We start from the raw sequence: 57,225 nt of genomic DNA on the forward strand, positions 1-57,225 counted from the left end.
TGGCGCTGCCGGCACGACCGGCGTGACAGCCGGGACGCTCGGGCGTGTATCGGCCACCGTGGTCTCGGTAACCGGCTTCTTGTCGACGCGCGGCTCGGTCTTGCGCGGCGCGCTGGCGGCTGGTGGCATCGGAATCGGCTGGGTCTGTACATTGGCCGTGCGCTCACCACCCGGCGGGCTCACGCGCAGCACCTGGCCGACCTTGATGTCGTCCGGATTGGCCAGCTTGTTCCAGTCCACCAGATCGCGGTAGTTCTGGCCGAAGTCGAAGGCGATGCGCAGCAGCGTATCGCCCTTGCGCACGGTGTACATGCCGCGCTCGTCGTGCTTGGGGGTATCGTCGACGCGCACCGGGGCCGGGCGGGTCTGAACGGGTGCGGTACCGCGTTCGACGACGGGCGCCTGGCGGGTCGTGGTGGAACAGCCGGCAACGAGGCCGATGATGATCGTCAGGAGGGCGAAACGCGGTGCTTGTGTCATTGGCATTCTTTAGTCTTGTCGGCGTACTGCGGGCCTGGCGGCCCAGATTGAAATTAGATGGTGCCCGGGCGCAGGGGCACAAAGTGGCACGCTTCCAGCGTTTCGCTGGTCCACTCGGCCTTGCCGGTGCGGGTTATGCGGTGCAGGTGCTGCACCTCGGCGCCAACGGGCGCGACCAGATGCGCACCGATGGCCAGCTGCTCGAGCAGCGCGCGCGGCACATCGAGGCCGGCGGCCGCGAGAATGATACCGTCGAACGGCGCCACCTGCGGCAAGCCTAACATACCATCGCCATACTGCAAACGCAGGTTCGATATGCGCATCGGGCGCAGATTGGTTTTGGCAAGCTCGTGCAGGGCCTTGATGCGCTCGATCGAGTACACATCCTTTGCGACGAACGACAGCACCGCGGCCTGGTAGCCGCAGCCCGTGCCGATCTCGAGCACGCGTTCGAGCTTGCGGCCAGCGCACATCATGTCGATCATGCGCGCCACGATGTATGGCTGCGACATTGTCTGCTGATGGCCGATCGGCAGCGACGCATCGACATATGCCTGGCCCGACATTGCGGGCTCGAGGAACAGATGGCGCGGCACGATTTCCATGGCGCGCAGCACCTGCGGATCGTTCACGCCCTGGCGTGCGATGCGCGTGACCATCGCGCGGCGCACCGCTTCGGTGGCAGCCAGGTCCGAACGCTGGGCGGTCGGCGCGCCAATAGCGGCCTGCACATAGCCAGGCGCGCGTGCGGCCGGCCCGGCCTCCGGCGGCGCCTTGCTGCCGCTGGCGGCGTTACGGGTCGCGGTCTGCGGCGTGAACACCGGCGCTGGCGCGCCGGGTTTGCGCGCGCCGCTGGTCGTCGACGACAGGGGCAACGGGAAGTTCGGACGCGCGTCCTTCATAGCAAGGCTCCAGCCAGCAGATCGAGCTGGGTCTTGTGGGTGAGGTCAATCTGCAGCGGCGTGATCGACACGCGCCCCTGCGACGTGGCGTGAAAATCGGTGCCCTCGCCCGCATCGAGGCAGGCGCCAGGCGCGCCGATCCAGAAGATCTCGCGCCCGCGCGGATCCTGGGCGCGGATGACAGGTTCGGCCTGGTGGCGGCGGCCGAGGCGGGCCGGCGTCAGCGGGCCGATCTGCTCGTACGGCAGGTTCGGGATGTTCACGTTGAGCAGGAACGGCGACGGCAAGGCGGCAAACCCGCCCGCGGCAAAGCGCTCCACGATGTCGCGTGCCACGCGGGCCGCATCGTCCACGTGGGCCCAGCCGCTGTCGACCTGAGAAAACGCGATGGCCGGCACGCCGAACAGATACGCTTCGGTGGCGGCGGCCACAGTGCCGGAATACAGCGTGTCGTCGCCCATGTTCTGGCCATTGTTGATGCCGGAAACCACGAGGTCGGGCAGCGCGTCGGACATCCCGGTCAGCGCGATGTGCACGCAATCGGTCGGCGTGCCATTGGTGAAGTAAAAGCCGTTAGCCGCTTTGTGGACCGACAGGGGACGGTCGAGTGTCAGCGAGTTGGATGCGCCCGAGCGGTTGCTGTCGGGCGCGACGACGACGATCTCGGCGATTGGCGCGAGCGCGTCCGCCAGCGCCTGGATGCCAGGCGCGAGATAGCCATCGTCGTTGCTAATCAGTATCCGCATGGAGGCGATTTTACCTGAAGCAACGCTTGTATCGACACCTGGTGGCGGAAAAATGCGGCCGGATTTCATGATCCGGGACGCTGGATGCCGCTTTGGCATGCCACCGGGAGCGATGTCTTAGCGAATTGACAAGCGGCGTGGCAAGAGCGGCAACGGCCAAAAAGCCACGCTCATCCGCCGTCGTTCAAGCGCCCCAATGCCGCCATGTCGCCCTGGGTGGCGAAGATCAAGGCCAGCGCGCTGCGCGCCGCGAGGCGGGCGCCACCGTGGCGACTGGCTTGCCGTGCGCAGGCGCGCAGTATTGCTTCGAGCAGCCGGCGTGCGTGACCGAGTTCGTTTGCCTGGACGAACAGCAGCGCCAGCCGGTAGCTGCAGCGCAGCGTGTCGCCATGCTCGCTACCCTGCTGGCGCCGCCGCGCATCGAGCACGCCTTCGAGCACCGTCCGTGCACGCCCGGGTTCGTGCTGCCGCGCGAGCGTGTGCGCCAATGCTTCCTGGGCATCAAGGGTCGCGAACAATGTGCCGGATTGGTCCATGCGGCGCCTCGTGAATGGAAGGACAGCGTGCCAGGCGATAAAAACGGCGCAATCCTGTCGATCCTAGCGTGTCTGTCAGGACCACCGCTTGCGGCCGGACAGGAGAAAACAGGCCGTAAGCATGTTCACGCCGCGCCGACGCCGCTCTCATCGTCCTCTGCCGCCGCCGGATCGAAGAAGCGCAGCACCTCTTCCTGCACCCGCGTGCGCTTGAACGACGGCAGGCTCTGCCAGATGCGGCGGCCGTACGGCTTGGTGATGAGGCGCGGATCGCAGATCATCAGCACGCCCCGGTCGTCGACGTCGCGGATCAGGCGCCCTGCCCCCTGCTTGAGCGTGATGATTGCCTCGGGCAGCTGGTGATGCATGAAGCCGTTGAGGCCCTGCTTTTCCATGACTTCGATGCGCGCGGCCAGCACCGGATCGTCCGGCGGCGCGAATGGCAGCTTGTCGATGATCACGAGCGACAGCGCATCGCCGCGTACATCAACGCCTTCCCAGAAGCTCTGGCTGCCAACCAGCACGGCATTGCCGGCCGTGCGGAACGAATCGAGCAATTCGGTACGGCCCCGCTCGCCCTGCACGAACAGCGGGAAATCCCAGCCGCGCTCGGCAAACTCCACCCGCAGGCGTTCCGCCACCTTGTTCACGGCGCGAATCGTCGTGCACAGGAAGAACGTGCGCCCGCCAGCGGCCTTGATCACCGGCAGCGCAGCGTCGACGACAGCATCGGTATAGACGGCTGCCTGCGGTTCCGGCAAGCCGGTCGGCACGTACAGCAAGCCCTGGTTCACATAGTCGAACGGGCTCGGCCAGGTCTTGGCCGGCTCGCCCGTCAGCCCAAGCTGATCGGAGAAATGCTTGAAGTCGTTTTTAACCGCCAGCGTTGCCGACGTGAAGATCCAGCTACGCGGCGTGCCTTCGCGCTGGTTGGAAAAAATCGGCGCGATCGACAGCGGCGTCTTGTGCAATTGCAGCGATGACGCGAACGCCTCGGCCCACAGCACCGCCTGCTCGGCAGCGGGCGCCTTGGCGTCCGGTTTCCAGCCGTCGATGGCGGCGGCCAGGTCATGCGCCCGCACGCGGCAGGCTTCGATCGTTTCGGCGCGCGCCGCGTTTTCTTCGAGCACGGTGATCATGCCCGCCAGCTCGGCCTTGAGCTTGTCCAGCGCCGGGAAGAACTGCGACGTTGGCATGATCTGCGGCAGCGACAGGCGCAGATTGCCTTCACCAAACGCCAGGCGCAGGTCGCGCGCCGCTTTCTCGACCACGGTGACGACCTTGGCCCAGTCCGGCCCGCCCCGCGCATGGGCCAGGCCTTCGGCCAGCACGTCGCGGCACAGTTCGAGCACCTGCGAGGTCGACACCGACTGGCCGAAGAAGAGCGTCGCCGTGTCGGGCAGCTGGTGCGCCTCATCGAAGATGATGGTGTTGGCCGACGGCAGCAGCTCGGCCACGCCGGTGTCCTTCAGTGCCACGTCGGCAAAGAACAGGTGGTGGTTGACGACCACGATGTCGGCCTGCTGCGCTTCGCGCCGCGCCTTCATCACGAAACAGTCCTGGTAGTACTGGCACTCGGCGCCCATGCAGGTGTCGCGCGTGGACGTGACGAGGTTCCAGACCGTGGCGGTTTCCGGCACCTTGGCCAGCTCGGCCTTGTCGCCCGAGTTGGTCATTTTGATGAAACGCGAGATTTCGCGCAGGTGGCCGACGTCGTCGCGCGACGTCAGGCGGCCGTTCTGCAGCGTGCGCTCCAGGTGGAAATGGCAGACGTAGTTCGAGCGGCCCTTGAGCAGCGCCACCGAGACCGGCGCGCGCAGCGCGGCGCGGATGGTCGGGATGTCGCGCATGAACAACTGGTCCTGCAGGTTCTTGGTGCCGGTCGAGACGATCGTCTTGCCGCCCCACAGCAGCGCCGGGACCAGGTAGGCGAAGGTCTTGCCAGTGCCCGTACCAGCCTCGGCCATGAGCACTTGCTGGTTGTCGATGGCATGGGCGACGGCCTTGGCCATCTCGGTCTGGGCCTGGCGTGGCTTGAAGGTGCCGACGGCGGGCGCGAGCGGGCCGCCCGCACCGAACAGGCGGTCGAGGTCAGCGTCGTACTTGCCGGCAGGGATAGCGGAGTCGGTCGACGCGGCGGAAAGTGCTTCCACGGCGCCAGTGGCCGACCCAGCCGTCCCGACCGGCTCTGCGGCAGGGCCGGGAACAGGGAGATGGTCGGTCAATGTATGTGTCGTAACTTATCTTGAAGAAACGTGGCTTGCAGCAATGGCTCAGGCCGGGATATCGGGGACCAGCTGCATCTTCAGCAGCGTAATATGATCTTTGAGCTGCAGTTTACGCTTTTTGAGGCGGCGCAGTTGTAACCCGTCGGCGTGGCCGTCCGCCGTCAACATGGAGATGACGGCATCGAGGTCGCGGTGTTCCACATCGAGTTCAATAATACGGCGCTGGATGTCCTGGACATCGATCATGATGGTCTGTTCCAAACAGTGTTTACAGATGGGATTGCGGGAATGGGAGCCGGTCGGCGCTGGCGCAGCGGGCCTTCCAGTATTGCCGTAAGCAAATCTTCTTGCTTGTTGGTTGGTTCTCGGTGCATAGTTTAATCCACGCGGTCATTGCCGCCAACAAAGATTGGCGTTAGGCCTAAGAAAACAAGCATTTATGACTTCCTACAGGATCGAAGCGGGTACTGCGCAACACATCGGTAACCGCCCCCAACAAAACGATCGCGCCGCTCTGTTTACGGGTGCGCGTGCGCCCGGCTATGTGCTCGCGGTGCTGTCCGACGGCATCGCCAGCCCGGCCGGGGCCGAGCAAGTGCTGCACACGGCGCGCCAGGTATTCGACGAATTCAAGCCGGGCGACCACCCGGACATCGAGCGCCTGGCACAACTGCTGCATGAGATCATCAGCGAAACCCACACGGTGATCAAGATGAACGCCATCGCCGGCAAGACCGAGCTTCACGCCAGCTTCGTCGGCCTGGTCATCAGTCCGCATGGCGAGGCGGTCTGGGCCCACGTGGGCGACTCGCGCCTGTACCGCTTCGAGCACGACAAGTGCGCGATGCGCACGGGCGACGTCGCCTATGTCGAGCACCTGATCTCGAGCGACCGCCTGCCTGCCGATGCGGCGCGCAACCATCGCCGCTCCAAGCTGCTGCTCAATGTACTGGGAAACAGCCGCAAAGAGCCGTTCGTTACGACTGGCAGCCACACGGGGCTGGTCGCCGGCGACAGCTTCCTGCTCGGCTCCGATGGCCTGTGGCACTTCTTCACCGACGCCGAACTGGCCGCCGTGACCGCCAAGTCCACGCCGCGCCAGGCCGCCGAAAAGCTCATCAGCAAAGCCGGTGAGCGTTCTCAGGGCAAGGGCGGCAATTGCACCATGGCCATCGTCAAACTGGTCAAACCGCCCGGCGCCTAGTTGCTCGCTGCCGGCGGCTGGCCCGCCTTCTTCGCCGCGTCGTCAGCCGCGCGTTTGGCGGCCTTTGCCTCGCGCTCGGCGACACGGCGCGCGACCTGCTTCTGACGCTCGATCGATTCCACACGCCGTGCTTCGGCCGCCGCCACATTCTGGGCTGCCCTCGCCTGGGCGCTCTGGGTGCGGGCCGCGTTCTCCTGCAGGCGTTTGGTGCGGGCTGCGCGCGACTCCGCCGGCGTCGTGCGCGGCGCTGGCAAGGCAGTGCTTGGTGGCGCCTTGACGGCCGGTGGATTGGCCGCCAGTTCGGCTTCTTCTTTCTGGAAAGCCGCCTCGGACACGGCCAGCGCGCGGTCGCGCTCATCGACCTTGGCCTGGCGCAGGTAGCGCGACGCTTCGATCTCGATGGCGCGCTGCTCCAGCAGCGCCACGCGCTGCTGCTCGCTTGCCTCGTCCAGGCAACGGGTCACGAAGAATTTGTCGTAGCAGACTACTTCGCGCTCGGCGTAGCGGGTTTCGATGGCGCGGCGCTCGGCGGCCACGGCTGCCAAACGCTCTTGGGCCTGCGCGGTCGAGGTCGATGCGGGTGGTGGCACCTCCGGCGCCGCTGGCTGTGTCGTCGAGCAGGCCGCCAGCAGGCTTGCCAGGGCCAGCAGCGCGCCTGCGCGCAGCGTGGTAATGCGTGTCATGTGGATCCTTGTTGTCGTGCCTGGCCGTATCAGGCGATCTTGTCGGCCGCGCCGCGCCGCTCGGAGAGCATGTATTCGCGCGACTGCATCTCGATGATACGCGATACGGTCCGGTGGAATTCATTGGCCAGCTGGCCCTGCGTGTAGAGCTCCTCGGGCTCGACCGCCGCGGACATGATCAGCTTGACCTTGTGGTCATAGAACACGTCGATCAGCCAAGTGAAGCGGCGCGCTTCGGACGACTGGCCCGCCGACATTGCCGGGATACCGGACAGCACCACCGTGTGGAACTGGCTGGCCAGCTCCAGGTAATCGTTCTGCGAACGCGGGCCGCCGCACAGCGTGGCGAAGTCGAACCAGATCACGCCCCCGGCACGGCGCAACGCGCGGATTTCGCGGTTCTCGATGTGCACGATCGGCGCTTCGTCGGCGATGTCTGCCACCTTGGCATAGGCGTCGCGCAGGGCGCGGTCGGACGCGGCATTCAGTGGCGTGTAATAGGCCTCGACCTGCTCGAGCGCGCGCTTGCGGTAATCGTTGCCGGCATCGACGTTCAGCACATCCAGCTTGTCCTGCAGCAGCGCGATGGTCGGCAGCATGCGGTCGCGGTGCAGGCCGTCCGGATACAGCGTCGACGGCTCGTAGTTGGACGTCATCACGAAGCTCACGCCGTTGTCGAACAGCGCCTTGAGCAGGTTGTACAGGATCATCGCATCGGCGATGTCCGAGACGTGGAATTCATCGAAGCAGATCAGCCGGTATTTCTTGGCGATGCGCTTGGCCACTTCGTCGAGCGGATCGGCCACGCCTTTCAGTTCATCGAGTTGCCCGTGGACGGCGCGCATGAATTCGTGGAAGTGCAGGCGCGTCTTGCGCACTACCGGCACGACCGAATAGAACGAGTCCATCAGGAACGATTTGCCGCGCCCTACCCCACCCCACATATACACGCCCTTCGGCACCGTGGGACGGTTGATCAGGCGCTTGAAAGCGGACGACCGCTGGGCCTTGTAGGCGACCCAGTCGTCGTACGCCTGCTGCAGGCGGTCCACTGCCATTTGCTGGGCGGGGTCGGACGTGAAACCACGCGCGTTAAGCTCGTGTACATAATATTCTTGAACGTTCATGGGATACCGATAAAAACATGGGGTGGACGGCGACGCCGACCACCCCATGGAGTTCACGCGCCGGCACGCATGCCGGCGAAGTTTCTGCTGCTTAGAAGTTCAGCGAACGCTTGTCCACCGCCAGAGCGGCTTCTTTGGTGGCTTCCGACAGCGACGGGTGCGCGTGGCAGATGCGGGCGATGTCTTCGGCCGAGGCCTTGAACTCCATCGCAACGACGGCTTCCGAAATCAGCTCGGACGCCATTGGGCCCACGATGTGCACGCCCAGGATTTCGTCGGTCGTGGCATCGGCCAGGAACTTGACCATGCCCGACGTGTCGCCCAGTGCGCGCGCACGGCCGTTGGCCATGAACGGGAAGGTGCCGGCCTTGTAGGCGATGCCTTCGGCCTTGAGCTGCTGCTCGGTCTTGCCGACCCAAGCGATCTCTGGCGAGGTGTAGATGACCCAAGGAATCGTGTTGAAGTTGACGTGACCATGCTGGCCGGCGATACGCTCGGCAACGGCAACGCCTTCTTCTTCGGCCTTGTGCGCCAGCATCGGGCCGCGCACGACGTCGCCCACTGCCCACACGCCTGGCAGATTGGTACGGCACTCGTCGTCGACGACGACAAAGCCGCGCTCGTCGAGTTGCACGCCAACGGCTTCGGCGTTCAGGCCGATCGTGTTCGGCACGCGGCCGATCGAAATGATCAGGCGGTCGAACGTGGTGCTCTGTTCTGCGCCGGTGCTGTCGGCGTAGGCAACAGTGACGTTATTCTCGCCCTTGGTGATCGCGCCGATCTTGCAACCGAGGTTGATTTTGAGGCCCTGCTTGACGAACAGCTTGTGCGCTTCTTTGGCGATCTGCTCATCGACTGCGCCGAGGAAGGTCGGCAGACCTTCAAGCACGGTGACGTCAGCGCCGACACGGCGCCAGACGCTGCCCATTTCGAGGCCGATGACGCCGGCGCCGATCACGCCCAATTTGCCTGGGACCGCATCGATGGCCAGTGCACCCACGTTCGACAGGATCAGTTTCTCGTCGAATTCGGCGCCCGGCAGCTGGCGTGCGTTCGAACCGGTCGCGATGACCACGTTCTTGGCGGTCAGCGTGTCGGTGGTCGGGCCGCTGACATTGATGGTGTAACCGCCTTCGGCAGTGCCGGCGAACGCGCCGCGGCCGTGGAAGAAGGTGACCTTGTTCTTCTTGAACAGGAACAGGATGCCGTCGTTGTTCTGCTTGACGATCGTGTCCTTGCGACCCAGCATCTTGCCCAGGTCGAGTTCGAGGCCCGAGACGTTGATGCCGTGGTCGGCAAATGCGTGACCAGCGTGCTCGAAGTGCTCCGACGACTGCAGCAGTGCCTTCGACGGGATGCAGCCGACGTTGGTGCAGGTGCCGCCCGGGGCAGGCTTGCCGGCGGCGTTGCTCCATTCGTCGATACAGGCAACCTTGAAGCCCAGCTGGGCTGCGCGGATGGCAGCAATGTAACCGCCAGGACCGCCGCCGATGACGACGACGTCAAATTGTTTATCGCTCATTACATGATTCCTTTTTTATTCTTCCGGAACAAATACCCACAGCAGCAGGTAGATCAGGATGCCGAAGCCGAACGTCAGGACGAACAGCACGAAGATCAGGCGCCAGACCCATGACTCGAGGCCATAGGTGCGCGCCAGGCCGCCACACACGCCGCCGAGCCAGCGATCGAGCCGCGTGCGGCGCAGACCGCTGAGCAGATCGTCGCGGTGCGTGTCGAACGACGAGCCGCTCGTGAACGCGCTCTCCTTCGTCAGGCTGACGGTGGACGCGCCGGAGAGAATGCGCGCCTTGGCCTGCTCGAATTCGGCGTCGGACAACGCGCCGGCCTGATGCAACTCGTGCAGCCGCTTGATTTCGTCTGACAGCATGTCGTTCTCCGGCAAACTATGGCCGGCGCCACGGGGCGCCGGCCAGGTTGAGACTTACAGGTCCAGCAGCAGGCGGGCCGGATCTTCCAGCGCATCCTTCATCGCGACCAGGCCCAGGACGGCTTCGCGGCCGTCGATGATGCGGTGGTCGTACGACATGGCCAGGTAGTTCATCGGACGGATCACGATCTGCCCGTTTTCGACGACCGCGCGGTCCTTGGTCGCGTGCACGCCCAGGATGGCCGACTGTGGTGGGTTGATGATCGGGGTCGACATCATCGAACCGAACACGCCGCCGTTCGAGATCGAGAACGTACCGCCGTTCAGATCGTCCAGGGTCAGCTTGCCTTCTTTGGCTTTCTGGCCGAATTCACCGATTTTCTTTTCGATGTCGGCGATCGACATCTGGTCGGCGTTGCGCAGGATCGGCACCACCAGGCCACGTGGCGAACCGACAGCGATACCGATGTCGAAGTAGCCGTGGTAGACGATGTCGTTGCCGTCGACCGATGCATTCAGCACTGGGTACTTCTTCAGTGCGGCAACAGCAGCCTTGACGAAGAACGACATGAAGCCCAGCTTGACGCCGTGTTCTTTCTCGAACTTGTCCTTGTACTTGTTACGCAGGTCCATGACTGGCGCCATGTTCACTTCGTTGAACGTGGTCAGGATGGCGTTGGTCGACTGCGATTGCAGCAGGCGCTCGGCGATACGGGCGCGCAGGCGGCTCATCGGCACGCGCTCTTCCGGACGGTCGCCCTGGCTGGCAGGCGCGGCGGCAGCGACTTGCTGCAGTGGCGCTTTGGCAGGTGCGGCAGGTGCGGCAGCTGGTGCAGCGGCTGGCTTGCCGGCGACAGCGGCCAGGGCATCGCCCTTGGTCACGCGGCCGTCACGGCCGGAACCATCAACGCCGGCGGCGTTCATGTTGTTGTCAGCCAGGATCTTGGCAGCGGCAGGCATTGCCACGCCGGCTTTCGACTGGTTCGATGCAGCTTCCGGGGCCGCTTGCGATGCAGCGGCGGCGATTGGCGCGTTTGGTGCGGCCGACGGGATGGCTTTCACTGGCAGCGGGCTGGTCTGCGCCGATGCTTCGGTGTCGATGACGGCGATGACTTCACCGGCGATGACGGTTGCGCCGTCGGCCTTGAGCAGTTGCACGATCACGCCGGCGCTTGGCGCTGGCAGTTCCAGGACCACCTTGTCGGTCTCGATGTCGATCATGTTCTCGTCGCGATCGACGGACTCGCCGACTTTCTTGTGCCAGGACAGCAGGGTCGCTTCAGCAACCGATTCCGACAATACAGGGACCTTGACTTCGATTTGTGCCATTTAAAACTCCAGTAATTATTCTTTGCAAGAAACCCCGACGCACAGCGCCGGGGTCGTGGTCTTACTTATGCTTGTGCATCACTTCGTCAGGATGAAGCCCTTGAGCTTCGAGAACGCCGTCTCCAGCAGTTCTTTCTGCTGCGCGATGTGCTTGTCGGCATAACCGACTGCAGGCGACGCCGAGGCGGCGCGGCCGGCGTATGCCAGGCGCTGGCCATCTTCCATGCCTTCGAAGATGTTGTGCTGGATCTGGAACCATGGACCCTGGTTTTGCGGCTCGTCCTGCACCCACACCACTTCACCGGCGTTCGGGAACTTTTTCAGTTCGGCGCCGAACGACTTGTGCGGGAACGGGTACATCTGTTCCATGCGGATGATCGCGGTATCGGTCACGTTGCGCGCCTTGCGTGCATTGACCAGGTCGAAGTAGACCTTGCCCGAGCAGACCAGCACGCGCTTGACCTTCGATGCGTCGATCTTCTCGTCGCATTCGCCGATCACGGTCTGGAAACCGCCCTTGGCCAGGTCGGTCAGCGGCGAACCGGCATCCTTGTTACGCAGCAGCGACTTCGGCGTGAAGATGACCAGTGGCTTGCGGAACTGGCGCACCATCTGGCGACGCAGCAGGTGGAAGATCTGGGCGGCGGTCGTTGGCTGGACCACTTGCATATTGTTGTCTGCGCACAGTTGCAGGAAACGCTCGATACGTGCCGACGAGTGCTCCGGACCCTGGCCTTCGTAGCCGTGCGGCAGCATCATGACCAGGCCCGACGCGCGGCCCCACTTCACTTCGCCCGAGGCGATGAACTGGTCGATCACAACTTGGGCGCCGTTGACGAAGTCGCCGAACTGGGCTTCCCAGATCGTCAGCGTGTTCGGTTCGGCGGTCGAGAAACCATACTCGAAGGCGAGCACGGCTTCTTCGGACAGCACCGAGTCGATCACGGTGAAGTTGGCCTGGTTCTCGGACACATTGGCCAGCGGCAGGTAGATGCCCTGGTCCCAACGTTCGCGGTTCTGGTCGTGCAGCACGGCGTGACGGTGCACGAACGTGCCGCGACCGGCATCCTGGCCCGACAGGCGGATGGCGTAACCTGACGACAACAGCGACGCGTAGGCCAGGTGTTCGCCCATGCCCCAGTCGAGGTTGACTTCGCCGCGACCCATATTGGCGCGGTCGGCCAGCACCTTGTCGACCAGCGAGTGTGGCTTGAAGTTTTCTGGCGTCGTGGTGATGCGTTGCGCCAGGCGCTTCAGTTCGGTCAGTGGCACGGCGGTATCGGCCGCGTCAGTCCACTTCTTGTTCAGGAACGGCGCCCAGTCGACGGCGTACTTGTTCTTGAAGTTGGTCAGCACCGGATCGACCGTGTGCTTGCCGGCGTCCATCGCATCGCGGAACGCAGCGACGAGCTTGTCGCCGCCGTCGGCTTCGATGGTGCCCTGCGCTGCCAGCTTCTCGGCGTACAGCTTGCGGGTGCCCGGGTGCTTGGCGATCTTCTTGTACATCAGCGGCTGGGTCAGCGCTGGCGTATCCTGCTCGTTGTGGCCCAGCTTGCGGTAGCAGATGATGTCAACGACGACGTCCTTGCCGAATTCGGCGCGGTAGTCGAGTGCGATCTGGCTGGCCAGCACGACGGCTTCAGGATCGTCGGCGTTCACGTGCAGCACTGGCGCTTCGATCATCTTGACGACGTCCGAGCAGTACAGCGTCGAGCGCGCATCGCGCGGATCCGACGTGGTGAAACCGATCTGGTTGTTGATGACGATGTGGACCGTACCGCCCGTACCGTAGCCGCGGGTCTGCGCCAGGTTCAGGGTTTCCATGACCACGCCCTGGCCAGCGAATGCAGCATCGCCGTGCACCAGGATCGGCAAGACTTCTTTGCCCTTGCGGTCGCCACGGCGTTCCATACGCGCCTTGACCGAACCTTCGACGACCGGGTTGACGATCTCGAGGTGGGACGGGTTAAAGGCAAGTGACAGGTGGACCGGGCCGCCCGGCGTAGTGATGTCGCTCGAGAAGCCCTGGTGGTACTTGACGTCACCGGCTGGCAGGTCGTCGGCGTGCTTGCCTTCGAACTCTTCGAACAGGTCGGCCGGGCTCTTGCCCAGGGTGTTGACCAGGACGTTCAGACGGCCGCGGTGGGCCATACCGATAACGATTTCCTGGACGCCCTTTTCACCGGCGCGCTGGATGACTTCGTCCATCGACGCGATGAACGATTCGCCACCTTCGAGCGAGAAGCGCTTGGCGCCGACGTACTTGGTGTGCAGGTAGCGCTCGAGGCCTTCGGCCGCGGTCAGGCGCTCGAGGATGTGTTTTTTCTTTTCGGCCGAGAAGGTCGGGGTCGAACGGATCGATTCCAGACGCTCTTGCAGCCAGCGCTTTTCGGTCGGATCGCTGATGTACATGAACTCGGCACCGATCGAGCGGGTGTACGTGTCACGCAGCATGTTCAGGATATCGCGCAGTGGCGCGGTGTCTTGACCGAAATACGTATTGGTGATGTTGAAGACCGTGTCCATGTCGGACTCGGTGAAGCCATAGAACGCAGGATCGAGTTCTGGCAGCAGTGGACGTTCCTGGCGCTGCAGCGGATCCAGGTTGGCCCAGCGCGAACCGAGGTAACGGTAGGCGGCGGTGATCTGGGTCACGGCGACGCGTTTGCGGCCCAGTTCGGAGTCAGCCGAGGCGACCACGGTGCGGATCGGGCCCTGCTTGGCGCGTTCGGCGAACGACGCAATGACCGATGAATGGACGACGTCAGGACGGTTCGAGCCATCGACGGCCGGCACGTGCTGCATCTGGTCGAAGTAGGCGCGCCAGTTTTCTGGCACCGACGTCGGATTGTCCAGATAGGCCTCGTACAACTCTTCCACGTACGGGGCATTGCCGCCGAACAGGTATGAGTTGGCGTTTTGTTGTTGCATCATTCTTGCTCACCTTTCTTTTCGCGCTTCGCGAGGGTTGGGCGGGTTATTTAACCTTCCGCGACACGGCCTGACCGTTTAGCGGATTGCACTTCAAGACATCAAGTTGTGGGGGAAGGACTGTTTCAGTACCGATACATGTGCAAAATCCTGCCTGTTTGCGCTCATGATTGTAACGCATGATCCCATGCGGGGCAGATTACATTCCTAGAATAATTTATTTCCAAATGTGTTTTTGAACACTCGCTGCCCAGCGGCAAATGTGCGGTTGTCGTCAATACCACGTTGACCTTGTAAATGATAATCGTTATCATTTATCGCATGTCCACCTCCGCCCCATCCCCTGATGTTGTCCAGCCGGTGTTACCGGCATCGGCCAAAGCGACCAGCACGCCCACCCCTGCTGCCAGCGGCATGCCCCAGCGCCTCCCGGGCGCGGGCCGTGCCATGTTCCTCAAGCAGTTGCACCAATGGCACTGGATCAGCTCGGCGATCTGCCTGATGGCGATGCTGCTGTTCAGCTTTACGGGGCTGACGCTGAACAACGCGGCGCTGATCAAGGCCACGCCCGAGGTCACGCGCCTGAAAGCCACGCTGCCGGCGCCGCTGCTTCCGCAATTCAAGCAGTGGGCCGAAGAACATGCCGACGCCAAGGTGCCGCTGCCGAGCAGCATCGCCGACTGGACCAACAGCGCATTCCCCGTCGATGTGCGCGGCCAGCGCGCCGAATGGACCGAGGAAGACGCCTACATCGCCCTGCCCCGCCCCGGCGGCGACGCCTGGCTGCGCATCGCCGTCGACGGCAGCGCCGAATTCGAGCGCACCGACCGCGGCTGGATTTCGTGGCTCAACGACATGCACAAGGGCCGCAACACGGGCGCAGTCTGGAGCTGGTTCATCGATATTTTTTCGGTCGCGTGCATCGTGTTTTGTATCACGGGCTTTTTGATCATGAAATACCACGCGGCCAACCGGCCGTCGACCTGGCCGGTGATCGGCTTCGGCATCGTGCTGCCGGCTGTGCTGGCGTTGTTGTTTGTCCACTGATCGTTTATTTCCAAACTGAGAGAAGACCAAGAATGAAACTGTCCCACTCGCTCGTCCTGACCCTGCCGCTCGTTTCCGGCTGGGCCATGGCCGCCGACCTGTCCGTCAAATTCGACCTGCCACAACTGAACGTGGCCGAATACCACAAGCCTTATGTAGCGATCTGGCTCGAACGCGCCGACCAGAGCGTCGCGGCCAATCTCGCCGTGCTGTACGACCTCAAAAAGGACGCCGCCGGCGACAAATGGGTCAAGGACCTGCGCACGTGGTGGCGCAAGGCCGGACGTGATGCAAAATTCCCGCTCGATGGCGTGAGTGGCGCGACCCGTCCGGCGGGCAGCCAGACGATGAAGTTCGACGGCGCCAAGCACGGCCTCGACAAACTGCCGGCCGGCGACTACAAGCTGGTCGTGGAAGCATCGCGCGAAGCGGGCGGGCGTGAGCTGGTGAAAGTGCCGTTCACGTGGACCGGCAAGGGCAAGGTCGCGGCGAATGCGGCCGGCAAGGAAGAACTGGGCGCAGTCGCCCTCGAGCTCCAATAACAACAATCAAGAGAGAATCCCATGCACAACCGTATCCTCAAGGGCGCCCTGCTCGGCCTGGCCCTGGCCGGCATGTCGATGAGCGCGCAGGCGCACCGCGGCTGGCTGCTGCCCAGCACGGCCATGGTCGAAGCAAAGGAACCGTGGGTCACGCTGGACGGCGCGATCTCAGAAGGCCTGTTCGAATTCCACCACGTGCCGCTGCGCCTGGACAACCTCACGATCACGGGCCCCGATGGCGTGACGACCAAGGCCGAAGGCGCCGTGCTCGGTAAATTCCGCAGCACGATCGACATCCGCCTGCCGAAGGACGGCACTTACCGCCTGGCCATCGTCAGCAACAACGTGATGGGCAGCTACAAGATGGGCGGCGAGGTCAAGCGCTTCCGCGGCGTCGAAGGCACACCGGGCGCGCAAGTACCGGCCGGCGCCACCGACGTGACCACCAGCACCACGCACACGCGCCTGGAAACCTTCGTGTCGGCCAATGACATGAACGACACGGCGCTCAAGCCAAGCGGCGTCGGTCTCGAAATGGTCCCGGTCACCAATCCGTCCGACCTGCGCGCGGGCGAGCCGATCACGTTCCGCTTCCAGCTCGATGGCAAGCCGCTGCCGAACTTCCCGTTCAGCATGGTGCCGGGCGCCGTCAAGTACCGCGGCACGCTGGGCGAGCTGCGCTTTACCACTGACGCCAAGGGCGAGGTCAAGTTCACGGTGCCGGAAGCGAATATGTACTGGCTCTCGGCCAAGTTCCCGCTCGAGACGCCAAAGGGTCCACCAACGCCGGGCACGAAGCGCTATAGCTACACGGCCACGCTCGACGTTCTGCCGCAGTAAGGGCACACGGGCTCGATGCGCACCATTCTTGTTCCGCTGAGCGTCGATGCGGCCATGCCGCCCGGCGGCAGCACGCTGTTTACAGCATCCGGCACGTCGATGGGCACGACCTGGTCGGCGCGGCTGATGCTGCCGCCGGGCGCCGATGGCGCCGTAGTCACCCGCGCGCTGCAAGGCGAGCTGGACGAGATCGTCGCGCAAATGAGCCACTGGGACGAAGGCTCCCTGCTGTCGCGCTACAATCGCGCGCCGGCCGGCAGCTGGCACGCGCTGCCGCCGCAGTTCTTCTCGGTGGTCGAGTATGCGCTGCAGGTGGCGGCCGACAGCGGCGGCGCCTACGATCCGGCCGCCGGCGCCCTTGTCGATCTGTGGGGCTTCGGCGCCCGCGGGCGCTACGATCAGCCGGGGTTCCACGCGCCGCAGGTTGAGCTTGTTGCTGATGTCATCGCGCGCCGGGGCGAGCGCCAGCCGGTGCTCGACCATGCCCGGCGGCGCCTGCTGCAACCGGGCGGCGCGATCCTGGATTTCTCGTCAGTCGCCAAGGGGTATGCAGTCGATCGCATGGCTGCCTGCCTCGAGGATCGCAGCGTGCGCCATTTCGTCGTCGAAGCGGGCGGCGAATTGCGCGGCGCCGGGGTCAAGCCGGACGGCCAGCCGTGGTGGGTCGAGGTCGAGGGCGTGCCGGATTGCGAGGCTGTCGGGCAGACGGTCGTTGCCCTGCACGGGTTGGCGATTGCCACCTCGGGCGACTACCGTCGCAGCTTTCAATATGGCATGCGACGGATGGCGCACACGCTCGACCCGCGCAGCGGCTATCCGGTCGATCACGATCTGGCCTCGGTCACGGTGCTGGCGTCGACTTGCATGGCGGCTGACGCGCTGTCCACTGCGCTGACGGTGCTGGGGCCGGACGACGGGCTGGCGTTTGCGGAACAACGCGGGATTGCGGCGCGCTTTCTCGTGCGCGCCGGATCCGGCTTGAAGGAAACCACGACGGGCGCCTGGCGCCTCATGCTCCAATGATGTTGACAATCGAACCGCTGCGCTGGGGCAGTGCCTTGGCGCTGTCCGGCGCCTATCTTGCGATGTGCCTGGGACTGTGGCGCATGCACCTGGCCAAAACGCGCCCCACTAGCGTGGCCGCCGACTGGCTCGTGGTCTACGCGAGCCAGACCGGCAGCGCACAATTTCTGGCCGAACGAACGGCCGCCACGCTGGCGCTCGGAGGCCTGGACGCGCGCGCGGCCTGCATCTCGACGCTCGACCTGGCTACGTTGTCCAGCGCCAGCCGCATCCTGTTCGTCTGCAGCACCTACGGCGAAGGCGACGCGCCCGATCCCGCCGCGCGCTTTGCCACGCAGACGATGGACGCGACGCTGGACCTGTCGCAGCTGCACTTCGGCATGCTGGCCCTGGGCGACATCACGTACACAAACTACTGCGGCTTCGGCCGCGCGCTCGATGCCTGGCTTCGCGAGCGCGGCGCAACGAGTTTGTTCGAGCGGATCGACGTTGACCGCGGCGCGCCGGACGCGCTGGCCGCCTGGCAACATCACCTGAGCCACCTGGCTGGCACGAGCGACGCACCGGACTGGGAAGCGCCCGCCTACGGCGCGTGGCGCATCGCCGAACGCACGCTGCTCAATTCCGGCAGCGCTGGCGCGCCACTGTACCGCCTCGCTTTAATGCCGCAGGATGGCGCTCTGCCGGCGTGGGAAGCGGGCGACCTGGCGCAAGTCAGCGCGCCTGCTGACCCGGCGCATCCGCGCGAGTACTCGATTGCCTCGGTACCCGCAGAAGGCCAGCTCACACTGCTGGTGCGATTGCAGCAGCGTGCCGACGGAACGCCGGGCGCGGCGTCGGGCTGGCTCTGCACGGATGCGCTTGCGACAGACACAATCCGGCTGCGGGTGCGCGCGCATGCACGCTTCCGGCTGGGTGAGAATGCGCTGCGGCCCCTGATTGCGATCGGCAACGGCAGCGGGCTGGCCGGGCTGCGCGCGCTGCTCAAGGCGCGCATCGACGCTGGCACCCACAGCAACTGGCTGCTGTTTGGCGAACGCAATGCTGCCCATGACTTCCTGTGCCGGGGCGAACTCGAAGCATGGCGCGACAGCGGCGCCCTTGCCCGCCTCGACCTGGCGTTTTCGCGCGACGGCAGCACCGCGCGTTATGTTCAGCATCTGGTTACCGCGCAGGCTGACCTCTTGCGCCAGTGGGTGCAGGATGGCGCGGCGATCTATGTCTGCGGCAGCCTGCAGGGGATGGCTGGCGGCGTGCATGATGCATTGGTCGAGGTGCTGGGCGCGGCCACGGTTGAGGCCATGATGGGCGATGGGCGGTACCGGCGGGACGTGTACTAATGCCCTGATCAAGTTCAATTTTCTTGTCAGGTGACTTTTGTTCAGTTAGCGCGCATTGAGCATGCAGTGACTGAGCATAAAGATCTCAAAAGAAGAAATCCTGCTTAAATTTCCAAAGGGATAGAATATTTGCAGTTTATTTTGATGATCTGGTGCACTCGTCTCCGCTTGGCAACGGCTGCTCTGGGTCGATAACTGCCTGTCTAGGCAATGCGTGACTTTTATGGCCTCACAACCAGGCTAGCTGACGAGAAGAGCAGATTTCGGTCTTGGATTCAACCGGTCGACGCAACACACTAAACTCTGGGTAAGCAGAAGGAGTGTTACGGATGAAGCAGAGAGCAAGGATTTATTATACGGATGCCCAGAAGGCGTTGATGTGGGAGGGTAATCCCCCCATTTTTAGAGCACGCTAAAAGTAGAGGTTAAGCGGCGAGCGCCAATTTCTGTTTTGGCGTAATACCGCCGAGCGCCATGTTAGGCCGGTCGTGATTGTAGGTCCACAACCAGTTGGTGGCAAATTCCTGAACTTCATCGAGCGTTTCAAACAGGTGATGGGCAAGCCAATCATAGCGAACCGTCCTGTTGTAGCGCTCGACGTAAGCGTTTTGCTGGGGCTGGCCAGGCTGAATGAAATCGATGCGGATACCGTGCCTGGCAGCCCAGGCTAGCGTCACCGCGCTGATGTATTCGGGACCGTTATCGCAGCGGATGGCGTCCGGTTTGCCACGCCATTCGATGATCCGGTCGAGCGATCGAATCACCCGTTCAGATGGCAGCGAGAAATCGACTTCGATCCCGAGGCCTTCGCGGTTGTAGTCGTCGATGACGTTGAACAGCCGGATACTGCGTCCATCGGCAAGCTGGTCATGCATGAAGTCCATCGACCAGCACTGATTGATCGCCGTCGGCACCGCCAACGGCAGCGGCTTCTCGCGTACCAGCCGATGGCGCGGCTTGATGCGCAGGTTCAGCTCGAGCTCGCGGTAAATCCTGTAGACGCGCTTGTGGTTCCATTTGAAGCCCTTCACGTTGCGCAGGTACAGGAAGCACAGTCCAAAGCCCCAGTTGCGCTGGTTATTTGTCAGCCGTACCAGCCAGTCCGCGATCACGCCGTTCTCGGCATCGAGCTTGGCCTTGTAGCGATAGCAGGTCTGACTGATGTGAAATGCCTGGCATGCCAGGCCTATCGTGGCTGACCGGTTCGCCACGGCCCACTGCGCCATCTCCCGCCGCTGAGATGGCGCTACCACTTTTTTGTGAGTGCCTCCGCAACGATCTCGGCCTTGAGGCGCTCCTCGGCATACATCTTCTTGAGGCGCCGGTTCTCGTCCTCGAGCTCCTTCATGCGCGCCATGAGCGACGCGTCCATGCCGCCGAACTTGGACCGCCACTTGTAGAACGTGGCGTTGCTGATGCCGTGCTCGCGGCACAGCTCAGGGACCGGGCTGCCGCCTTCGGCTTGCTTGAGGATGGCGATGATCTGGCTGTCGGTAAAACGGGACGTCTTCATGTAGAGCTTTCTGTTCTTAAGTAGAAAATTCTACTTCTAAACGCGCTCTTTCTGTGGGGGGATTACCCAAGGAAGACTTTAGAATACCAGACACCCGCTGAACGATTCAGCAAACTTGTTGCATCGACCGGTTGAATCCAAGGTCAGAAGCGGTCGTTTGTCGTGTTAAAGATCGATGCCCACTGCATTTTAATTCTTGAGGGAATCGTTCCGTGTTCCTAATTATCTGTCCAGGAACTCAAAAGTACCTCAGTTGTGACTTCGAGACACGACCTCTGCATTAGTTACCTACGACTGTAGAGATATGGTTGGGGTCGTGTCTAAATGTTATACCCATGGCTGATGACCCTTGGCTCCATGGGCTAGCAGCCCCCAATAGAGCGTTAATTGGTGGACATTGGTAACAGACTACTCCGTCAACCCCTCAGGATGCGCGAATTCATCCGTACCTGTCTCGATTGCCCTGCGAGTTTGCAAAACATATGCTTCGGTAGAGTCGTTGGTGCGAATAGATTCCAATACGACTGCTCGTAACTCTTCATATGACGTCGCTTTCTCCAATCCATGTTGAAGCGCCATCTGCTGGCTATGTAAGAACCTAAGGTAGCCAACAGTGTCCCGCTCGAATTTGAAAAGTTTCCGAGCAATAGTAATCATCGAAGCACTTTCCCATTCTGCTAATGCGTGCGCATCACTTTCAATCTGTCTCGTTGCTGTTTCAACTGCGTCCCGTTCATACACCCTGCGAAACTTGTCTTGGCTAGACACGTCATCGTTATGAATATCTTTCCACATTTTCAACAGGTCACGTTGTGCCGGCTCCTCAAGGAATTCTTTTAGTGCTTTTAGCGCCCAAGCAGGGCACGTACGGCTACTTGGTTTTTTCGGATCAATGAGCCATGACTGAACCGTTCTTGGTGAGACTTTTCTATCTACTTTTGTACCAATAGCTCGGCTAACAAGCCACGGATTGTTCTCAAATTCATCTCTCATCAATCTCATCATTTCAAGGCGTGTGCGCTCTGCTTCCATGACTCCTCCAAAATTTATTATGTTGCGCACATTGTGCGCGCACAATGTGCAGGTGTCAAACAGGATTGTTGCAATAGTAGGATGAGGAGCAGGCAGCTTGCACTGCACGTGCCGGGGTCAGGTCTGACATTCGATCACGTGCCGGGGTCAGGTCTGACATTCAGACACACGTGCCGGGGTCAGGTCTGACATTCAGACACGAGCTCTGCCGTGCCGGGGTCACGTGCCGGGGTCAGGTCTGACATTCAGACACGAGCTCTGCGATGATCCGGCATCTTGATTTTCAAGCGCATCTTGAAGAGCCAAAGGTTTATTTGAAATGCCCTCAAGTGAGTAGAGCATGTGTCCAGATGTCAGACCTGACACCGCCAATGACGGTCGGTGCCTAAGCCGTAAGCGTCGTCCCACCACCGTCTTGAGCCGCGTGTCGATTTAGTCGAAGATGGCATCACACCGCTGGGAAGCGGCGTGTTGTTCAAGCAGGCTTGATCTGCTGGGGGCAATTCCAGGGCAGTAGCTCGTCAACGCGGTTGACGGGATGGTCGGCGATCTGCGTCAGCACATGGCGCAACCAGGCTTCGGGGTCGACCCCGTTCAGCTTGGCCGTGCCGATCAGCGAGTAGATGGCGGCGGCACGCTCGCCGCCGCTGTCGGCGCCAGCGAACAGGTAGTTGCGCCGGCCGATGGCGATGCCGCGCAGTGCCCGCTCGGCTGCCGAGTTGTCGATCTCGATGACGCCGTTGTCGCAGTAGCGCAGCAGTGCCGGCCACAGATTCAGGGCGTACAGGATGGCCGCCGACGTGTCGGATTTGCGCGAGAGCTTTTCAAGCGAGGCGCGCAGCCATTGCTCCAGGTCGTCGAGTAACGGCCGCGCGCGCGCCTGGCGCACCGACCGGCGCTCGTCGGGTGGTTTGCCGCGGATTTCGGCCTCGATCAGATACAGTTCGGCGATGCGGCATAGCGCCTCAGTCGTGAGCGGCGAAGGCCGCGCCACGTGCAGGTCGTGGAACTTGCGGCGCGCGTGCGCCCAGCATGCCGCCTCCGCGATCTCGCCGTCTTCATACAGGGCGTTGAAGCCGGCGTAAGCGTCAGCCTGCAGCACGCCCTCGAACTTGGCTAGGTGCGTTTGCGGATGGATGCCCTTGCGGTCTGGCGAGTAGGCGAACCAGGCTGCCGGTGGGCTCAAGTCACCGGCCGGACGGTCGTCCCGCACATAGGTCCAGAGGCGTCCGGTCTTCGTTTTTCCATTGCCTGGCGCGAGCACCGGTACTGGCGTGTCGTCAGCATGCAGCTTATCTGCAGCCAAGACGTGCTTGCGGATCGCGTCGACCAGTGGGCGCAGCAGCGCGCTGGCGGCGCCGACCCAACTGGCCAGCAGTGCCCGGTCCAGATCGATGCCTTCGCGCGCATAAATCACGGACTGGCGGTACAGCGGCAAGTGGTCCGCGAACTTAGCGACGAGCACATGAGCCAGCAAGCCAGGGCCGGCGATGCCGCGCTCGATCGGACGGCTCGGCGCTGGCGCCTGCACGATGGTATCGCAGCAGCCGCATGCCAATTTAGGGCGCACATGGCGGATCACGCGGAAGCTGGCCGGCACGAACTCGAGCTGCTCGGATACATCTTCACCCAGCTGCTTCAGATTTCCGCCACAGGCAGGGCAATCTGTCGTCGTCGGCAGATACACTTTTTCATCGCGCGGCAGATGCTCGGGCAGCGCTTTGCGCGGCGCACGCTGACGCGGCGCTCGATCGGCGGGCGGCATTTCCCGTTCGGCCTCGGCGTCGTCGGCCTGCAGATCTTCCAGCTGCAATTCAAGCTGTTCGATCTGGTGGTCGAGCTTCTCGGACTTGCGACCGAACTGCATGCGCCGCAGTTTCGCGATCCACAATTTCAGATGCTCGATCTCGGCCTCGCGCGTGTTCAACCGCGCTTGCAGTCCCAGGATTTGTTCATCGCGCGCCAGCAGCAGGGCCTTCAGGGCATCGATGTCATTGGGGAATTTGGCGGCGGTCAGCATGGGGCTGAGTTTACGCGAGGCCGCAGACGTTTACAAGCCTGACGTTGGACGCCAGGTACGCTCCGGCCGGCGCCAGTCGATTCCTTCAAGCAGCATCGACAATTGCGCCTGACTCAGACAGACGCTGCCGCTGTTTGCCTGCGGCCAGACGAAGCGGCCGCGTTCAAGTCGCTTTGCCAGCAGACACAGGCCATCGCCGGACCACCATAGCACCTTGAGCATGTCGCCACGCCGGCCACGAAACACGAACACATGGCCGCAGTACGGATCTTCGGCCAACGCAGTTTCGACCCTGGCAGCCAGGCCGTTCATCCCGGCACGCATATCGGTGATGCCGGCGGCAAGCCAGATCTTCGTGCCAGCTGGAAGGCCGATCATGTACGCAGACTGTTGAGAACGAGTTGGAGCAGCGCCGCATCGGCGCCAGTGCTGACACGCACTACTGCGTCGGCAATGACGATCTCGATAACACGTGCTGACGCCATGGTGCCTGAAAGTGCCGGTAGCGTCGGAGTGCTCTGCACCACAACGGGCAGCAGTTGCGCAGACTGCGGTCCTGGTTCGGTCAACAGGCCGGCGCGCAGGTCACGTCTCCATTTGAACAACATGTTCGCGTTGAGCCCATGTTGCTGCGCCAGTTTCGACACCGATACACCTGGCTCGCAGGCGGCAGTGGCCAGGCGGTGCTTGAACTCGGCCGGATAGTTCGGACGTCCCTTGCGGTTGTTCGACCCGCCAACAGTGTCCATAGTAGTTCCCATCAAAAAAGTAACGGGAACTACTTTCGCAGAGTGAAATGGCTACGTACAGACGGTGGTGGGAGGACGCTTACCCTAAGCCCTGTGAATCAATACTAATTGCTTCGGCCAGAAATCAAGTTTGCATTGATCCACGATGCCACGTCGGTAACCGGAATAGCGCGCTGGACATTGAAACTGCCACTTTTATCCCAAGCAACACCCCTCCCCTGCGCAAAGGCGGCGCGATACTTGCGCATCATGTTATGTGGGTCGCGGGCCAACTCGCTCAGCAGGTATTCCTCGCTCCACGCCGAACGGCTGAATGGTTGGCCTAGCGCTGCTTGCAGCTTGTCGGCCACTTCCCCATATGTCACCGTGTCGCCAGCTAAATAAACGATGTCGTTCCGGATACGGGGTTGCGTGAAAACGACCTCGGCAGTCAGAGCGCCAATGTCATCTGGCGTAGTCAGCGTGACAGCAGTGTCGAGGCTGCCAAGAGCGTGCACCGCATGTTCTTCAAGATCGACGACGCCGAATTCTGGCTCAAACAGGTAGCTCATGAACATACCGGTCGAGATGATGACCCACTCAGTCTTGTGCTGCCCCCGCAGCAATTCGCGCACGTCCAACTGTGCGTCGAAGATGTCCTGCGGACTGCCGCGACCGATGACGTCAAAATCGACGCCGAACTGCCATGGGAAATACCTGGGAATTTGCGCTTGCAGGGCAGCACGCGCCAATTTCATTGGCGTGTCGATACCCGCTGCATAGCCGGCACACCCTATGACTGTGTCGTATTGGCCGAACACTGCAGCCAGCTCGTCGATCGAGCTTTTCACAAGATCGCCGATGATGATGTCGATCCCGAGATTTCGGATTTCGGCCACATCACGCTGCTTGTCTGGCACGTTGGACGCGACGGCGCTTGCGCGCAGCAACACGCTGATGGTCACACCGTCGACGTCCTTCGCGCGTTGCGCGAGACTGCGCAGTACCGGCATCCCGAGTTCCCCGGCACCGAGTACAAGAATCTTTTTAGACATCGCGTCAGGGTCTGCCCGGTTCATCGTTAGCGGTACTGATAATTGGCGGACCTGGTTGGACATGTTGATTTCTTCTTTAGCGTTGATACCTGCACTATAGGGAAAGCACCGGTGCGGAAAAAGTGGTCGTGGAGGTTTTCATTGTGCAGAAAATGCGAACAATGGTGGGTTATAGTGCCGTTTTCCTTATAGCTATCAGGACAACACATGGACCGCGTACAAGCAATGCAGGTGTTTGTTCTAGTAGTCGAAGGCAAGAGCTTCGTACGCGCAGCGCAGACTCTCGGCTTACCGCCATCATCCGTCACCGGTATCGTTAAAAGGCTTGAAAAACATTTGCAAATTCGGTTGCTGAACCGTTCAACCAGAAAGCTCAGCTTGACACCGGAAGGTGAGCAATACTTCTACCGTTGCCGCGAGATACTCGACCTGATTGACGACACGGAAGCCAGCCTGAACGGCTCTGCCGAGCGCCCGCAAGGAAGGTTGCGGGTGGATATGCCGGGGGGCATTGCGCATGCCTTGATCCTGCCGCGTTTGGCACAATTTGAGCAGCGCTACCCCGACATCTATCTCATGATTGGTATAAATGATCGTCAGGTGGACCTGATCCAGGATGGCGTCGATTGTGTGATCCGTACCGGCAACCTCAATGACTCGACGCTGGTCTCACGCCGTTTGGGGGCGTTGCGCTGGGTCACATGCGCGGCGCCGTGCTATGTAGAAGAAAAGGGGACCCCCAAGAGGCTGCTGGATCTGCAGGCACACCAGGCTGTCCACTACTTTTCCAGCACGACGCGGCGGGGAAGTGAGCTGCATTTTATCGAAGACGGGCATTGCGTCACCGTTCCGGTGTCCGGCAAGGTAGCAGTCAACGAGACTGGGCTTTACATCAAGCTTGGAATCGAGGGACGCGGCCTGATTCAGTTGGCGGAGATCCTGGTGGCAGAACAATTGCGGAGCGGAGAATTAGTCGAGGTGCTGGCCGACTGGCGGCCAGCACCTGTTCCTGTATCACTACTTTATCCCTACCGCCGCTTTCTCTCTCCGGCGATGCGTGCGTTTGCCGATTGGACAGCCGACCTGTTTACCGACACCTGTTAAGGGTCGACAGTTGCCTATCGAAACAGTCTGCGACACCTTGCAGCACGATGCAACGGATGAATCGCGTCAGGGCTTTACTTCCACACCCTTCCAGAACGCGACGTGGCCAGTAATATTTGACGCAGCGGATTTTGGTGTGGCATACACCCACGCCGCATCCTTGTTAACCTTGCCGTTTACCTCAATGTTGTAGTAGCTCGCTGTTCCCTTCCAGGGACAGTTGGTTGTTGTACTCGAGTCGCTGAAGAACTGGCGGTTTAACGAGGCGGGGGGAAAATAATGGTTCCCTTCGACGACGACCGTATCGTTCGACTGCGCCAGCACTTCACCATTCCATATTGCTTTCATATGCACTCCGGTAACGCTTCGAATCTGAAGCGCGGACCAGTCTACACCGGTTGCGTGGGAAAGTTGATGCGGATGTTTGTGCGACGAGTGCGCGCGGAACGGCGTTGGGCCAGGTAGTCGCCAAACCTCGTGCGCACTCAACCTTCCGCGTCGCGATGCTGATGGCTTACCATGCACCATCACCACTTCCTTGCCCGCCCGTGAAAATCGCCATCGGCCACCGCCTCTTTGCCTCCGTGCTCCTTGCCATGCTGACGGTGGCCGCCGCCGCCGTGCTGCTGCTGCGCCAGAATGTGCTGGGCAGTTTCGGCGACTACGCGGTGGCGATCGAACTGGATCGCCTCGATGAACTCTCCGGCGCCGTCGCGCGCCAGTACAGCCAGTATGGCGACTGGACGTTCCTGCCGTCTGGTGACAACCGGCGCGACTGGATCGGCGGCGAATTGACGCGCCTGCAGTCCGTGCGCGGGAAGCCGGCGCCACCGGTCGGGCCAGTTGGTCCAGTAGCGCCGGTGGACCCCGTCGCCCCTGCTGCGCCGGCGTCGCCCGCCGCCGCGATGCACACGCGAGCGGGTCCGCCCATGCCACCACTGCCGCCGCCCCCACCCGCCCCACCCGGCGTGATCGCGGATCTGCACACACGCATCACGCTGCTCGATGCGAATGGCGGCTATCTCGCCGGCCGCCCGCCGGGCAACCTGCCCCTGGCCCGGCGCGCCATCACCGTCGATGACCGCACGATCGGCTATCTCGGCGTCGCGCGCAGCGCGCGGCCCAGCGACGCGATGGCGTTTGCGTTTCTCGACCAGTTGCAACGCAGCCTGTGGCTGATCGGCGGACTTGCCCTTGTGCTCAGCGCGCTGGCCGCGATCAGCCTGGCGCGCCACTTCCGGCGCCCGATCGACCGCCTCGCACGCGGCGCCGGCGCACTGGCCGCAGGCGACTACGCCGTGCGCCTGCCGGTTCAGCGCAGCGACGAACTGGGTGACCTGGCGCGCCACTTCAATGCGCTGGCGGAACGGCTCGATCAAGCGGAGGCGGCGCGCCGCCAGTGGGTGGCCGACACGTCGCACGAACTGCGCACGCCGCTGGCCGTGCTGCGCGCGCAGCTCGAAGCGATCCAGGATGGCGTGCGCCAGGCCACACCAGCCACTGTCGATGCGATGGTGCTGCAGGTACACGCGCTGACGAAGCTGATCGACGAACTGTATGCACTGGCGCGGGCCGACGTCGGCGAACTGGCATGCCAGCGCGTACCGCTCGACTTATGGCAACTGGCGGCGGCTGAAGCGCAGGCATTCAGCGCGCGCTTCCAGGCGGCCGGCCTGACGTTCGAGACCGGCGGGGCGCCGGCACAGTCACAGGTGCTGGGCGACCCGGACCGCATGCGCCAGGTACTGGCCAACCTGTTCGAAAACAGCCTGCGCTACACGACGCCCGGTGGCATGGTGCGGCTAAGCGCCCAATCACACGACAGCCAGTTGCACCTGACGCTCGACGACAGCGCGCCCGGCGTGCCGGATGCGGCGTTGTCGCGCTTGGCCGAGCGCTTCTACCGCGTCGATGCATCGCGCAGCCGCGCGCATGGCGGCGCGGGCCTGGGTCTGGCCTTGAGCCGGCGCCTGCTCGCCGCGCAGGGCGGCGCACTGGCGTTTGCCCACTCGCCACTGGGTGGCTTGCGCGTGACCGTGTCGCTGCCGCTGCTTGAAAAGGGCACACCATGAACAGCACGATCATGATCGTCGAAGACGAACCGGAACTGGCCGCCGTGATCGCCGACTACGCACGCGCGGCCGGCTATCTCCCGACCGTGCATGGTGACGGCGCGCAGGCCCTGGCCGCGATCCGCGCGGCGCCGCCGGATCTGATCGTGCTCGATCTGATGCTGCCTGGCCTGGATGGTCTGGCGCTGTGCCGCGCGGTGCGCGCATTTTCGGAGGTGCCGATCGTGATGGTGACGGCCCGCGTCGAAGAAATCGACCGCTTATTGGGCCTGGAACTGGGCGCCGATGACTACCTGTGCAAGCCGTTCAGCCCGCGCGAGCTGATGGCGCGCATCAAGGCGATCCTGCGCCGCGCCGGAAGCGGCGACGTCGCGCCGGCGGCCCTGCTGCTGGACGAGGACGCGCGCAGCGTCAATGTCCACGGCCGCGCGCTCGACCTGACGCCGAGCGAATACGCGATCCTGGCCGCGCTGGCGCGCCGGCCGGGCCAGGTGCTGTCGCGCGCCCAGCTGCTCGACGCGGCCCGCGCCGACAATCTCGACGCCACCGACCGCGCCATCGACAGCCACGTCAAGAACCTGCGGCGCAAGATCGACGGGGCGGCGCCGGGGCTGGAGCCGATCCGCTCGATCTACGGCCTCGGCTACCGCTACGACGCGTGAAGCTTACTTCGGTGCGTACATCGACGCGTAGCGAGCGCCGAAGTACAGGATGAACGCATAGCATGCGGCCGGCAGCAGGAACGAGATCTGCACGCCCAGCGTATCGGCCAGCGCGCCCTGCGCGAACGGCACCAGCGCGCCGCCGACGATGGCCATGCACAGGATGCCGGAACCCTGGCCCGTGTGCTTGCCCAAGCCGTGCAGCGCCATGCTGAAGATCGTCGGGAACATGATCGAGTTGCACAGGCCAACCGCCAGGATCGCCCACATCGCGATGTCGCCCTGCGCAAACGTGCCGACCAGCACCAGCACGATTGCCGCCACCGAGTTGAACGCCAGCGTCTTGCCAGGGCTGACCACACGCATCACGGCAAAGCCAATGAAGCGCCCCACCATCGCGCCGCCCCAGTAGATGCTGACGTAATGGGCGGCATCGGCGTGCGCGAGGCCAGCGATCTGCGGTTCGCCGATGAAGTTGATCAGGAAGCTGCCGATGCTCACTTCAGCGCCCACGTACAGGAAGATGCCGATTGCACCCAGCACCAGGTGGCGGTGCGCCAGCACCGAGCCACCTGCTGCCACCGGCGCGCCATCGTCATCGGCGGCGACGATCGTTGGCAGCTTCGCGGCCAGGAACATCACGGCCAATACGACCAGCAGGCCAGCCAGCATCAGGTACGGCCCGCGCACGCTGGCCGCTTCCGCAGCCGCATCCGTCCCAGCCACGGCGGCAGCACCCGCCGCCGACAGGATCAACACCCCGCCCACGGCCGGCCCGATTGTCGTGCCCAGCGAATTGAACGCCTGCGTCAGCGTCAGGCGGCTCGACGCGGTGCGCGCCGGGCCCAGCACGGCCACATACGGATTGGCCGCGACCTGCAGCACCGTGATGCCCGAGGCGAGCACGAACAGCGCCAGCAGGAACATGCCGTAGCCACCGGAAGCGGCCGGGTAAAACAGCGTGCAGCCGCCGGCGGCCACCAGCAGGCCCGTCACGGCGCCTTTCTGGTAACCGATGCGGCGAATCAGCGCGCCGGCCGGCAGCGACACGATCGCGTACGCGCCGAAGAAGCAGAACTGCACCAGCATCGCCTGCACATACGTCAGCGTGTAGACCGCCTTCAGGTGCGGAATCAAGACGTCGTTGAGCGACGTGATCAGACCCCACATGAAGAACAGGATGGTGACGATGACGAGCGCCCCCGTGTTACTGCCTTGTTGCGTCCCGGGGGGACCGTCCTGCCGCGCGACTGGTGCCGCGCCCGTTGCCATATTGGCCATGCTGTCTCCTGATGATTGTTATTGTGGTCGGGGTGCTTAGCGGGCCATGCCGGCGGGCGGACGTGGCAGGTCGCGGGCACGCGTGCCCCAGCCCTGCGCATCCGGCTGCGGCGCCAGCTGGTACTTCAGCGCGCCGCCCGACTGCAGTTGCTCCCAGTCGAGCCAGACGCGTTCCACCGCGCGGCCGCCGTAGTTGACCGACTTGACGAAGCCGCGCTGGCCCGGCTTGGCGCCCGCAGCGTCGATGCGCAGCGTGCGGCCCTGCGCCAGGTCGATCTCGGCGCCGGCAAAGCGCGGTGCGTGCAGCAGGAAGCGGCCGCTGCCCGGCATGTCCGGATAGATGCCCAGCGCGCTGAACAGGTACCAGGCCGACATCGTGCCCAGGTCGTCGTTGCCCGTCACGCCGCCCGGCCCGTTGGTGAACAGCGTTTCGGCAGCGCGCAGCACGGTCGTCGTCTTCCACGGCTGGCCCATCAGCGTGTACATCCACGGTGCGTGCAGGTCCGGCTCGTTGTTCGGGTTGTAGCGGAACTGGGCGTAGTAGCTGTACGGCCCCACCACCCACGACTTGCGCACGGCGTTCGGGTCGGCCAGCACAGCCTCGTAATCGAAGAACTGGTCGAGGCGGCCGAGGGCCGGTGCCTGCCCGCCCATCGCTGCGGCCAGGCCCGGCACGTCCTGCGGCGCCAGCCACTGGTACTGCCACGCCGTGCCTTCATGGAAGCCATGGTCGCCGCGCGGGTCGAACCCGCTGCCGACGTCGGCGAACCAGCTGCCGTCGATCAGGCGTGGGCGCGGGAAGCCGCGCTGGCCGGTCGGTTCGTCGACCGCGTTCGCGTCCCAGATCGTTTTCCAGTTCAGCGCGCGCTGCGCCAGCACACGGGCGTCGTCCTCGTGGCCGAGGGCCTTGGCCATCTCGGCCAGCGCGCCGTCGGCCAGCGCGTATTCGAGCGTCGCCGAGGCGCCGTGGTGCGGATCGGTGTCCATCCCTTTCGAGACAAAACTGCGGTCGTACTGCACGAAGCCCTGCTTCATGTAGTTCGGATTGCCCGAGCGGCCTTGCGGACGGATGCCGTGGGCCGGCACGCCGAATGCGTTTTCACGCAGCGCCGTGTAGGCCTGCGCTTCGCGGCCCTTCAGCGCGCCGAAGCGCCACAGATCGACCAGGAACGGCGTGACCGGATCGCCCGTCATGATATTGGTCTCGAAGTTGGCGTAGCCCCAGCGTGGCAGCCAGCCGCCCTGGTCGCGGATCGCCAGCACCGAGGTCGCGATATCGCGCGCGCGCTCGGGGCGGATCAGCGCCAGCAACTGGTTCTGCGCGCGGTAGGTGTCCCACAGCGAGAAGAACTCGTAGTAGGTCCAGTCTTTTGCGGTATGGATCGCATCGTCGTAGCCGCGATAGCGGCCGTCGGCGTCGTTGCCCGTCAGCGGCTGCAGCAGCGCGTGGTACAGCGCCGTGTAGAACACGGTGCGGTCATCCTTGCTGCCGCCCTTGATGCGCACGCTCTTGAGTTCGCGCTGCCAGGTGGCCTGCGCCTTGGTTTTCATCGCATCAAACGTCAAGGCTTTGTCGCCGGCCTTGCCGTCGGCGGCGAGATTGATGCGCGCGCCTTCGGCGTCGACGTGCGAGATCGCGCTGACGGCGGTCACAGCCTGGCCGTTCTTCAGGTCAAAGGTCAGCCACACGCCATGCGGCTTGGCCTCGCCCTGCTGGCTCGGACCGGCGGCGCCAGGCCAGCCGCCACGGTCGTCCCAGACGCCCTTGGCGGCAATCGGCTGGTCGAACTCCATGCGGAACCAGGTCGTGTACTTGGCGCCGCCGCAGAAACTGCGGGTGACGATCTTGCCTTCGACGGCGCGCTCGCCGACGACCTGCACTTCGCTGCCGATGACGCCATGGCGCTCGTTGGCCTGGGCCACGTTGAGCAGCACGTGGCCGGTCTTGGTGCCGGGCGCATAGGTGTAGCGTTCGGCGGCGGCGCGGGTCAGCGCAGTCGCTTCAGCCGTGATGCCGCCGTAGCTGGTCAGCTTGACCTTGTAATAGCCAGCCTGGCCCACCTCGCCGTCATGCGTGTAGTCGGCGGCGTAGCGCTTGTGGTCGAAGGTGCCTTTCTTGGCGGTGTCGAAATCCCCGCCCGGGCCGATGGTGCCGGTGACCGGTAGCACCGACAGCTGCCCGCCCTGCTCCCAGCAGCCGGCGCCGGACAGGAACGAGTGGCCAAAACCCCGGATTCGCTTGTCGCTGTAGCGGTAGCCGGCGTAGTGGTCGGCAATCGGGCTGACCTGGATCATGCCGAATGGCGCGGAGGCGCCAGGGAAGGTATTGCCTTCATCCTGGGTGCCGATGAAGGTGTTGACCGGCATGCTGTCGGCGGCCAGCGCGACCTGTGCGCCCAGGGGCAGCAGGCAGGCCAGCACCAGCGTGGGGACACTGAAACGGGTACGGAAATGCGGCATCACGATGCTTCTCCTTCGAGCAGTTCGAACAGTTGGTGCATGGCCGCCGGGGGCGGTGGGGTGGCGCCGGCCTGCAGGCAGGCGGCGGAGCCGGCCGCCAGTGCGGCGTGCAGGTGCGCCTGCAAGGGGCGCTGCGGATGGCGTGCAAGGCTGTGCAAGAGGCCAGCGGCGCTGGCGTCGCCCGCGCCCACGGTGTCCACGACCGCCACTTTCGGCGCCAGCGCGTGGCAGCGCTCGTCGCCATGGAACAGGCTCGCGCCCTGGCCGCCGCGCGTGAGCAGGCAGTAGGCGGCGGGGTTGAACGCGCGCAGGCGCGCCAGTGCGTCGTCCAGCCCCAGGCCGGGGAACAGGCCGCGCAGATCGTCGTCCGACACCTTGATCAGGTCAGCCAGCGAGGCCATCGCTTCGAGCGTCGGCGTGTAGCGTGCATCCATCAGGTTGCGGTAGTTCGGATCAAAACTGATCGACACGCCCCGTTCCTTCAGCCTGCGCGCCAGCGCCACCAGCGTGGCGGCCAGTGGCTCGCGCGCCAGGCTGATGCCGCCGAAGTGCGCCCAGCGCAGGCCGTCCAAGGCGCCGGCCGGCAGTGCCGATGGATCGAAATGCAGGTCGGCGCTGTCGTCGCCGATGAAGAAGTAGCGTGGCGGCTCGCCGCCCTCGACCACGGCCAGCAGCGGCGCGCGGTCCACGCGCTGCAGCAGGCGCAGGTCCAGGCCAGCCGCTTCGCTGGCGGCCCACAGCGCGTCGCCAAAACGATCGCGGCTGATCGCGCCGGCAAACGCCGTCGGCTCGCCCAGCACCGCCAGCGCACGCGCCACGTTCCAGGTGGAGCCGCCCACGCGGCTGACCCAGCGTTCGTCGCCCTGATGGATCATGTCGGTCAGCGCCTCGCCGGCGCACAGCATGAACGGCGCATCAACCATGGCGGGGTCCTTTCATCGCGGCGACGATGTCGTAGACGGCGCCCATCGTGTGGTAATCGACCTTGCCGGCCGGGCTTTTCTCGTCGCTGAGTTTGCGATTCTCGCGGTCCAGGATGCGGTACCAGGCACCGTGCTGGTGGTCGACGAAGTGGCTCCAGCTGTATTGCCAGAGCCGTTCGTACCAGGTCCAGTAGGCGTCGTTGCCGGTGCGCGTGGCCAGGAGCGCTGCCGCGGCGGCGCTTTCGGCCTGCACCCAGAAGTACTTGTGGCTGTCGCAGACGGTCAGGTCGGGCGCGAGCGAATACGCCACGCCGCCGAATTCGTTGTCCCAGCCCTTCTCCACCGCCACCTTGAACAGGCGCTCTGCGGTCGGCAGCAGCCAGCTCAGATCACCCGTCAGAACGCCCGGGGCACGTGCTTCGAGCTGCACCAGCAGCTTGGCCCATTCGGTGAAGTGGCCCGGCTGGTAGCCCCACGGGCGGAACAGGTTTTCCGGGTCGTCGATGTTGAACTTCCAGTCCGGCTGCCACTGTTCGTCGTAGTGTTCCCAGACCAGGCCACCGCAGCGCGCGGCCTGGCGCTGCGTGATGTTGCTGGCCACCAGATAGGCGCGCTCGAGGTAGCGTGCTTCGCCCGTGGCCTGATGCGCCGCCAGCAGTGCTTCGACCGCATGCATGTTCGCGTTCTGGCCGCGGTACGTCGACAGCGTGCGCCAGTCCTGGCTTGCCTCGTCGGCGTACAGGCCATCGGCTGCATTCCAGAAGCGTGCTTCCATCAGGTCGAACGTCTCGCCGATCCAGGCGCGCGTCTCTTCCAGCCCCGCCATCGCCGCATGCGAATACGCCAGCAGCACGAAAGCCTGGCCGTAGGCATGCTGGGTGCCGTCTTCGACGTCGCGTCCGTCCAGCATCCAGGCGTAGCCGCTGCCGTCGGGTGCGCGGTGCGCGTCGCGCAGGAAGCGCACCGCGTGCTGCAGGCCGTCCAGGTAAGCCGGATCGCCGAACTGGCGGTACGCCATCGCGTACGTGAACACGAAGCGCGTGCTGCTTACCAGGTGCCGGTGGCGCGGGTCGTAAACGGCGCCGTCATCCTTGAAATAATGGAACATGCCGCCGGCGGGATCGATCGCGCGCGGGTGGTAGAAGCGCATCGTGTGGCGTGCGTGGTCGAGCAGCAGGTCCGGGCTGCGAAAGTTCGGGAACGTGGTCATGGTGGGGGATGGTGGTTGTTCGCTAGTCGTCGTAGCTGCTCTCGCGCACGATCATCTCGACTGGCAGGGTTATCTGGGTGGCGTCCACGTCGCTCTGCTGGAGGCCGGGCTGTTGCAGGTTGGTTTGTTGAAGCTCGGGTTTGGCGAGCAGCGCATCGACGCCGGCGCGGCCCAGCGCTTCCTTGTCCACGCGCACGGTGCTCAGTGGCGGGATGGCGGCAGCCGCGGCGGCGATGTCGTCGAAGCCGACGATGGCGAGGTCGTAGGGAATCTTGAGCCCCTCGCCCAGGCAGTACTTCATCGCGACCAGCGCCGTGCTGTCGTTGTAGCAGAACAGCGCGTCGGGCCGCTTCGGCAGCGCCAGCAGGCTGCGCATCGCCTCAATGACGCCGTCGTCGCCCTCGCCCATGGTGGGCACGCTCACTTCGAGGTTCGGATCGGCATGCATCTTGGCGTCGAACAGCGCCTGGCGGAAACCGCGGTTGCGCTGACCGATGCTGTAGTGGGCCAATGACCCCGACAGCATCGCGATGCGCTTGCGCCCGACCCGCAGCAGGTGCTGCGTGGCGAGGTAGCCGCCGCTGATATTGTCCGGATTGATCGACGTGAAACCGCGCCGGTGCATGTCGACCAGCACCATCGGCTTGCCGGTCTGCTGCAGGGCCGTGAGGATTTCCGGCTCAAAAAAGCCGGCGCACAGGATCGCATCGGGCTGGTGCAGGCGGATCTGTTCCAGCACCGGTTCGGCCGGCCCGACGACGATCAGCGACAGCGCGATGCCCTCGCGCCGGCACGCTTCTTCGGCCCCGTGCAATACGGGTGTGAAGAAGGGGCTGGACGTGAGGGTGTTGTGCTGGCTGTGCAGCAGGAACGCGATGCGGCGGATCCGGCCTTTCTTGAGCAGCGAAAAGTCGTAGCCCAGCCGCAGTGCTGCATCGCGCACGGCCGTGCGCGTGGCCTCCGTCATGCCGCCCTGGTTTTTCAGCGCGCGCGAGACGGTGCCAATGGACAGCCCGGTGGCGCTGGCGATGTGGCGCAGCGTGACCTGGCTCACGGGCGCGTCTCCGGCATGCCGGGCATCGTGATCATGGACATGATCGGTCTCCAATCGTTGGTTTAATAAACGCCTCTGTGGGCGTTTTTTGCGTCGTCCGGATGGCATCCGGCGCGCGTTGTTCCAGTGCGTTTTATAACAGCCGCGCCTCCGGAGCGTCAACGCGGGCAGACTAAACTGCCCGTGTTTTAGCGCGTTTTAGTAAACAAGCAGCGCCCCAGAGTGCAGTGTGTTTACCGCGCTTCGAGCAGCTCCACTTCGGCCAGCTCGAACGCTGCGTCCTGCGCAAAACGCAGGCGGTATGCCTTGTACACGCCCGGCTTGGCGATGCCGAACGGGCGCAGCTGACGCTCCCAGGCAAAGACTTCGTTCTCGCGCGTGTCGAGTGCAACCCAGCCGCCCTTGGCGTCACGGCCTTCGAGCGTCCACGACACCTTGCCCAGCGGCGCCTTGCCGCCGGTGAGCGTGTAGTGGCTGATGCGGGCGCTCTTGGCCAGCGTGACACCGATGTTGGCTGCCGCCGGTACTTCCACGGCGGTGGCCGCGTCGTCGTCGGTCAGCGGCGCGGGGGCGCGTTTGCCGTCCAGCGTGAGTGTGGCGCCCTTGCTGCGGTCGGCCAGGCCTGCAGGGCGTTTCCCAACAGGCGTCAGCGACGCGGGCAAGTCACCGGCCCCGGTGCCCCAGGTCGACGGCGTGCTGCCCATCGTGAATTCCAGCGTCGCGCCGGCGGCGATGTCGTCGTGGCGGATCCAGGGTTTGGTCCACGGCTTGCCATTGACGGTGAGCGACTGCACGTAGACGTTCTCCGGGCTGTTGCCATGCGCGATCACGGACAGCGTGCGGCCGTTTTCCAGGCGCACGTCGGTGCGCGCGAACGCCGGCGAGCCGATCACGTATTCGGGTGACCCCATCCGCAGCGGATACAGGCCCATCATCGCGAAGGTGTACCAGGCCGACATCTCGCCATTGTCTTCGTCCCCCGCATAGCCCTGCCCGATCTCGCTGCCCAGGTACAGGCGCGCCAGGATGTCGCGCGTGATCTTCTGCGTCTTGGCAGGCTGGCCGGCCGCCGCGTACATCCATGGGATGTGGTGCGACGGCTGGTTGCTGTGGGCGTACATCCCCATGCGCACGTCGCGCGCTTCGGTCATTTCGTGGATCACCTGGCCGTAGCTGCCCGAGAACTTCGCCTGCGCCGTTTCTGGTGTGGCGAAGAAGGTGTCGAGCCGCTTGCCCAGCGCGGCGCGCCCGCCCATCAGGCTGGCCAGTCCTTCGGCGTCGTGTGGCACGGTGAACGCGAAGTTCCAGGCATTGGCTTCCGTGTAGTCGCCACCCCAGCGGCGCGGGTCGAACGCCTTGGCCGGTTCGCGCCATGCGCCCTTGGCGTCGCGGCCACGGAAGAAGCCCGTCGCCGGGTCGTACAGGTGGATGTAATCGGTGGCGCGCGCGCCGAAGTATGCAGCTTCCTCGCGGTAGCGGCGGCCACGTGCGGTGTCACCCTCGCCACCGGCCAGTGCCGTGGCCATCTGCGCCAGGCCGAAGTCGTTCAGTGCGCCTTCGAGCGTCCACGACATGCCTTCATGGACCGACGCATCGGCATAGCCACGATACATCGACTTGCCCAGACCCTTGCGCCCGACGTTCGACACGGGCGGCACGACGGTCGCGTTCTTCAGCGCCGCCTCATAGGCCTGGTGCGCATCGAAGCCGCGCACGCCCTTGAGCCAGGCGTCGGCGAAAGCGACGTCGGAACTGGTGCCGACCATCAGGTCGGCGTAGCCCGGCGACGACCAGCGCGCCACCCAGCCGCCGTCACGGTACTGCTGCAGAAAGCCGTCGACCATCTCGCCGGCGCGGGTCGGCGCCAGCAGCGCGTATGCAGGCCACGTGGTGCGGAAGGTATCCCAGAAGCCGTTATTGACATACACCTTGCCGGCGACGACGGGCGCGGACGTCTTGTCGTCGTCACCCCCGGTCTTGGCCTGCGACCAGCCACTCTGGTCGGCGTGGCGCCAGTCGGGCTGCTGCGCGCTGCCGACGTTTTCATGGCCGACGTTCGGGTACAGAAACAGGCGGTACAGGTTCGAGTAGACCGTCGTCAGCTGGTCGTCGCTGGCGCCGTCCACCTTCACCCGGCCCAGTTCTTTGTCCCATGCCGCCTGCGCGCGCTCGCGCACTGTGTCGAAGTCGGCGTCGCCGATTTCCAGCGCCAGATTCTTTTGCGCCTGCTCGACCGAGATCAGCGAGGTCGCGATGCGCATGCGCACTTCGCCGCCGTCGCCCTTGAACTTGATGTAGCCGGTCGGGCGGCCCGTCTCCAGGGGGCCGCTGGCCTGCCAGCGCTGATCAAAGCGGGCGAACACGAACATGCGCGTCGCGCCGTTGGACAGGCCGCTGCGCGTGTCGGTGTAGCCGCGCAGCGTCTGCGTGGCTGCGTCCAGGCGCAGGCCGCCGCGTGCATCGACGTTATCGAACAGCAGGTTGGCGTCGCCCCCTTGCGGGAAGCGGAAGCGGAAGATCGCCGCCCGCTCGCTCGGCGCGATCTCGGCGCGGATGCCGTTGTCGAAGTCCACGCGATACGTGTGCGCACGCGCCACTTCGTTATCGTGCGAAAACGACAGCGCGCGGCGCTTGCGGTCGGGATCGGGCTGGCCGGTCGCGTTTGACGGCATGATCTGGAAGGTCTGGCGGTCGCCCATCCAGGGGCTTGGCTGGTGGCTCAGCGACAGCGCCTGCAGGCGCGGCCGGTTGTTTTCGTCGTTCTGCTCGTTCCAGCGGTACAGCCAGCTCAGGGTGCTGGCATCGGTGGCGGGCGTCCAGAAGTTGAAACCGTGCGGCATCGCCGTGGCCGGGATATTGTTCCCGCGCGAGAAGGTGCCGTTAGCCTGGGTGCCGCGCGTCGTCAGCACGTGGTCCGTCGGGCGCTTCGCCTCGGCGCGAGCCTGCTCGCCGATGACGATGTCATCGAGCCAGCCGCTGGCACCGGCGGCCGCGGTGGGCTGCAGCGCCAGCTCGATCGACTTGATCCGGCGCCCTGCCAGGCTGCCCAGGCGCACCGACTTGTGCGCCCACTGCTGCGGATACAGCGTGTTCGACTTGGCCTGCGCCGCCGCGTCGATACGCACGCCGTGGTTGTCGCGCAGGTCCAGGCTCGAGATGCGGCGGCCATCGTCCAGCACCAGATCCAGCGCCACGCCGGTGGAGGTGGCGATGTCCCCATCGACGATTTCGGGCAGCACGTTCCACGACAGGACCGTGTCGGCCTTGATCGCCAGCTCGACCGCGAACAGCGGCAAGCGCCCGCCCTTGGCGTCCGCGCGATATTGCAGCGCGCGCAAACCGGTGTAGCCGGCCTTCGCCTTGGCGGCGTAGGGTTTATCAGGGCCGCTGCCCGGCGTGACCCTGATGCCCTCGCCCGTGCCGGTGGCAGGAAGGGGCTCGTTCGCTTCGAACGACGTGGCAAAACCGTTTGCAGTGCGGGGTTCGGCAGCATTGGCCATGCTGGCCAGCAGCATGGCCACGGCGGCGCCGATGGTGTGGGTCTTGTTCATGGGGTGATCTTCCAGGAAGTTGGGTTGGTCGCACGCATGGCGTCACGCAGCGAACGGACATGAAGGGCGGCGCGCAGCACGCTGTCGCTGGCGGTGGACGTCACGCGTACGGTGACGGGTTCGCCCGGCAGCACGGTCAGGGCATTGTCGTGGAACTGCGCATCGACGTCGCCGGCATCGAGCCAGACGCCGCGCGCCAGTGTCGCTGCCGTGATCTCGATGCGGTAGCCGTTACCATCGCGGCGCACGGTCGTGTGCAGGCCGGGATCGCGCCAGGCGACGTCCTTTGCCGGCACGAAGTAGACGACGCCGGTCGATGCCGGCTCGCCATCCACCTGCAGCGTGAACACGGCGACGGTCGATGCCGGATCGGCGCCGGCGAGCAAGTCGGTGTCAGCATACGCGCCCGCGTCGATGGCCGACAGTGGCGCGATGGTCATGGCCTCGCGCGTATCGCGCAGCACGGCGCCATCGAGCGACATCACGCGCGTGCGGAGCGTCCCCTGCACCGCATGCGTGCGGTCATTGAGCAGGCTGACACGCGTGGCACCACGGGTATCGCGCAATGCCGCCACGGCGACCGGTGCAAAAAAGCGGCGCGCATGAAATTGCAGCGCTTTTGGCCGGCCGAACCAGTCGATGCTCGACCACGACGCGCCCGGCCACACATCATTGAGCTGCCAGTACAACGAGCCCATCGTATGCGGCCGGCTGCGGCGATGGTGCAGCGCGGCCAGCTCGATGCCGTCGGCCTGCATCACCTGGCTCAGATAGGCAAACGCGGGAAAATCGACCGGTTCGCCGAACTGCTCCTGCACGTACTTCATCAGGCGCTCATTGCCCTTGCCGGCCATGAATTTCTGATGCGCTTCGATGACCGGCGTGGCCACGCCCTGCTCGGCGCGCGTCGCGAACGCGTCGATCGTGCGCTGCACGGGCCACGCTTGCAGCCCGTATTCGGACATGAAGCGCGGCGTGATGTCGAGGTAGTTCGAGACCGGATGCGCCGGATTGCCCCACACTTCCCAGTAGTGCATGTCGCCACTGCCAGGCGTGTTGGCCGCTTCCTGCAAATCGTTTCCAGGGGAACTCGACCAGTAGCCGATGCCGCCGCCTTCTTCGGCCACCACGCGACGCAGGTCGACGCCGAACAGCGCGACATACCCATCCCACACCTGACTGGCAAAGACCGGATCGGCGCGCTCGAGTGTCTTGCGGTGGCCCCAGTTTTTCCAGGCGATCTCCTGCTCGTTGTTGCCGCACCAGAGCACGATGCTCGGGCGGTTGCGTAGGCGCCGCACCTGGTCGCGCGCCTCGTGGACGACACTTGCGCGAAACGCCGGATCGTACGCCGGCTGCATCCCGCCGCCGAACATGAAATCCTGCCAGACCATCAGGCCCAGTTCATCGGCGAGGTCATAGAAATCCTCGTCCTCGTAATAGCCGCCGCCCCAGCTCCTCAGCATGTTCATATTGGCGTCGGCTGCCGACTGCAGCACGCGCCGTAGCTGCTCACGCCTCACGCGCGGCTGGAACATGTCGAACGGGATCGTGTTGGCGCCCTTGGCAAACACGGGAATGCCATTGATGACGAAATAGAAGCCCTGGCCGGCGGCGTCGCGGTCGCGCCGCAGTTCGACGCTGCGCAGGCCCGTGCGCGCAGCGTGTGTCGCAAGCGTGTTGTTGCCATGGCTGACGTCGAGCTGGTAGCGGTACAGCGGCTGCTTGCCGTAGCCGTTCGGGAACCAGCGCTGCGGATCGTCGATCCGCACTGGCATTTCAATGCGGTTAGCGCCGGCATTTAGATCGACGCGCCGCGTTGCGGCGAGCGTGCGCTGGCCGCCGGGCGCCGTTTGCCACAGGCGCAGCGTGAAGCGCCCTGCGCGCACTGCGTCCAGCGATGCGATGGCGGCGACGTCGGCGCGCGTGGCGTCGACGCGGTCCTGGCGCAGCTGCAGGTCGTCGATGCGCACCGCGTCCCAGCTGTGCAGCACGACGGGTTTGCCGATGCCGGCCGTGACGTAGCGCGGGCCCCAATCCCAGCCATAGTGATAGCCGGGTTTGCGCACGAAGTTCGCGCTCAATACGTCTTTCGGTTCGTCGCCATACGGCGACGCGTAATTGCCGGCGATCTTGTGCGGCATCGCGGCAACCTGCGGCAGCATCGTGTTGATCGGCGAACGGAACACGATGCGCAGGATGTTGCCGTGTTCACGCAGCCGGCCCGCCACCGGCACGCGCCAGGTGCGAAACGCGTTGTTCGCATCGAGCAGCTTGACGCCGTTGAGCCAGACTTCGGCAAAGGTGTCGAGTCCGGCGAATACCAGCTCGCTGCGCGCCCGTTGCAGCACGGCGCGCGGCACGTCGAAGGCGGTGCGGTATTCCCAATCGGCCAGGCCGATCCACTGCAGGCCCGCTTCGGGCGCGCCGACGTAGGGATCGGGAATCAGGCCGTGGGCCAGCAAGTCGGTGTGCACGGTGCCCGGCACCGTGGCGGCGCGCCATGGCATGAGGTCAGGATGCGTCGCTTCACGTGCGTCGCCCGGCAACAGGTGGAAGCGCCAGCCCCCGTCGATGACGAGCTTGTCGGATGGGTTGGCCAGGGCGAGGCCTGCGCAAAAGAAAAGAAGCAGGCCGGCGCACAGCGCGCGCCAGCCGCCGCCGGCCGTCGAGATCGTGGTGATCCGGTCGTTCATGGCGTGATCCTGGAAAAGAGACACTGGTAGGGTGGACGAGGAACCCGTCCACCCTACGCATGACCCCGGCGATGGTCGATACAGACTAGAACTTGTAGTTCAGGCCCATATACGCCACACGGCCGGCGTAGTTGTTGCTGTAGAAGCGCGACTTGGTGTCGTTACCCAGGTACGAGTGCGACTCTTCTTCGGTGGCGTTCAGGACCGATGCGGTCAGGCTCAGCTGCGGCGTGAAGTTGTACGACGCGTTCAGGTCGACCTGGCTGTACGGCGCCTCATACACGTTCAAGCCGTTCATCAGACCGTTGACCACCAGGCCGCGGCGGTTGTACGACGCGCGCAGCATGAGCCGGTCGGTCGAGTAGAACACCGTCACGTTGGCCTGGTTCTTGGCGCTGCCCACGAGTGGCGAGGTGCCGATCTCGGTGCCGTCGGCCAGCGTGATCGCGGCCTGGTTGGTCTTGTTGTACGTGTAATTGACCTGGAAGCCGATGCCGTTGTCGAACGTGTGCTGGCCGTACAACTCGATGCCTTTCGACACCGCGTCGCGCCCGCCGGCACTGGTCGCGTAGTTCTGCACCGCGATCGCCTCGCCACCGAGGTTCAGGTTGACGTCACGCACCACCGGTACCGCGAAGTTCTTGACGTTCTTGCGGAAGATGCCGGCGCCGAGCACCGAGCCGCGGTGGAAGTACCACTCCAGGCCCAGGTCGTACTGCGTGGCCTGGTACGGCTCAAGATCCTTGTTGCTGCCCGAGCCGAACCAGCCCTGGCGGTCGCCCCCGCCGATCAGGCGGCGATCGTTGACGTATTCCTGGCTGTAGTTGCTCAGGGCGCCCGGCGCGCCGATATCGTTGTAGCTCGGGCGTGCCACGACTTTCGAGGCCGCGCCGCGCAGCAGCAGCGTGTCGGTCAGGTCGTACGCAACGTTCAGGCTTGGCAGCACGTCGGTGTAGGTGCGGTCGAGCGCGCTGACGACATAGGTCGACACGTGGCCCGTGGCCGGATTGGTTTCGCTGTCCGGCACGACCGTGAAGCCACTCGTGCAACCCGAGCCGGCAGGTGCCCCAGCAGCTGGCAGTCCACCGGCCAGGCATGGCGCCGGTGTGCCGTCAGGACCGTCGAAGAAGTAGTCGTTGTAGTAATCGACCTTGTCGGTCGAATCGGCATGCTGGCGCGTGCGCACAACGCGCACGCCCAGGTTGCCGCGCAGGCGGTCGGTCTTGAAATTGCCCTGCAAGTACATCGACGTGATCTTTTCATCCACGTTGTAGATGAAGTTTTCTTCGTTGCGGGTCTGCATCTCGCCATACGTCTGGTTCAGGTACGAGATGTAGGCCGGGTAATTGATGCCCGGGAAAGCGCTGGCTTTCAGGCCGCCCGTCAGGTTGCCCAGCGATTCGTCGTACAAAAATTCAGGACGGAACTGGTTGGCCGACGAATCGCACCCGTTCTGGTAGCGGCTGTCATAGTCGCCCGGATTGGCGCCCTTGCAGACCCAGTAGTTGTTGCCGGTGCTGCGGCTGGTGCCGCCGTCGCGGTACTTGGCACCGAACTGGACCGAGTCGAGCCAGTTGCTGTCGGCGTGCCAGGTCAGGTCGGCTTGCGCGTAGTTCTGTTCGGTGCTGTTGCGGGTCCAGGACGACGAGGTCGAACCCAGGTCGATCTCGCCAATGCCGTTACGCAGGTTCTGCATCAGTTCCGGCGCGAACGTCATCGTCGGCTTGCCGCTGACGTCCCACGACGTGGCCGTATTACCGAGCGACCAGCTGCCATCGGCATTCTGCCGGCGCGGCTTGATCGGCATGCCGAATTGCAGTTCCGGGCCACCCTTGGCCCAGGTGCGGCCGGCCTTGAAGGTGGCGTCGACGTTGTCGCCCTTCCATTCGACTTCGAAGTCGGCCGTCTGCGACAGCGCTTTCTCGCGGCTGTAGCCGCCGGCGATCTGCGGGGTCGGGATCGTGCAATCGTCCGGACCGAAGCCGCCGGTGTTGGTCAGGCCGGCAGCGCCGGCCTGCGCGCTGTTGCAGTAATACGCCTTGCCCGGACGCACGCTGTACTGCGCGCCGGTGACCACGGTGCCGCTCGGGTCGAACGTGAGGCCGTCGAGCAGTCGTCCGCCCGGCCAGTTGCCGTCGCCGTCGAAGCGCGCAATATTCCACTCCGGAACCTTCAGCTGGTTCAGCTGCGAATTCTGCTGCAGGTCGAAGCGGAAATAATTGGCCGTCATGTTCAGGTTACGCAGCGGCTTGAACTGCAGCGTGACCTGCCCGCCCTTGCGCTCGCGCTCGGTGGTGCGCACGTCCAGCGCAACGGCGGTCGGCATCGCAAACTTGGTGTAGTACTTGCCCGACTGGTCGTAGAAGCCCGACTGGCCCCACCAGAACGAATTGAGTTTCGATGGCTGGCCATCGGCGCCCACCGGCGGCTGCGCCTTGTAGTCGTCGGCATACCATTGCCAGTTTTCGGTGCTCGCGCCCATCGTGCGCGTGGTGCGCTTTTGCTGGGTGTAGCCAACCAGGACGCCGAAGCGGTTGCTCTCGTCGTGCCAGGCGTACTGGCCGGAGAATTGCGGGTCGGTCTTCTTGGTGGTATCGGCCCAGGTGCCTTCGGCATTGACGAAGCCCGTACCTGACTTGACGTCGAGCGGCCGGCGCGTGCGCAGGATCACCGTGCCGCCGATGCCGCCTTCGTCGAAGCGCGCTTCGGACGTCTTGTACAGCTCGGCGCTGGCCAGCATGTTCGACGGCATCAGCATGTAGTTGAACGAGCGCGACGGATCGCCATTCGATTCGGCGGTGGCGACGTAGTTGCCGTTCAGCTGGGTCAGGGTCAGGTCGGACGACAGACCGCGCACGCTGACGTTCTTGCCTTCGCCGCCACTGCGGGTAACGACCACGCCCGGCACGCGCTGGAGCGCATCGGCCACGTTCTTGTCCGGGAATTTGCCCACGTCTTCGGCGGTCACCACCTCGACGATGGAATTGGCTTCGCGCTTCTGGTCGAGGCTTTTCTCGATGGAGTAGCGGAACCCCGTCACGACCACCGTCGACGGGCTGGCAGCGGCAGGCTGGTCGGCGGACGGCGCCTCGGTAGCTGCAGTTGCAACTGCAGTTGCGGCCGGGGTTGTCTGCACTGCGCCTGGCTGGGCTGCCGGCGGCTGGGCAGGCTGGTCGGCCGGCATGGTCTGGGCGTGCACGGTCGACAGCGACAGCAGCGCGAGGCTGACGGCCATGGCGATGGGCGTGACGCTGCAGCGCTGCCGCGAAGCGCGGTGGGTGTGTGAATGCATGTGTGTCTCCTGGTCGTGCCCTGTATGGGCTATCTTTTATGGCGGCAGCTGGTCCGGGCGGCCGTCAACCGGCAGCCTTTGCGCACCGCAACGTGAAGCGTCCCGATGTCATCGCCAGCGCGACACGTTCTCAGGGTGTCGCCTGCCGGCCTGTCGCAGATTTACTAAACGGTGGGCATCTCATCTGCATGTTGCAGGGGTCGTGCAAACCGGTACCGCAAATTTATACAAGTAGTGTGTGAAGCCTCAACAAACTTTGGCGGTTTGCGCGAAGTTTAGTGCCGTTTAGTAAACGACGACTGCACAATTTGCTTCCAGGAATTTTTCATGACGTGTACACGCTGTCGGGCATCTCCATGATTTCTCCACATTGTGGGCGCAGGATGTGTTTCATGCCCACCAAGGAGAACACCATGAACCACATCATCCGATCCAGCCTGGCCCTCGGCCTTGCCATCACCCTGCCACTGTCAGCCAGCCTGGCGCACGCCGCCGAACAACCCGACTGCCGTGGCACCAGCAGCAAATGCGCACCGCCACCACCGCCGCCTGCACCACCGGCACCGCCAGTGGGTGCAGTTGCACCAGTGGCGCCGCCGGCACCGCCGGTTGGTGCGCCGCCGCCGCCGCCACCACCAGCACAGGGTGCTCGCGCCCTGAGGGACATGCCGGTACCGCCAGCGCCACCGGCACCGCCGGCACCACCGGCGCACGCCAAGCGGATCGCACCGCCGCCGCCACCGCCAGCAGCCGGGATGCCCGACGTTCCGCCGCCCGCACCGGCTGACGGACCTGCCGTCAAACCGGTCGCAAGGTAACCGGACGCACCGCAGCATGCGACTTGACTGACCTTATGTTGCGGTGCAAAATAGCTGGCTATGACCGTATTGTTCCTCCCCGCCACCCAGCTCCACCGCGCCCAACGTGCTCACAGCACGCGTCGCGCCGTGATGCGGCTGGCTGCGGCATCCTTCCCAGGATGCGGACTGCCACGCGGTTATTTCTGCTCAGTAACACCTCCGTAATACCCCTTCCCCCATTGCACGTCCATGCACCGCCGTCATCACGACGCCGGAGCGTTGTCGTTCGTCTTGCTGCGCCCTGCTTCGTGCACGGCGCTCCCATTTCTTGCACTCGGCTGTTACAGCCCGGGAAGGTATCCTCATGGTATTTCAACACATCCGCCAGGACTGGTTCTCCAACGTCCGTGGCGACCTGCTTGCAGGTATCGTCGTCGCTCTCGCCCTCATCCCAGAGGCCATCGCGTTTTCCATCATTGCCGGCGTCGACCCGAAGGTCGGCCTGTACGCGTCGTTCTCGATCGCGACACTGATCGCCTTTTTCGGCGGGCGCCCGGGCATGATTTCCGCTGCCACCGGCGCCATGGCGCTGATCATGGTGTCACTCGTCAAGGAACACGGCCTCGATTACCTGCTGGCCGCCACCATCCTGACCGGCGTGCTGCAGATCGTCGCCGGCTGGATCAAGCTGGGCCGCCTGATGCGGTTTGTCTCGCGCTCGGTGATCACGGGCTTCGTCAACGCCCTGGCGATCCTGATTTTCCTCGCCCAGTTACCTGAACTGACGAACGTCACGTGGCACGTGTACGCCGTCACCGCGGCCGCGCTGGCCATCATCTACGGCCTGCCGTACCTGACGCGCGCCGTGCCGTCGCCGCTGGTCGCGATTGTCGTCATGACCGGCGCGTCCATCGCACTGGGCCTGGACATCCGCACCGTCGGCGACATGGGCGAGCTGCCGGACAGCCTGCCGTCGTTCCTGATCCCGAACGTGCCGTTCAGTCTCGAGACCCTGCAGATCATCTTGCCGTACTCGGCCACGCTGATGCTCGTCGGCCTGCTGGAATCCCTGATGACCGCCACGATCGTCGACGACCTGACCGATACCCGCAGCGACAAGAACCGTGAATGCGTCGGCCAGGGCATCGCCAACATCGCCACCGGCTTCATCGGCGGCATGGCCGGCTGCGCGATGATCGGCCAATCGGTGATCAACATCAAGTCTGGCGGACGCACCCGCCTGTCGACACTGATGGCTGGCGTCGTGCTGCTGCTCATGGTCGTGTTCCTGGGCGACTGGGTGCGCCAGATCCCGATGGCGGCGCTGGTCGCCGTGATGATCATGGTGGCCATCGGCACGTTCAGCTGGAGTTCGATCAGCAACCTGCGCGCGCATCCGACCAGCTCCAGCATCGTCATGCTCGCCACCGTCGTCGTCACTGTGGCGACTCACGACCTGGCCAAGGGCGTGCTGGCCGGCGTGCTGCTGTCGGGCGTGTTCTTTGCGCAGAAGGTCAGCCGGATGCTGGGCGTCACGTCGCGCGTCGAGGCTGACAAGGACGGCGGCGAAGTCCGCCACTACCTGGTCAGTGGCCACGTGTTCTTCGTGTCATCCGACCAGCTCGTCCATGCGTTCGACTACAGCCCGACGCGCGCGACTGTGCACATCGACCTGAGCGATGCGCATTTCTGGGACATCACCGCCATCGGCGCGCTCGACAAGGTCGTGCTGAAATTGCGCCGCGCCGGTGCGCAGGTGGTCGTGCATGGCCTGAACGAAGCCAGCGCCACCTTGATGACCCGGTTTGCCATCCACGACAAGGACGGCGCCGAAGACATGCTGGCCGGGCACTAATCGGATCGTGGCGCAGACGGGCGTCATGAGGTTGGCAGATTGATTACAATCAGCGCCTATTTCATGCCCCTGGAGGCGCCATGTTCGACTTCGATCTACCCTGGTGGGAGCTGATCGCGCGCGGCGCGATCGTCTACTGCGCCCTGCTCGCCATGATGCGCATTGCAGGCCGCCGTACGGTCGGGCAATTCACGCCGTTCGACCTGCTGGTGGTAATGCTGTTGTCCGAATCCGTGTCCAATTCGATGACCGGTGGCGACGAATCACTGCTCGGCGGGCTGGTCATCGCCGCGACGCTGGTGGCGCTGACCGTGCTTATCGCCTTCCTGACATCGCGCAGCCGCAAGTTCGAGGCGTTCGTCGAGGGCAGCCCCGTGTTGATCGGGCGCGATGGCGTGTTCTTCAAGGATGTGATGAAAAGTTGCCGTCTGTCGCAGGACGATGTCGAAGAAGCGCTGCGCGGCGCCGACTGCCCGCGCCCGAAGATGAAGTGCGCGTTCCTCGAAGTGAACGGCTCCATCAGCATCATGCAGAATCCGCAGTAAATCAGATCGCTGCGGCGCGTTCTGCCAGCAGGCGACCCCAGGCCGGAATTGCGGCGTGCCAGAATGCCTCGATGGAATCTGGCGCTGGCCCGTCGAGCACAAGCCCCAGGAACGCCGCAGTCTCCATCAGCACGCCGATTGCGGCAGGCGCATCGCCTGCCGTGACGGCAAGCGCGCCCGTCTGCTTCGACAACTTTTCCCCATTGCTGTTGCGTACCACCGGCACGTGCAGGTAGCGCGGTGTCGGTGCGCCTAACAGCCGCTGCAGATGGATCTGGCGCGGTGTCGAATCGAGCAGATCTGCGCCGCGCACGATGTCGGTCACGCCCTGATCGATATCGTCCACAACGACGGCCAGTTGATAGGCCCAGAACCCGTCCGCGCGCTTCAGCACGAAGTCGCCGGCATCACTGGCCAGATGCTGCGTGATGGGCCCTGAAAAGCGGTCAACAAAGGTGATGGCATCCTCGCCCGCCGCCGGCACACGTACGCGCAGGCTGCGCATCGTGCGGCCCGGACCGAGGCCATTGCGGCAGGTGCCGGGATAGATGGCGCTGCCGTCGGGCGCCACGCCAATGCGTGAATCGGCGATCTCGCGCCGGTTGCAGCCGCACGGATACGTATCGCGCTCAATGCGCGCAGCAGCAGCTTCATACAAATGCTTGCGCCGGCTTTGCCAGACGATGTCGCCATCGTGCGCCATCCCCAGCGCGGCCAGCAATTGCAGGATGCCTTCGGCCGCGCCGGGCACGCTGCGGCCTTCGTCGATGTCTTCGATGCGGATCAGCCAGGTGCCGCCATGCCAGCGTGCATCGAGGTAGCTGGCCATGGCCGCGACCAGCGAACCGGGATGCAGCGGCCCGGAAGGCGACGGCGCAAAGCGGCCGATGTAAGGCTTGTTCACTGCAATCTGCTTATTTCTTCGGTTGCTTTTCGTGGGCGGCGATGATGCCGGCGACCTGGCCGTTGACGGCATTGGGCACTGCCATTGAGAGCTGGTAGTGGACGATCTCGAAGCCGGATTTGGTCTTGCGCAGCACGCCACTGGCCATCGCCGGCCCCATGTTCTTGGTATCGAGCAGCTCGTCGAACCAGATCAGCGATTTGTCGGCCGACGCATAGACATTGCGGCGCGTGGCCTTGAAGGTCCAGGCCGACTTGGCATCAAAATATTTCTTGGCCCACGCCTTAAAGGCGTCGCGCGTCCACAGCTCGGTGCGGTCGGTGCCGATATACACGCCATCCTTGGCGATCTTGTCGAAGTACGCCGTGCGTGCGTTGGCGGCGTCATCGTGCCAGCCATCGACGAAGACGTTGACTTCGCGCGTGAGAGTCGCATCGGTGGCGGCGTGCGCGGCGCCGCCCAAGCCCAGCGACAAGGAAAGGCACAGGAAGCCGGCGGCGAAAAAGCGTTGCATGGTGGTTCCCTCGATGACGGTCATGAGCGAAACATTCTACACATGCACGCGACAGGCCGGGGCGCTACCGCTTCGCTGGTTCGGGTTGATGCTCGATGCCGAGCACCGTTGCCTCATGCGGGCCGTCCGGCTGCTGCCACGACATCCGCCCGCCCACGCGCGCGCCCAGGAGCGCCATGCCGGCCGGCGTGAGCACCGACAACCGTTCTGCGGTGTCCTGCATATCGTTGGGGTAACTCAGCGTCATCGTTTCTTCTTCGCTGGCACCAGCCACGCGAAAGCGCACGCGCGAATTCATGGTCACGACATCTAGCGGCATCTCCCACGGTTCGACCAGTTGCGCATGTTCGAGTTCACCCAGCAGCGCGTCACGCGCTCTGGCCTGCGCTGGCGAAAGCCGGTCGAGTACACGCTCGAGGCGCTCGAGGTCCAGCCATGAAACAACCATTGAATCACTCATTTCAGTCTCCACGATCAGCTTTGGAAGAGCCGGCTTGCTGCTACGGTGGCGGCGCCTGGCTATGGCGCTACGAACTGATGCCGTAAGCCGCTCGGCCGTGGGCTGCGCGGAGTAATCCCAGCCGGGCCAAAGTACGTGCGCCGATGGATTCACCTGATCGAGAAAGTTTGAAATATTTCATAGTGGCAATTGATACTGATGAGCTCAGTATAGACCTCTTCAGCAGCAACGCCAGGGGTCGGCCAACGAAATATTTTCGCTGAATGCGCCCATGAAAAAAGCGGGCCGCAGCCCGCTTTTTTAGCGATCGAACGGGCGAATTAACGCTTGTCGATTTCCGGCACGTCACGCGCCGGCGAGCCGACGAACAGCTGACGTGGACGGCCGATCTTCTGCTCTGGATCGGCGATCATTTCGTTCCACTGCGCGATCCAGCCGATGGTACGGGCCATCGCGAAGATGCCGGTGAACATGGTGACCGGGATACCCAGTGCCGATTGCACGATGCCCGAGTAGAAGTCAACGTTCGGATAGAGTTTACGCGACACGAAGTATTCGTCTTCGAGGGCGATGCGTTCCAGTTCCATGGCCAGCTTGAACAGCGGGTCGTCCTGCAGACCCAGTTCTTCCAGCACTTCGTGGCAGGTTTCGCGCATCAGCTTGGCACGCGGGTCGAAGTTCTTGTACACGCGGTGACCGAAGCCCATCAGCTTGACGCCGGAGTTCTTGTCCTTGACCTTCTCGATGAAGGCCGGGATGTTCTCGACGCTGCCGATTTCCTTCAGCATGTTCAGCGCTGCTTCGTTCGCGCCGCCGTGGGCAGGGCCCCACAGGCAGGCGATGCCGGCTGCGATACAGGCGAACGGGTTGGCGCCCGACGAACCGGCCAGACGGACGGTCGAGGTCGATGCGTTCTGCTCGTGGTCTGCGTGCAGGATCAGGATGCGGTCCAGGGCGCGTACCAGCACGTCGTTGACCTTGTACTCTTCGCACGGATTGGCGAACATCATGTACATGAAGTTGGCGCTGTACGACAGGTCGTTGCGTGGGTACACGAACGGCTGGCCGACGTTGTACTTGTAGGCCATTGCGACCAGGGTCGGCAGCTTGGCGATCAGGCGGATTGCCGAGATTTCGCGCTGCTTGGCATCGTTGATGTCCAGCGAGTCGTGGTAGAACGACGCCAGCGCGCCGACCGTGCCGACCAGCACCGACATCGGGTGCGCGTCACGGCGGAAGCCACGGAAGAAGAAGTTCATCTGCTCATGGATCATCGTGTGCTTGGTCACGGTGTCGGTGAACAGGTCTTTTTGCTCTGCGTTTGGCAGTTCGCCGTTCAGCAGCAGGTAGCAGGTTTCCAGGAAGTCGCAGTTGACGGCCAGTTGCTCGATCGGGTAACCGCGGTACAGCAGCTCGCCCTTGTCACCGTCGATGTAGGTGATGCTCGAGTTGCAGGCTGCGGTCGACATGAAGCCAGGATCGTACGTGAACTTGCCGGTCGCGCCGTACAGCTTGCGGATGTCGACGACGTCCGGGCCGATGGTGCCTTTGTAGATCGGCATGTCGATCGACGGGCTGCCGTCCGAGAACGACAGGGTGGCTTTGGTATCAGAGATGTTCATGGCACTTCCTTCTTGTGGGAGTGGGTCTACAAAATAAAACGAAACCGGGGGGCGTCGCGACGTGCCGCGTAGGCGAATCGGGTGCCCATAGTTCGCTTACGCTAGCCGCAGCTTCGCCAGCAAGGCGTGCACGTGCGGCAGGTCGAGCTCGCCGGAGGGCTCATTGCGCCCCAGCAGCAGGTCCAGCAACGGGTTATCGGCCAGATCCAGCAGGCGCGTCAGCGCATCGACCTCGTCGTCGGTCAGTTCCTGTTCGTGCGCGTCGAGAAAGCGCGTCAGGATCAGATCGTTCTCGAGCAGGCCACGACGTGCACGCCAGCGCAGGCGCGAACGGTTGGCAGGATCGGCTTGATGTGTAATCACATTGAATCCGTTGTTGGTTCGACATCATACTCCGGCTGCCATGATTCGGCAGTACGGTACTTTTACGGTAATGCACACATTCGTCGAGCGTAACGCTCGACGCACGTCTGGACACCGGAACGCGTGCGACGCCTTTTGCAGCGCCGCACACATTGCATCGCTTAAATCGCGCGACGCACCAGCAGTTCCTTGATCTTGCCAATCGCCTTGTTCGGATTGAGGCCCTTCGGGCACACGTCCGTACAGTTCATGATCGAGTGGCAGCGGAACAGGCGGTACGGATCTTCCAGGTTGTCCAGGCGATCGTTGGTCGCTTCGTCGCGCGAGTCGGCGATGAAGCGGTACGCTTGCAGCAGGCCGGCAGGACCGACGAACTTGTCCGGGTTCCACCAGAACGACGGGCACGAGGTCGAGCAGCAGGCGCACAGGATGCACTCGTACAGACCGTCGAGCTCTTCGCGCTCTTCAGGCGATTGCAGACGCTCTTTTTCAGGGCGGATCGACTCATTGATCAGGTACGGCTTGACCGAGTGATACTGCTTGAAGAAGTTGGTCATGTCGACGATCAGGTCGCGCACCACCGGCAGGCCTGGCAGAGGACGCAGCACGATCGGCTGGGTCAGCTCGTTCAGGTTGGTCGTGCAGGCCAGGCCGTTCTTGCCGTTGATGTTCATTGCGTCCGAACCGCACACGCCTTCACGGCATGAGCGGCGCAGCGCCAGCGAGTCATCGACATCCGCCTTGATGCGCTGCAGGACGTCCAGCAGCATCTTGTCGGTATCTTGCAGCTCGACCGAAACGTCTTGCATGTAAGGCTTCGAATCCTTGTCCGGATCGTAGCGGTAAATTTTCAGTTGGACAGTGCGTGCCATGTTTTACCTATCTCATCACGGCCGCCGGGCGACAATCGCCGGGCAGCCACAAAATGTTTAGAAAGTGCGTGCTTTCGGCTTGAAGGTCTCGACCGTCAGCGGCTTTTGCACAACGCCCTTGTACTCGAGGCGGTTGCCTTCGGAGAAGAACAGCGTGTGCTTCATCCAGTTCGCGTCGTCACGTGTTTCGTAATCGCTGTGGGCGTGGGCGCCGCGCGATTCCTTGCGGGCCTGGGCCGACACGATGGTCGCTTTCGCGGTCTCGATCAGGTTGTCCAGTTCGAGCGCTTCGACGCGGGCCGTGTTAAACACCTTCGACTTGTCCTTGAACGTCACGTTCTTGCGACGCTCGTCGAGCACCATGATTTCCTTGACGCCCTGCGTGAGCAGCTGGTCGGTGCGGAACACGCCGCAGTACTTCTGCATCGTGGCGCGGATATCGTTGGCGACGTGCTGCACTTTTTCGGTGCCGGTCGACGTTTCGAGGCGGTTCAGGCGATCCAGCGCGAAGTCGGCAGCATCAGCCGGCATCGGCTTGGCGACCTTCTTCTTCAAGTCGGATGCGACGACGTGGTTGCCGGCCGCGCGGCCGAACACGATCAGGTCGAGCAGCGAGTTCGTGCCCAGGCGGTTCGCGCCGTGGACCGACACGCAGGCGCATTCGCCGATCGCGTACAGACCATTGACGATCTTCTGGCCGCCCGTACCATCCGGTGCCACGACCTGACCATGGATATTGGTCGGGATGCCGCCCATCTGGTAGTGAATCGTTGGCACGACAGGAATCGGTTCCTTGGTCGCATCGACGTTGGCGAACTTGTGGCCAATTTCGAGGATCGAAGGCAGACGCTTCTTGATGGTGTCGGCACCAATGTGGCGCAGGTCCAGCAGCACGTGGTCCTTGTTCGGTCCGCAGCCGCGACCTTCCTTGATCTCCTGGTCCATCGAGCGCGACACGAAGTCGCGTGGCGCCAGATCCTTCAGCGTTGGCGCGTAGCGCTCCATGAAGCGTTCGCCGTTGCTGTTGATCAGGATACCGCCCTCGCCGCGCACGCCTTCGGTAATCAGGACGCCAGCGCCTGCCACACCAGTCGGGTGGAACTGCCAGAACTCCATGTCCTGCAGCGGCAGGCCGGCACGCGCCGCCATGCCCATGCCGTCACCGGTGTTGATGAAGGCATTGGTCGATGCGGCGAAGATACGGCCTGCGCCGCCGGTGGCGAAGATGGTGGTCTTCGCTTCCAGGATCATCACATCGCCGGTTTCCATTTCCAGGGCCATCACGCCGACCACGTCGCCTTCGGCGTCGCGGATCACGTCCAGCGCCATCCATTCGACGAAGAAGTGGGTGCGGGCACGGACGTTACGCTGGTACAGCGTGTGCAACAGCGCGTGACCGGTACGGTCGGCCGCCGCGCAGGCGCGCTGGACCGGCTTTTCGCCGAAGTTGGCCGTGTGGCCGCCGAACGGACGCTGGTAAATGGTGCCATCAGGGTTACGGTCGAACGGCATGCCGAAGTGTTCCAGCTCGTAGACGACCTTCGGTGCTTCGCGGCACATGAATTCGATCGCATCCTGGTCGCCCAGGTAGTCGCCACCCTTGACGGTGTCGAACATGTGCCAGTACCAGTCATCCTCGCTCATATTGCCGAGCGAAGCGCCGATGCCGCCCTGCGCTGCCACGGTGTGCGAGCGGGTCGGGAAGACTTTCGACAGAACAGCAACGTTCAGGCCGGCTTCGGCCAGTTGCAGGGATGCGCGCATGCCGGAACCGCCGGCGCCCACGATGACCGCGTCAAAACGACGGGTAGGAATTGCAGTTTTGATAGCTGCCACGATTACACACTCCAGAGAATTTGCACGGTCCAGGCGGCGCAAGCGAGCAGCCAGAAGATCGTTGCCAGCATCAGGAACAGACGCAGGCCTGCCGATTTAACATAGTCCATCCAGATATCACGGATGCCGACCCAGGCGTGGTAGTACAGCGCGAGGAAGGTCACCAGCGAGAACAGCTTGAACCATTGGCGGGAGAACAAGCCTGCCCAGCCTTGGTACGAGAAGTCCTGGGCAGTCAGGAACGCGACCAGCAGGATGATCGTGTAGGCCGCCATGACGATGGCGGTAACGCGCTGCGCCAGCCAGTCCTTGACGCCGTAGTGTGCGCCAACGACAAGGCGGCGCGGGCCGATATTATTCTTGGTTGCCATAATTTAGAACACTCCGAACAGTTTCAGGCCGACCAGGGCGGTCAGCGCCAGGCTGATGACCAGGACCCAGCGGGCGGTCGACTGGGCTGCATCCTTGTCCAGGGCCAAATGATTGTCCATGAACAGGTGGCGGATGCCGGCGATAAAGTGGTGCAGGTAAGCCCACGACAGGCCCAGCAGGATCAGCTTGACGAGCGGGTGGGAAACGATGCCGGCAAAGTAGCCGAACGACGATTCCGACAGCAGGCTTTGCTGGAACAGGTACAACAGGAACGGCAGTGCCAGGAACATGCCGGCGCCGCTGATACGATGCAAAATCGACACAATGGCCGATGGTGGCATGCGATATTTGCCAGTGATATCGGTGATGCCGATATTGCGGAACTCCGGCCGCCCCTTCTGCTTTGCTTCTCTCACGGCTTCGGACATGATGGTACACCTCCCTTATGACAACAATTTTTATGTGAACCCTATGGATTTTCGCTGATTTCCCTGTCCTGGTCCGTTCACGCGACGCCAGGTGGGCGGGACAGCGAGCGTAGGACCGGGTCATGTCCGCCGCGCACCCAAAACCAAACTATTTTAGTCGCTCTTGCCGACTTTCGCTGCAGTCGCTATTGACCGCTGCAAAGTATTTCCATACTGCTGAGTTACTTGTCAGGACAGCTCGTTCTGATAGTGATGTTGTTCCGTCAAGTACATCCCGCGGCGCAGCTCGACTGCCTTGTCGCCGTAGGTGAACGAAACCCGCTCGCCGCACAGCAGTGGCGTGCCCTCGGGCACCTTCAGATAGTCCGCCGTGGCGGCATCGGCCGCGACCGCGCGGATCTTTTCCGTCGCCCGGATCATGCGGGTGCCGAATTCCGTTTCGAACAGGCCGTACATCGGCCCCTTGTATTCCACCAGGCGCTCGGCGCTCAGGCCCTTGAACAACTGGCCCGGCAGCCACAGCTCTTCGAGAATGGTCGGCTTGCCCTCGAACGACTGCACGCGCTTGATGTAGACGACGGCGTCGCCCGCTTTCAGGTCGAGCAGGCGCGCCACCTCGGCCGGGGCCCGGATGCGCTTGACCTCGAGGAAGCGGTTTTCGGGATGGTGCGGCAGACCTTCGTCAGGGCGCAGGCGCAGGAAGCGAAAATGCGCGCGCTCTTCGGCGTGGCTTGCCACGAACGTGCCCTTGCCCTGGCGGCGCACGACCAGATTCTCGGCCGCCAGCTCATCGATGGCCTTGCGCACAGTGCCCTGGCTGACCTTGAAACGCCCGGCCAGCTCGACTTCGCTCGGCATCATCTCGCCCGGTTTCCACTCGCCGGCCTGCAGGCTTTTGGTGATCAGGGCCTTGATCTGCTGGTACAGCGGCCGGAAGGACGGCGAGCCGCTGGCGGCAGGGTCGGCAGCCGGATTGGACGAGGTGGAATTCATAGACCGGGATTTCACCACAAAAGTGACATACCGTCCAGCTTTTGAGGCATTCAGATATCTGTCTTATATAAGACATAAGATATGAATTGACAGCCCTGATGACGCAGGCATACACTCATGCCCGACCGGGAGTCGGTGGCACTCTTGCCAGAGTACGCG

At 63.8% G+C, this 57,225-nt stretch carries 49 protein-coding genes (1 of these 49 running past the window's edge); 12 read left to right on the plus strand and 37 right to left on the minus strand.

Annotated elements, in window-relative coordinates:
* The 6 genes from AC1MGT_RS04540 to AC1MGT_RS04565 all read right to left on the minus strand — a co-directional run.
* Positions 1-480, minus strand: the 5' portion of a protein-coding gene (locus tag AC1MGT_RS04540) for a peptidoglycan DD-metalloendopeptidase family protein (RefSeq protein ID WP_499503184.1). Its footprint begins 399 nt before the window's first position; the window shows 480 of its 879 coding nt (coding positions 1-480); the start codon lies at positions 478-480; the stop codon falls past the left edge of the window.
* Positions 481-533: 53 nt separating this feature from the next.
* Positions 534-1,382, minus strand: coding sequence for a protein-L-isoaspartate(D-aspartate) O-methyltransferase (locus tag AC1MGT_RS04545; protein ID WP_499503185.1), 849 nt, complete (start codon positions 1,380-1,382; stop codon positions 534-536).
* A complete protein-coding gene (surE, locus tag AC1MGT_RS04550) occupies positions 1,379-2,128 on the minus strand; it encodes a 5'/3'-nucleotidase SurE (protein ID WP_499503186.1) in 750 nt (249 codons plus the stop codon). Before surE ends, AC1MGT_RS04545 begins: the two co-directional genes overlap by 4 nt.
* A gap of 170 nt (positions 2,129-2,298) precedes the next feature.
* Positions 2,299-2,664, minus strand: coding sequence for a tetratricopeptide repeat protein (locus AC1MGT_RS04555; RefSeq protein ID WP_499503187.1), 366 nt, complete (start codon positions 2,662-2,664; stop codon positions 2,299-2,301).
* Between the two features lie 125 nt (positions 2,665-2,789).
* Positions 2,790-4,889, minus strand: a complete 2,100-nt coding sequence (gene yoaA / locus AC1MGT_RS04560; RefSeq protein WP_499503188.1) for a DNA repair helicase YoaA — start codon at positions 4,887-4,889, stop codon at positions 2,790-2,792.
* 48 nt (positions 4,890-4,937) lie between these two features.
* A complete protein-coding gene (locus tag AC1MGT_RS04565; RefSeq protein ID WP_183555433.1) occupies positions 4,938-5,138 on the minus strand; it encodes a YdcH family protein in 201 nt (66 codons plus the stop codon).
* A gap of 193 nt (positions 5,139-5,331) precedes the next feature.
* Between AC1MGT_RS04565 and AC1MGT_RS04570 the strand changes: the two genes are divergently transcribed.
* Entirely contained in the window at positions 5,332-6,096 is a 765-nt protein-coding gene (locus AC1MGT_RS04570) for a PP2C family protein-serine/threonine phosphatase (protein ID WP_499503189.1), read from the plus strand.
* Here the strand turns inward: AC1MGT_RS04570 and AC1MGT_RS04575 are convergent.
* The 6 genes from AC1MGT_RS04575 to AC1MGT_RS04600 form a co-directional block, all read right to left on the minus strand.
* Entirely contained in the window at positions 6,093-6,779 is a 687-nt protein-coding gene (locus tag AC1MGT_RS04575; protein ID WP_499503190.1) for a hypothetical protein, read from the minus strand. The two genes, AC1MGT_RS04570 and AC1MGT_RS04575, sit on opposite strands and share 4 nt — an antisense overlap.
* A 29-nt stretch (positions 6,780-6,808) precedes the next feature.
* Positions 6,809-7,906: a cell division protein ZapE gene (gene zapE / locus AC1MGT_RS04580; protein ID WP_183555436.1), complete on the minus strand. Its 1,098-nt coding sequence runs from the start codon at positions 7,904-7,906 to the stop codon at positions 6,809-6,811.
* 91 nt (positions 7,907-7,997) lie between these two features.
* A complete protein-coding gene (lpdA, locus tag AC1MGT_RS04585; protein WP_499503191.1) occupies positions 7,998-9,428 on the minus strand; it encodes a dihydrolipoyl dehydrogenase in 1,431 nt (476 codons plus the stop codon).
* Between the two features lie 15 nt (positions 9,429-9,443).
* On the minus strand, positions 9,444-9,797 hold the full coding sequence (locus AC1MGT_RS04590; protein WP_332530925.1) for a PspC domain-containing protein: 354 nt from the start codon (positions 9,795-9,797) through the stop codon (positions 9,444-9,446).
* Positions 9,798-9,851: 54 nt separating this feature from the next.
* Entirely contained in the window at positions 9,852-11,126 is a 1,275-nt protein-coding gene (gene odhB / locus AC1MGT_RS04595) for a 2-oxoglutarate dehydrogenase complex dihydrolipoyllysine-residue succinyltransferase (RefSeq protein WP_499503193.1), read from the minus strand.
* Positions 11,127-11,204: 78 nt separating this feature from the next.
* Positions 11,205-14,060, minus strand: coding sequence for a 2-oxoglutarate dehydrogenase E1 component (locus AC1MGT_RS04600; protein ID WP_499503195.1), 2,856 nt, complete (start codon positions 14,058-14,060; stop codon positions 11,205-11,207).
* Between the two features lie 411 nt (positions 14,061-14,471).
* Here AC1MGT_RS04600 and AC1MGT_RS04605 point away from each other — a divergent pair, with 411 nt between their 5' ends.
* The 5 genes from AC1MGT_RS04605 to AC1MGT_RS04625 are packed head-to-tail and all read left to right on the plus strand — an operon-like array spanning position 14,472 to position 18,849.
* On the plus strand, positions 14,472-15,104 hold the full coding sequence (locus tag AC1MGT_RS04605) for a PepSY-associated TM helix domain-containing protein (protein WP_332533598.1): 633 nt from the start codon (positions 14,472-14,474) through the stop codon (positions 15,102-15,104).
* 32 nt (positions 15,105-15,136) lie between these two features.
* Positions 15,137-15,646 (plus strand): DUF2271 domain-containing protein, encoded by a 510-nt coding sequence (locus AC1MGT_RS04610; protein ID WP_183555442.1) that lies wholly within the window; start codon positions 15,137-15,139, stop codon positions 15,644-15,646.
* Positions 15,647-15,667: 21 nt separating this feature from the next.
* Positions 15,668-16,486, plus strand: a complete 819-nt coding sequence (locus AC1MGT_RS04615) for a DUF4198 domain-containing protein (RefSeq protein WP_499503196.1) — start codon at positions 15,668-15,670, stop codon at positions 16,484-16,486.
* Between the two features lie 15 nt (positions 16,487-16,501).
* On the plus strand, positions 16,502-17,509 hold the full coding sequence (locus AC1MGT_RS04620; protein WP_499503197.1) for an FAD:protein FMN transferase: 1,008 nt from the start codon (positions 16,502-16,504) through the stop codon (positions 17,507-17,509).
* Positions 17,506-18,849, plus strand: coding sequence for a sulfite reductase subunit alpha (locus AC1MGT_RS04625; protein WP_499503198.1), 1,344 nt, complete (start codon positions 17,506-17,508; stop codon positions 18,847-18,849). Before AC1MGT_RS04620 ends, AC1MGT_RS04625 begins: the two co-directional genes overlap by 4 nt.
* Positions 18,850-19,274: 425 nt before the next feature.
* On the opposite strand, the gene AC1MGT_RS04630 is transcribed toward AC1MGT_RS04625, so the two are convergent.
* The 6 genes from AC1MGT_RS04630 to AC1MGT_RS04655 form a co-directional block, all read right to left on the minus strand.
* A protein-coding gene (locus AC1MGT_RS04630; protein WP_499500801.1) for an IS3 family transposase occupies positions 19,275-20,362 on the minus strand; the annotation gives its coding sequence in 2 pieces (ribosomal slippage) (positions 19,275-20,110 and positions 20,110-20,362; 1,089 coding nt in all).
* 408 nt (positions 20,363-20,770) lie between these two features.
* Positions 20,771-21,394 carry a hypothetical protein gene (locus AC1MGT_RS04635; protein ID WP_499503199.1) on the minus strand — a complete coding sequence of 208 codons (624 nt, stop codon included), beginning with the start codon at positions 21,392-21,394 and terminating at the stop codon, positions 20,771-20,773.
* 475 nt (positions 21,395-21,869) lie between these two features.
* Positions 21,870-23,414 carry an IS66 family transposase gene (gene tnpC, locus AC1MGT_RS04640; RefSeq protein ID WP_499503200.1) on the minus strand — a complete coding sequence of 515 codons (1,545 nt, stop codon included), beginning with the start codon at positions 23,412-23,414 and terminating at the stop codon, positions 21,870-21,872.
* 30 nt (positions 23,415-23,444) lie between these two features.
* Entirely contained in the window at positions 23,445-23,792 is a 348-nt protein-coding gene (gene tnpB / locus AC1MGT_RS04645) for an IS66 family insertion sequence element accessory protein TnpB (protein WP_499503201.1), read from the minus strand.
* On the minus strand, positions 23,789-24,163 hold the full coding sequence (gene tnpA / locus AC1MGT_RS04650) for an IS66-like element accessory protein TnpA (RefSeq protein WP_332533717.1): 375 nt from the start codon (positions 24,161-24,163) through the stop codon (positions 23,789-23,791). The genes tnpB and tnpA overlap by 4 nt, the downstream gene beginning before the upstream one ends.
* Before the next feature lie 104 nt (positions 24,164-24,267).
* Positions 24,268-25,221 carry an aromatic alcohol reductase gene (locus AC1MGT_RS04655; protein WP_499504252.1) on the minus strand — a complete coding sequence of 318 codons (954 nt, stop codon included), beginning with the start codon at positions 25,219-25,221 and terminating at the stop codon, positions 24,268-24,270.
* A 183-nt stretch (positions 25,222-25,404) separates the two neighbouring features.
* Here AC1MGT_RS04655 and AC1MGT_RS04660 point away from each other — a divergent pair, with 183 nt between their 5' ends.
* On the plus strand, positions 25,405-26,301 hold the full coding sequence (locus AC1MGT_RS04660) for a LysR family transcriptional regulator (protein WP_499503202.1): 897 nt from the start codon (positions 25,405-25,407) through the stop codon (positions 26,299-26,301).
* A gap of 66 nt (positions 26,302-26,367) precedes the next feature.
* Here the strand turns inward: AC1MGT_RS04660 and AC1MGT_RS04665 are convergent, their stop codons facing one another.
* A complete protein-coding gene (locus AC1MGT_RS04665) occupies positions 26,368-26,649 on the minus strand; it encodes a DUF427 domain-containing protein (RefSeq protein ID WP_499503203.1) in 282 nt (93 codons plus the stop codon).
* A 200-nt stretch (positions 26,650-26,849) separates the two neighbouring features.
* Here AC1MGT_RS04665 and AC1MGT_RS04670 point away from each other — a divergent pair, with 200 nt between their 5' ends.
* Both AC1MGT_RS04670 and AC1MGT_RS04675 read left to right on the plus strand, forming a co-directional pair.
* The gene (locus AC1MGT_RS04670) at positions 26,850-28,373 is read left to right on the plus strand and encodes an ATP-binding protein (protein WP_499503204.1); all 1,524 of its coding nucleotides are present in this window, start codon (positions 26,850-26,852) and stop codon (positions 28,371-28,373) included.
* On the plus strand, positions 28,370-29,035 hold the full coding sequence (locus AC1MGT_RS04675; RefSeq protein ID WP_499503205.1) for a response regulator: 666 nt from the start codon (positions 28,370-28,372) through the stop codon (positions 29,033-29,035). Before AC1MGT_RS04670 ends, AC1MGT_RS04675 begins: the two co-directional genes overlap by 4 nt.
* A gap of 3 nt (positions 29,036-29,038) precedes the next feature.
* Here the strand turns inward: AC1MGT_RS04675 and AC1MGT_RS04680 are convergent, their stop codons facing one another.
* The 8 genes from AC1MGT_RS04680 to AC1MGT_RS04715 all read right to left on the minus strand — a co-directional run bounded on the left by AC1MGT_RS04680 (position 29,039) and on the right by AC1MGT_RS04715 (position 45,502).
* A complete protein-coding gene (locus AC1MGT_RS04680) occupies positions 29,039-30,316 on the minus strand; it encodes a sugar MFS transporter (protein WP_499503206.1) in 1,278 nt (425 codons plus the stop codon).
* A gap of 36 nt (positions 30,317-30,352) precedes the next feature.
* A complete protein-coding gene (locus tag AC1MGT_RS04685; RefSeq protein WP_499504253.1) occupies positions 30,353-32,776 on the minus strand; it encodes a GH92 family glycosyl hydrolase in 2,424 nt (807 codons plus the stop codon).
* Positions 32,776-33,699, minus strand: a complete 924-nt coding sequence (locus tag AC1MGT_RS04690; protein ID WP_499503207.1) for a carbohydrate kinase family protein — start codon at positions 33,697-33,699, stop codon at positions 32,776-32,778. Before AC1MGT_RS04690 ends, AC1MGT_RS04685 begins: the two co-directional genes overlap by 1 nt.
* A complete protein-coding gene (locus AC1MGT_RS04695; protein WP_499503208.1) occupies positions 33,692-34,909 on the minus strand; it encodes an AGE family epimerase/isomerase in 1,218 nt (405 codons plus the stop codon). The genes AC1MGT_RS04690 and AC1MGT_RS04695 overlap by 8 nt, the downstream gene beginning before the upstream one ends.
* Before the next feature lie 22 nt (positions 34,910-34,931).
* Positions 34,932-35,963 carry a LacI family DNA-binding transcriptional regulator gene (locus AC1MGT_RS04700; protein ID WP_499503209.1) on the minus strand — a complete coding sequence of 344 codons (1,032 nt, stop codon included), beginning with the start codon at positions 35,961-35,963 and terminating at the stop codon, positions 34,932-34,934.
* 233 nt (positions 35,964-36,196) lie between these two features.
* The gene (locus tag AC1MGT_RS04705) at positions 36,197-39,514 is read right to left on the minus strand and encodes a GH92 family glycosyl hydrolase (protein ID WP_499503210.1); all 3,318 of its coding nucleotides are present in this window, start codon (positions 39,512-39,514) and stop codon (positions 36,197-36,199) included.
* The gene (locus AC1MGT_RS04710) at positions 39,511-42,210 is read right to left on the minus strand and encodes a beta-mannosidase (RefSeq protein WP_499503211.1); all 2,700 of its coding nucleotides are present in this window, start codon (positions 42,208-42,210) and stop codon (positions 39,511-39,513) included. Before AC1MGT_RS04710 ends, AC1MGT_RS04705 begins: the two co-directional genes overlap by 4 nt.
* An 85-nt stretch (positions 42,211-42,295) precedes the next feature.
* Positions 42,296-45,502 carry a TonB-dependent receptor gene (locus AC1MGT_RS04715; protein ID WP_499503213.1) on the minus strand — a complete coding sequence of 1,069 codons (3,207 nt, stop codon included), beginning with the start codon at positions 45,500-45,502 and terminating at the stop codon, positions 42,296-42,298.
* Between the two features lie 413 nt (positions 45,503-45,915).
* Between AC1MGT_RS04715 and AC1MGT_RS04720 the strand changes: the two genes are divergently transcribed.
* From AC1MGT_RS04720 to AC1MGT_RS04730, 3 genes are all read left to right on the plus strand, one after another.
* Positions 45,916-46,320 carry a hypothetical protein gene (locus tag AC1MGT_RS04720; RefSeq protein WP_499503215.1) on the plus strand — a complete coding sequence of 135 codons (405 nt, stop codon included), beginning with the start codon at positions 45,916-45,918 and terminating at the stop codon, positions 46,318-46,320.
* A 346-nt stretch (positions 46,321-46,666) separates the two neighbouring features.
* On the plus strand, positions 46,667-48,157 hold the full coding sequence (locus tag AC1MGT_RS04725) for a SulP family inorganic anion transporter (RefSeq protein WP_499503217.1): 1,491 nt from the start codon (positions 46,667-46,669) through the stop codon (positions 48,155-48,157).
* 80 nt (positions 48,158-48,237) lie between these two features.
* Positions 48,238-48,702 carry a DUF421 domain-containing protein gene (locus AC1MGT_RS04730; RefSeq protein ID WP_183555464.1) on the plus strand — a complete coding sequence of 155 codons (465 nt, stop codon included), beginning with the start codon at positions 48,238-48,240 and terminating at the stop codon, positions 48,700-48,702.
* Between the two features lies 1 nt (position 48,703).
* Here AC1MGT_RS04730 and gluQRS read toward each other — a convergent pair whose 3' ends face one another.
* From gluQRS to AC1MGT_RS04780, 10 genes are all read right to left on the minus strand, one after another.
* Complete coding sequence (gene gluQRS, locus AC1MGT_RS04735; protein WP_499503219.1) at positions 48,704-49,606, minus strand: tRNA glutamyl-Q(34) synthetase GluQRS; 903 nt, start codon at positions 49,604-49,606, stop codon at positions 48,704-48,706.
* 10 nt (positions 49,607-49,616) lie between these two features.
* Positions 49,617-50,120, minus strand: coding sequence for a nuclear transport factor 2 family protein (locus AC1MGT_RS04740; RefSeq protein WP_499503220.1), 504 nt, complete (start codon positions 50,118-50,120; stop codon positions 49,617-49,619).
* A 64-nt stretch (positions 50,121-50,184) separates the two neighbouring features.
* Positions 50,185-50,580, minus strand: a complete 396-nt coding sequence (gene rnk / locus AC1MGT_RS04745; RefSeq protein WP_499503221.1) for a nucleoside diphosphate kinase regulator — start codon at positions 50,578-50,580, stop codon at positions 50,185-50,187.
* 320 nt (positions 50,581-50,900) lie between these two features.
* A complete protein-coding gene (gltA, locus tag AC1MGT_RS04750; protein WP_183555468.1) occupies positions 50,901-52,202 on the minus strand; it encodes a citrate synthase in 1,302 nt (433 codons plus the stop codon).
* Between the two features lie 96 nt (positions 52,203-52,298).
* Positions 52,299-52,565 carry an FAD assembly factor SdhE gene (locus AC1MGT_RS04755; protein WP_183555469.1) on the minus strand — a complete coding sequence of 89 codons (267 nt, stop codon included), beginning with the start codon at positions 52,563-52,565 and terminating at the stop codon, positions 52,299-52,301.
* Between the two features lie 161 nt (positions 52,566-52,726).
* Positions 52,727-53,437 (minus strand): succinate dehydrogenase iron-sulfur subunit, encoded by a 711-nt coding sequence (locus tag AC1MGT_RS04760; protein WP_183555470.1) that lies wholly within the window; start codon positions 53,435-53,437, stop codon positions 52,727-52,729.
* Between the two features lie 57 nt (positions 53,438-53,494).
* Complete coding sequence (gene sdhA / locus AC1MGT_RS04765) at positions 53,495-55,273, minus strand: succinate dehydrogenase flavoprotein subunit (RefSeq protein ID WP_499503222.1); 1,779 nt, start codon at positions 55,271-55,273, stop codon at positions 53,495-53,497.
* Between the two features lie 2 nt (positions 55,274-55,275).
* The gene (gene sdhD, locus AC1MGT_RS04770; protein WP_183555472.1) at positions 55,276-55,644 is read right to left on the minus strand and encodes a succinate dehydrogenase, hydrophobic membrane anchor protein; all 369 of its coding nucleotides are present in this window, start codon (positions 55,642-55,644) and stop codon (positions 55,276-55,278) included.
* Positions 55,645-55,647: 3 nt separating this feature from the next.
* Positions 55,648-56,073 (minus strand): succinate dehydrogenase, cytochrome b556 subunit, encoded by a 426-nt coding sequence (gene sdhC, locus AC1MGT_RS04775; RefSeq protein ID WP_499503223.1) that lies wholly within the window; start codon positions 56,071-56,073, stop codon positions 55,648-55,650.
* A 228-nt stretch (positions 56,074-56,301) separates the two neighbouring features.
* The gene (locus AC1MGT_RS04780) at positions 56,302-57,066 is read right to left on the minus strand and encodes a GntR family transcriptional regulator (protein ID WP_183555474.1); all 765 of its coding nucleotides are present in this window, start codon (positions 57,064-57,066) and stop codon (positions 56,302-56,304) included.
* Positions 57,067-57,225: the final 159 nt, after the last annotated feature.

It is taken from the genome of Telluria sp. BA11, assembly GCF_056680305.1.

Excerpts from the sequence above, each read along its gene's own strand:
- AC1MGT_RS04555 (WP_499503187.1), bottom strand. The coding sequence starts at position 2,664 with ATGGACCAATCCGGCACATTGTTCGCGACCCTTGATGCCCAGGAAGCA.
- tnpB (WP_499503201.1), bottom strand. The coding sequence starts at position 23,792 with ATGATCGGCCTTCCAGCTGGCACGAAGATCTGGCTTGCCGCCGGCATC.
- AC1MGT_RS04655 (WP_499504252.1), bottom strand. The coding sequence starts at position 25,221 with ATGAACCGGGCAGACCCTGACGCGATGTCTAAAAAGATTCTTGTACTC.
- surE (WP_499503186.1), bottom strand. The coding sequence starts at position 2,128 with ATGCGGATACTGATTAGCAACGACGATGGCTATCTCGCGCCTGGCATC.
- AC1MGT_RS04760 (WP_183555470.1), bottom strand. The coding sequence starts at position 53,437 with ATGGCACGCACTGTCCAACTGAAAATTTACCGCTACGATCCGGACAAG.
- AC1MGT_RS04675 (WP_499503205.1), top strand. The coding sequence starts at position 28,370 with ATGAACAGCACGATCATGATCGTCGAAGACGAACCGGAACTGGCCGCC.
- AC1MGT_RS04740 (WP_499503220.1), bottom strand. The coding sequence starts at position 50,120 with ATGCAACGCTTTTTCGCCGCCGGCTTCCTGTGCCTTTCCTTGTCGCTG.
- AC1MGT_RS04780 (WP_183555474.1), bottom strand. The coding sequence starts at position 57,066 with ATGAATTCCACCTCGTCCAATCCGGCTGCCGACCCTGCCGCCAGCGGC.
- AC1MGT_RS04665 (WP_499503203.1), bottom strand. The coding sequence starts at position 26,649 with ATGAAAGCAATATGGAATGGTGAAGTGCTGGCGCAGTCGAACGATACG.
- AC1MGT_RS04615 (WP_499503196.1), top strand. The coding sequence starts at position 15,668 with ATGCACAACCGTATCCTCAAGGGCGCCCTGCTCGGCCTGGCCCTGGCC.
- AC1MGT_RS04545 (WP_499503185.1), bottom strand. The coding sequence starts at position 1,382 with ATGAAGGACGCGCGTCCGAACTTCCCGTTGCCCCTGTCGTCGACGACC.
- AC1MGT_RS04705 (WP_499503210.1), bottom strand. The coding sequence starts at position 39,514 with ATGAACAAGACCCACACCATCGGCGCCGCCGTGGCCATGCTGCTGGCC.
- AC1MGT_RS04600 (WP_499503195.1), bottom strand. The coding sequence starts at position 14,060 with ATGATGCAACAACAAAACGCCAACTCATACCTGTTCGGCGGCAATGCC.
- AC1MGT_RS04720 (WP_499503215.1), top strand. The coding sequence starts at position 45,916 with ATGAACCACATCATCCGATCCAGCCTGGCCCTCGGCCTTGCCATCACC.
- sdhC (WP_499503223.1), bottom strand. The coding sequence starts at position 56,073 with ATGTCCGAAGCCGTGAGAGAAGCAAAGCAGAAGGGGCGGCCGGAGTTC.
- AC1MGT_RS04680 (WP_499503206.1), bottom strand. The coding sequence starts at position 30,316 with ATGGCCAATATGGCAACGGGCGCGGCACCAGTCGCGCGGCAGGACGGT.
- sdhD (WP_183555472.1), bottom strand. The coding sequence starts at position 55,644 with ATGGCAACCAAGAATAATATCGGCCCGCGCCGCCTTGTCGTTGGCGCA.
- AC1MGT_RS04730 (WP_183555464.1), top strand. The coding sequence starts at position 48,238 with ATGTTCGACTTCGATCTACCCTGGTGGGAGCTGATCGCGCGCGGCGCG.
- AC1MGT_RS04565 (WP_183555433.1), bottom strand. The coding sequence starts at position 5,138 with ATGATCGATGTCCAGGACATCCAGCGCCGTATTATTGAACTCGATGTG.
- AC1MGT_RS04625 (WP_499503198.1), top strand. The coding sequence starts at position 17,506 with ATGATGTTGACAATCGAACCGCTGCGCTGGGGCAGTGCCTTGGCGCTG.
- AC1MGT_RS04690 (WP_499503207.1), bottom strand. The coding sequence starts at position 33,699 with ATGGTTGATGCGCCGTTCATGCTGTGCGCCGGCGAGGCGCTGACCGAC.
- AC1MGT_RS04695 (WP_499503208.1), bottom strand. The coding sequence starts at position 34,909 with ATGACCACGTTCCCGAACTTTCGCAGCCCGGACCTGCTGCTCGACCAC.
- odhB (WP_499503193.1), bottom strand. The coding sequence starts at position 11,126 with ATGGCACAAATCGAAGTCAAGGTCCCTGTATTGTCGGAATCGGTTGCT.
- AC1MGT_RS04685 (WP_499504253.1), bottom strand. The coding sequence starts at position 32,776 with ATGCCGCATTTCCGTACCCGTTTCAGTGTCCCCACGCTGGTGCTGGCC.
- AC1MGT_RS04715 (WP_499503213.1), bottom strand. The coding sequence starts at position 45,502 with ATGCATTCACACACCCACCGCGCTTCGCGGCAGCGCTGCAGCGTCACG.
- AC1MGT_RS04605 (WP_332533598.1), top strand. The coding sequence starts at position 14,472 with ATGCCCCAGCGCCTCCCGGGCGCGGGCCGTGCCATGTTCCTCAAGCAG.
- zapE (WP_183555436.1), bottom strand. The coding sequence starts at position 7,906 with ATGAACGTTCAAGAATATTATGTACACGAGCTTAACGCGCGTGGTTTC.
- lpdA (WP_499503191.1), bottom strand. The coding sequence starts at position 9,428 with ATGAGCGATAAACAATTTGACGTCGTCGTCATCGGCGGCGGTCCTGGC.
- gltA (WP_183555468.1), bottom strand. The coding sequence starts at position 52,202 with ATGAACATCTCTGATACCAAAGCCACCCTGTCGTTCTCGGACGGCAGC.
- tnpA (WP_332533717.1), bottom strand. The coding sequence starts at position 24,163 with ATGGACACTGTTGGCGGGTCGAACAACCGCAAGGGACGTCCGAACTAT.
- rnk (WP_499503221.1), bottom strand. The coding sequence starts at position 50,580 with ATGAGTGATTCAATGGTTGTTTCATGGCTGGACCTCGAGCGCCTCGAG.
- AC1MGT_RS04590 (WP_332530925.1), bottom strand. The coding sequence starts at position 9,797 with ATGCTGTCAGACGAAATCAAGCGGCTGCACGAGTTGCATCAGGCCGGC.
- AC1MGT_RS04620 (WP_499503197.1), top strand. The coding sequence starts at position 16,502 with ATGCGCACCATTCTTGTTCCGCTGAGCGTCGATGCGGCCATGCCGCCC.
- AC1MGT_RS04660 (WP_499503202.1), top strand. The coding sequence starts at position 25,405 with ATGGACCGCGTACAAGCAATGCAGGTGTTTGTTCTAGTAGTCGAAGGC.
- AC1MGT_RS04575 (WP_499503190.1), bottom strand. The coding sequence starts at position 6,779 with ATGACACGCATTACCACGCTGCGCGCAGGCGCGCTGCTGGCCCTGGCA.
- AC1MGT_RS04710 (WP_499503211.1), bottom strand. The coding sequence starts at position 42,210 with ATGAACGACCGGATCACCACGATCTCGACGGCCGGCGGCGGCTGGCGC.
- tnpC (WP_499503200.1), bottom strand. The coding sequence starts at position 23,414 with ATGCTGACCGCCGCCAAATTCCCCAATGACATCGATGCCCTGAAGGCC.
- AC1MGT_RS04635 (WP_499503199.1), bottom strand. The coding sequence starts at position 21,394 with ATGGAAGCAGAGCGCACACGCCTTGAAATGATGAGATTGATGAGAGAT.
- AC1MGT_RS04725 (WP_499503217.1), top strand. The coding sequence starts at position 46,667 with ATGGTATTTCAACACATCCGCCAGGACTGGTTCTCCAACGTCCGTGGC.
- AC1MGT_RS04610 (WP_183555442.1), top strand. The coding sequence starts at position 15,137 with ATGAAACTGTCCCACTCGCTCGTCCTGACCCTGCCGCTCGTTTCCGGC.
- AC1MGT_RS04570 (WP_499503189.1), top strand. The coding sequence starts at position 5,332 with ATGACTTCCTACAGGATCGAAGCGGGTACTGCGCAACACATCGGTAAC.